Source organism: Microcoleus sp. PH2017_05_CCC_O_A, from assembly GCF_020738785.1.
GTDB lineage: Bacteria > Cyanobacteriota > Cyanobacteriia > Cyanobacteriales > Microcoleaceae > Microcoleus.
Map to the genome: position 1 here is coordinate 1 of NZ_JAEQCB010000030.1, position 45,364 is coordinate 45,364.

The 45,364-nt window shown below is 45.1% G+C and carries 32 protein-coding genes, 2 pseudogenes and 1 riboswitch; of the genes and pseudogenes, 14 read left to right on the forward strand and 20 right to left on the reverse strand.

Annotated features, from left to right (window positions below; all coding sequences use genetic code 11):
* A partial coding sequence (locus tag JGK20_RS09135; protein WP_293230146.1) for a DUF4114 domain-containing protein occupies positions 1 to 2,264 on the reverse strand: 2,264 nt, incomplete at its 3' end.
* Between the two features lie 349 nt (positions 2,265 to 2,613).
* Between JGK20_RS09135 and JGK20_RS09140 the strand changes: the two genes are divergently transcribed.
* From JGK20_RS09140 to JGK20_RS09165, 6 genes are all read left to right on the forward strand, one after another.
* Positions 2,614 to 3,240, forward strand: coding sequence for a hypothetical protein (locus tag JGK20_RS09140; RefSeq protein ID WP_293186742.1), 627 nt, complete (start codon positions 2,614 to 2,616; stop codon positions 3,238 to 3,240).
* A gap of 26 nt (positions 3,241 to 3,266) precedes the next feature.
* Positions 3,267 to 4,181 (forward strand): DUF1822 family protein, encoded by a 915-nt coding sequence (locus JGK20_RS09145; RefSeq protein ID WP_293230149.1) that lies wholly within the window; start codon positions 3,267 to 3,269, stop codon positions 4,179 to 4,181.
* A gap of 96 nt (positions 4,182 to 4,277) precedes the next feature.
* A complete protein-coding gene (locus JGK20_RS09150) occupies positions 4,278 to 7,202 on the forward strand; it encodes a pentapeptide repeat-containing protein (RefSeq protein ID WP_293230152.1) in 2,925 nt (974 codons plus the stop codon).
* A gap of 207 nt (positions 7,203 to 7,409) precedes the next feature.
* Positions 7,410 to 7,967, forward strand: coding sequence for a type II secretion system protein (locus JGK20_RS09155; RefSeq protein WP_293191514.1), 558 nt, complete (start codon positions 7,410 to 7,412; stop codon positions 7,965 to 7,967).
* Between the two features lie 282 nt (positions 7,968 to 8,249).
* A complete protein-coding gene (locus tag JGK20_RS09160) occupies positions 8,250 to 9,128 on the forward strand; it encodes an inositol monophosphatase family protein (protein WP_293191512.1) in 879 nt (292 codons plus the stop codon).
* 390 nt (positions 9,129 to 9,518) lie between these two features.
* A complete protein-coding gene (locus JGK20_RS09165) occupies positions 9,519 to 17,693 on the forward strand; it encodes a DUF4347 domain-containing protein (RefSeq protein WP_293230155.1) in 8,175 nt (2,724 codons plus the stop codon).
* Between the two features lie 283 nt (positions 17,694 to 17,976).
* Here the strand turns inward: JGK20_RS09165 and dprA are convergent, their stop codons facing one another.
* The 3 genes from dprA to JGK20_RS09180 all read right to left on the reverse strand — a co-directional run bounded on the left by dprA (position 17,977) and on the right by JGK20_RS09180 (position 20,736).
* Complete coding sequence (gene dprA, locus JGK20_RS09170; protein WP_293186850.1) at positions 17,977 to 19,128, reverse strand: DNA-processing protein DprA; 1,152 nt, start codon at positions 19,126 to 19,128, stop codon at positions 17,977 to 17,979.
* A gap of 148 nt (positions 19,129 to 19,276) precedes the next feature.
* Entirely contained in the window at positions 19,277 to 19,930 is a 654-nt protein-coding gene (locus JGK20_RS09175; RefSeq protein WP_293230158.1) for a YdcF family protein, read from the reverse strand.
* 158 nt (positions 19,931 to 20,088) lie between these two features.
* Positions 20,089 to 20,736: a DUF2301 domain-containing membrane protein gene (locus JGK20_RS09180; protein WP_293186852.1), complete on the reverse strand. Its 648-nt coding sequence runs from the start codon at positions 20,734 to 20,736 to the stop codon at positions 20,089 to 20,091.
* A gap of 84 nt (positions 20,737 to 20,820) precedes the next feature.
* Between JGK20_RS09180 and JGK20_RS09185 the strand changes: the two genes are divergently transcribed.
* The gene (locus JGK20_RS09185; protein ID WP_293186853.1) at positions 20,821 to 21,483 is read left to right on the forward strand and encodes a hypothetical protein; all 663 of its coding nucleotides are present in this window, start codon (positions 20,821 to 20,823) and stop codon (positions 21,481 to 21,483) included.
* Between the two features lie 181 nt (positions 21,484 to 21,664).
* Here JGK20_RS09185 and JGK20_RS09190 read toward each other — a convergent pair whose 3' ends face one another.
* Both JGK20_RS09190 and JGK20_RS09195 read right to left on the reverse strand, forming a co-directional pair.
* Positions 21,665 to 22,420: a DUF561 domain-containing protein gene (locus JGK20_RS09190; RefSeq protein ID WP_293186854.1), complete on the reverse strand. Its 756-nt coding sequence runs from the start codon at positions 22,418 to 22,420 to the stop codon at positions 21,665 to 21,667.
* Positions 22,421 to 22,763: 343 nt separating this feature from the next.
* A pseudogene (locus JGK20_RS09195) lies at positions 22,764 to 23,291 on the reverse strand (creatininase family protein); the annotation flags it as partial.
* A 61-nt stretch (positions 23,292 to 23,352) separates the two neighbouring features.
* Between JGK20_RS09195 and JGK20_RS09200 the strand changes: the two are divergent.
* A complete protein-coding gene (locus JGK20_RS09200; protein ID WP_293186855.1) occupies positions 23,353 to 23,646 on the forward strand; it encodes a PAS domain-containing protein in 294 nt (97 codons plus the stop codon).
* Here JGK20_RS09200 and JGK20_RS34475 read toward each other — a convergent pair.
* Positions 23,611 to 24,818, reverse strand: a pseudogene (locus JGK20_RS34475) (ISAzo13 family transposase). The gene JGK20_RS09200 and the pseudogene JGK20_RS34475 overlap by 36 nt on opposite strands.
* A 93-nt stretch (positions 24,819 to 24,911) precedes the next feature.
* On the opposite strand from JGK20_RS34475, the gene JGK20_RS09215 reads away from it, so the two are divergent.
* A complete protein-coding gene (locus JGK20_RS09215; RefSeq protein WP_293185897.1) occupies positions 24,912 to 25,121 on the forward strand; it encodes a hypothetical protein in 210 nt (69 codons plus the stop codon).
* A gap of 403 nt (positions 25,122 to 25,524) precedes the next feature.
* Here the strand turns inward: JGK20_RS09215 and JGK20_RS09220 are convergent, their stop codons facing one another.
* Positions 25,525 to 25,845 (reverse strand): WGxxGxxG family protein, encoded by a 321-nt coding sequence (locus tag JGK20_RS09220; protein WP_293185898.1) that lies wholly within the window; start codon positions 25,843 to 25,845, stop codon positions 25,525 to 25,527.
* 377 nt (positions 25,846 to 26,222) lie between these two features.
* Between JGK20_RS09220 and JGK20_RS09225 the strand changes: the two genes are divergently transcribed.
* Positions 26,223 to 26,867: a hypothetical protein gene (locus JGK20_RS09225; RefSeq protein WP_293151824.1), complete on the forward strand. Its 645-nt coding sequence runs from the start codon at positions 26,223 to 26,225 to the stop codon at positions 26,865 to 26,867.
* 20 nt (positions 26,868 to 26,887) lie between these two features.
* The gene (locus JGK20_RS09230; RefSeq protein WP_293230167.1) at positions 26,888 to 27,637 is read left to right on the forward strand and encodes a pentapeptide repeat-containing protein; all 750 of its coding nucleotides are present in this window, start codon (positions 26,888 to 26,890) and stop codon (positions 27,635 to 27,637) included.
* A 391-nt stretch (positions 27,638 to 28,028) separates the two neighbouring features.
* Here JGK20_RS09230 and JGK20_RS09235 read toward each other — a convergent pair whose 3' ends face one another.
* A complete protein-coding gene (locus JGK20_RS09235) occupies positions 28,029 to 28,553 on the reverse strand; it encodes a hypothetical protein (RefSeq protein WP_293185901.1) in 525 nt (174 codons plus the stop codon).
* Positions 28,554 to 28,637: 84 nt separating this feature from the next.
* Here JGK20_RS09235 and pyrE point away from each other — a divergent pair, with 84 nt between their 5' ends.
* Positions 28,638 to 29,213: an orotate phosphoribosyltransferase gene (gene pyrE, locus JGK20_RS09240; RefSeq protein ID WP_293185903.1), complete on the forward strand. Its 576-nt coding sequence runs from the start codon at positions 28,638 to 28,640 to the stop codon at positions 29,211 to 29,213.
* A 576-nt stretch (positions 29,214 to 29,789) separates the two neighbouring features.
* On the forward strand, positions 29,790 to 31,076 hold the full coding sequence (dcm, locus tag JGK20_RS09245) for a DNA (cytosine-5-)-methyltransferase (RefSeq protein ID WP_293204670.1): 1,287 nt from the start codon (positions 29,790 to 29,792) through the stop codon (positions 31,074 to 31,076).
* A gap of 45 nt (positions 31,077 to 31,121) precedes the next feature.
* Here the strand turns inward: dcm and thiC are convergent, their stop codons facing one another.
* From thiC to JGK20_RS09275, 6 genes are all read right to left on the reverse strand, one after another.
* The gene (gene thiC / locus JGK20_RS09250) at positions 31,122 to 32,495 is read right to left on the reverse strand and encodes a phosphomethylpyrimidine synthase ThiC (protein WP_293198426.1); all 1,374 of its coding nucleotides are present in this window, start codon (positions 32,493 to 32,495) and stop codon (positions 31,122 to 31,124) included.
* An 8-nt stretch (positions 32,496 to 32,503) separates the two neighbouring features.
* Positions 32,504 to 32,600, reverse strand: a riboswitch (TPP riboswitch).
* Positions 32,601 to 32,835: 235 nt separating this feature from the next.
* Positions 32,836 to 33,660 carry a Uma2 family endonuclease gene (locus tag JGK20_RS09255; RefSeq protein ID WP_293204672.1) on the reverse strand — a complete coding sequence of 275 codons (825 nt, stop codon included), beginning with the start codon at positions 33,658 to 33,660 and terminating at the stop codon, positions 32,836 to 32,838.
* A 96-nt stretch (positions 33,661 to 33,756) separates the two neighbouring features.
* Positions 33,757 to 34,317, reverse strand: coding sequence for a Uma2 family endonuclease (locus JGK20_RS09260; protein WP_293225914.1), 561 nt, complete (start codon positions 34,315 to 34,317; stop codon positions 33,757 to 33,759).
* A gap of 170 nt (positions 34,318 to 34,487) precedes the next feature.
* The gene (locus JGK20_RS09265; RefSeq protein WP_293185908.1) at positions 34,488 to 35,048 is read right to left on the reverse strand and encodes a Uma2 family endonuclease; all 561 of its coding nucleotides are present in this window, start codon (positions 35,046 to 35,048) and stop codon (positions 34,488 to 34,490) included.
* Between the two features lie 88 nt (positions 35,049 to 35,136).
* The gene (locus JGK20_RS09270) at positions 35,137 to 37,218 is read right to left on the reverse strand and encodes a tetratricopeptide repeat protein (RefSeq protein WP_293191508.1); all 2,082 of its coding nucleotides are present in this window, start codon (positions 37,216 to 37,218) and stop codon (positions 35,137 to 35,139) included.
* Between the two features lie 303 nt (positions 37,219 to 37,521).
* Positions 37,522 to 38,391, reverse strand: a complete 870-nt coding sequence (locus JGK20_RS09275) for a 6-carboxytetrahydropterin synthase (protein WP_293185910.1) — start codon at positions 38,389 to 38,391, stop codon at positions 37,522 to 37,524.
* A 422-nt stretch (positions 38,392 to 38,813) separates the two neighbouring features.
* Here JGK20_RS09275 and JGK20_RS09280 point away from each other — a divergent pair, with 422 nt between their 5' ends.
* On the forward strand, positions 38,814 to 40,316 hold the full coding sequence (locus JGK20_RS09280) for a cyclic nucleotide-binding domain-containing protein (protein WP_293191504.1): 1,503 nt from the start codon (positions 38,814 to 38,816) through the stop codon (positions 40,314 to 40,316).
* 174 nt (positions 40,317 to 40,490) lie between these two features.
* Here the strand turns inward: JGK20_RS09280 and JGK20_RS09285 are convergent, their stop codons facing one another.
* The 5 genes from JGK20_RS09285 to JGK20_RS09305 all read right to left on the reverse strand — a co-directional run.
* Positions 40,491 to 41,171, reverse strand: a complete 681-nt coding sequence (locus JGK20_RS09285; RefSeq protein ID WP_293191502.1) for a J domain-containing protein — start codon at positions 41,169 to 41,171, stop codon at positions 40,491 to 40,493.
* A gap of 752 nt (positions 41,172 to 41,923) precedes the next feature.
* Complete coding sequence (gene cysK / locus JGK20_RS09290; RefSeq protein WP_293185913.1) at positions 41,924 to 42,886, reverse strand: cysteine synthase A; 963 nt, start codon at positions 42,884 to 42,886, stop codon at positions 41,924 to 41,926.
* 159 nt (positions 42,887 to 43,045) lie between these two features.
* Positions 43,046 to 43,486: an Rrf2 family transcriptional regulator gene (locus JGK20_RS09295; RefSeq protein ID WP_293185915.1), complete on the reverse strand. Its 441-nt coding sequence runs from the start codon at positions 43,484 to 43,486 to the stop codon at positions 43,046 to 43,048.
* Positions 43,487 to 43,701: 215 nt separating this feature from the next.
* Positions 43,702 to 44,484, reverse strand: a complete 783-nt coding sequence (locus JGK20_RS09300; protein ID WP_293230171.1) for a hypothetical protein — start codon at positions 44,482 to 44,484, stop codon at positions 43,702 to 43,704.
* Positions 44,485 to 44,674: 190 nt separating this feature from the next.
* Positions 44,675 to 45,364 (reverse strand): hypothetical protein (locus tag JGK20_RS09305; RefSeq protein ID WP_293199053.1); only part of this gene is annotated, 690 nt, incomplete at its 5' end.

Consider the following 45,364-nt stretch of genomic DNA (forward strand, 5'->3'; position numbering starts at 1 on the left):
TCAGACACGACAGCCTTGTCTGAAACCGGCAAATCCTTGGTAGAAGTATCGATCGAATCTTCAGCCTTCACCTCAGACACGACAGCCTTGTCTGAAACCGGCAAATCCTTGGTAGAAGTATCGATCGAATCTTCAGTCTTCACCTCAGACACGACAGCCTTGTCTGAAACCGGCAGATCCTTGGTAGAAGTATCGATCGAATCTTCAGCCTTCACCTCAGACACGACAGCCTTGTCTGAAACCGGCAGATCCTTGGTAGAAGTATCGATCGAATCTTCAGTCTTCACCTCAGACACGACAGCCTTGTCTGAAACCGGCAAATCCTTGGTAGGAGTAGCGATCGAATTGGCGATCGCAGGTTCGTCATCTTCAGTCTTCACTGCTGGCGTTACAGTTGTATCTGAAGTAACAACCTCCGTTTTCGAGAGAGACTCAGTATTAGTTGGAGAAATTACTTTCTCTTTTGAAACACTTGCGTTATCTGAAATCGGAACATCTAAAACCGAACCAGAATCAGTATTTTTGGCAGGTTTTTCATCCTCTTTAGCAGGCTCTACCTTCGGTTCAACATAGGGTTTAGCATAAGCAATCAAAGCCTTACCAATATCAGCTTTACGCCAATCTTTCTCAGCATTAATCACAGAATCCAAATTCACCGCAGTACCCGTCGCACCCCGCACCTGAAATATCACATCATTGTAATCGCGATCGCTCCCTAAATCAACCCGCATATCCTCCATTGCAAAAGTCTTGCCACTACCAGTCACATCAGCAATTTGCCCGACATGAAATCCCTCAGCAGGATTCGCCGTCACCATTGAAAATAAAGGACGTTTATCCCCTCCAACAACAGGATTATTCAGAACCTCTTGCACAGTTCCATTTGGCACCAACATAACGCCAAACTCATCCCCCGAAGTCATTGCAAAACTCTTGACTCCCAAATAAGTTCCTTCGTTATAATTCCCTTCAGGTAAATTACCCGTAAATTTTGCACCTTCGCTCAAATCATTAATGACTACATGACCTTTTACAGAATTGCTTAATGCCCTTGAAGCCACTTCCTTGATAAATTCTGCTGAACCAGGTACAAACTTCTCCATCCCTTTTAGACTGACGATAGCTAATTGACCCTTATACAGTCCGCCGTCAAACAAGAAATCGATACCAACTTGGCCGCTAGAGTCAACAACAAATTTCCCAGATGTAAACGAATTATCGGCGACAATCTCAGATTTAGGAGTAGTTTTGCTGAGTTCTTTAGGTGTTTCAACTGCAACAGCTTGACTGTTATCCGCAACTTTTTTGTCCTTGTCTCCGCTAGTAGTTGTCGAGTTTTGTTTGTTGCTATCTTTGCCAGCTTCATCGATAGTAGCGACTGATTTATCCGCCGTCACTTTATCAGTAGTCGCTGCTTGAATTATGGCTGGTGATTTTGAAGTCTCAACAGTTTGAGTAGTAGTTGTGGAGTTTTTTTTGTTGCTATCTTTGCCAACTTCATCGATAATAGCGACTGGTTTCTCCGCCGTCAATTTATCAGTAGTAGTCGCTGCTTGAATTGTGGCTGGTGATTTTGAAGTCTCAACAGTTTGAGTAGTAGTTGTCGAGTTTTGTTTGTTGCTATCTTTGCCCGCTTCATCGACACTAGCGACTGGTTTCTCCGCCGTCACTTTATCAGTAGTTGCTGCTTGAATTATGGATTCTTTTGCTTGTGAAATCAGGTTACTGTCAGTGGCCAGTGTTTCCGATTTATTTTCTTTTTCTGCTAACGCATCGATTTTTTTATCAGGGGATATTTCCTTGGCACTCTGATTGTTAGTCAAAGAGTCAGTTGTTGTCAGACTGTCAGCTTTGATGGCAATTAACGGTGCATCTTTGCTGCTTCCAGTCAGGGTATCCTTGGCATCTATGGCTGACTGGGAACCGGATAGGGCGTCGCCGCGACTCGTATTGCCACTAACTGACCTGCTTAAGCTGCTATTGAGAGGATTTGGAACAATTAATGAATCATCGGATTTGTTGCTGATTGACTCGGAAGCAGCATCTTTTGATTTCAGTAAATTAGTCGTAACTAATGGTTTATCGGGTTCGATCGCTATTTTATTGTTGCTGTCAAGCATCAAGGAACCTTCGCCGATATTTTGCTTGTTGCTGTTGCTTAAAGGGTTGAGGATAGAATTGTTGGCAGCACTTCCCGGCAAAGTGTCGGCGATTAGAACATCTTTCAGCAGAACATTAGTTTGACCTTGATTGATAGTTGTCATTGAGATTATACTCCTAATCTTGGATTAAATGAAAATTGATATAATGAAATCAAACGATCGCCCAAACGTTGAATTGGCTTCTCTACTCTAATTACGGAAGCAGCCCCAAGTTTTTACGCAAATCTCAAAACTTCTTTTTCACACGAAAGTGCGATCGCCCCCTCAACCCTAATTACGAAACCACCTCAAACTTTTTACGCAAATCTCAAAACTTTTTTTCCCAAACCCTCAAATGTAAAGTTTTGTAACAATCTCCCCACAAATGCGTAAAAAATTGCGACTCTACCGAAAAACAACATAGAAATGCCCCAAGACTGCACAAAAATCCCAGAGGAGTGAGGAGATTGAGATGGAGGACGAAATTGATTTACAACTCAAACAGCTAGCCGTCGAAGCTCAACAGCACCCAGCCCTTAGCCTTGAGCGACAGAAAGCATTAACCAAACTGAGAAACGCAATTTGGCTATCGGGCAAGCTTGCTTATCCCCAAAAAAGGTCATGGTCTCCTAATATTTACGAAGACCTTTATAACGAAGCACTTCTAAAAACAATTGAGTATATTTGTCTAAAAATTGACAAATACGATCCAGAAAGACCACTGATGGCCCCGGTCAATCACATATTGAAGTTGAGATTCAAAGATGCTGTTAAGCGATATATGAAAGAAAAAAATAGAACACGCGAACTACCTTCCTTAAACGACCTAGATAATTACCAGTCACCACAATCACCATTGTCCGAAGAGGCTACAATGCTGCGTGAATTGATCGAAGAAGATCCAGATGGCCATTTTAGAAGAGTGTCACTTAGATGTCGCCCGGATATTTCTTGGCAAGTTATAGCTTTAGCTAAATTGGATGGTGAAACATTGGATAGTATGTCTCAAAGGTTTGGAGTTTCTATTTCAGGTATTGACAGTTTTTTTAATCGAAACCTGCGGAGATTTGGTGATGACTTTCGTAATAAATTACAGTAACAATTAAGCGACAACCACAGAAACTAATGATGAGTAAAATGATCGAACCAATAACTTTCACCGTACCGCTATCCTTTGAAGCCCATGACATCGCTCAACAGTGCGCTCAAAAATCCCTGCCGACAAAATTCAAACAAGTTTATCTCAATACCCTAGCAGTGTATGCAGTAGATTCTTACCTACGCTGCATGGGATTTGAAACTAACTTGGCTCATAGCGAAAGTCGCGATTCACTCATGCTCAAATTTGTAGATGTCGCCGATTTAGATATCGTCGGCGTTGGCAAAATTGAATGTCGTCCCGTATTGCCCGATTCCCAAACTTGTAACATTCCCTCCGATGCTTGGGAAAATCGCATCGGTTACGTTGCTGTACAATTAAATCAATCTTTGAAAGAAGCAACGCTACTAGGATTTACTAAAACTTCTGCAATGAGAGAAGTACCGCTCACTCAACTGCAATCCCTAGAATATTTTCTTGCCTACATGAATCGAATTCAACAACTGAATCCAGTTAATTTAATGAACTGGTTTGAGAATGTTTTTGATACGGGATGGCAAGTAATTGATGAGCTATTAAATCCCGAACAACTGGAGTGGCATTTTAGAAGTACGAACGCATTACCTATCGAGAGGGGTTATAAAATTGATTTGGGAATGCAGCTAGCACAACAGTCTGTAACACTTGCAGTCATGCTGGCACCAGAACCAGGTTCCGAAGTGGATATCCAAGTGCAAGTGTATCCGATGGGAAATCAAACTTGTTTGCCAGAAGGGTTAAAATTGATAGTGATGGATGAGTCAGAAGAGGTAGTTCTTGAGGCAACATCCAGAGATGATGACAACTTTATTCAGTTGGAATTTAGTTCTGAATTAAGAGAATTATTTGGCGTTACTGTGGCACTCGGAGGAGCTAGCGTGACGAAACATTTTCATTGGTAATCTGCCACGCATTTGTCATTCCCAGCTAGCACCTGGGAACGAAAGCAACAACTCAAGTATTGACTGCTAACCTATTGAAAATTTCACTTGGATTTTATGTCATCATTAACCTTTCAAAACTTGCGCGGTCAAAATCTCCAAGGTCGTTCTTTCAAAGGTCAAGATCTGACTAATACTGATTTCTCTTATGCAGATATCCGAGGTGCAGATTTTAGCGGGGCAACTCTCGATGGTGCTAACTTCAGTCACGCTCGCTGCGGCTTAACAGTGCGATCGCAAATCAAAATATTCATAATTGTAGCACTGATATCAGCAATGTCAGGAACGGCTGCTGTAACTGCTATCAGTCAGACATTCAGATCTCTATTTGCCAAAAATATTGGGTACTCCAGTTTGATTGTAACAGCAATCATCTTATTACTGAATACTGTTCTTTTGGCTCTCACGATTCGCCAAGGAATACAAAAAGCTTTGGGGTCTTTAGCTATGGCGGCTGCAATCTTTGTACCTTGCATTGCTGTTTTAAGTGCGATCTCGAACGATAAACACCCGATACTGGCTTGGCTGAGAGGTTTTAGACCTGGGAGCTTAACTGGGGCGTTGGCTGGTGAACCGAATACCAACGATATTCCGTTTTTAATTGTAAGTTTGATCGGGGCTGTGGCTGCGACTACGATCGCAGTTGTAACTTTGCCTTTAGCTGTGGCTTTGGCTGAGGTTGTATTGGGCAGAATAGTGGCAGTTTTAGCTGTATTTGAAGCTCTGGCAATAAGTGCGATCGCCACCGGAATTATTATCAATAATTCAACCCGGTATTTAAAAGCATCTGTGTTAATTAATACTAGATTAGCTGACAACACGAACAATAAATGTTATGATTTTTTAGACCAATGTGTCGCAAATTCTTCCAATCCACCTATAGTTATTGCGATTATCATTATAGCGGTAATTTTAGCTGTAGCTTTGGTCTCATTGGGAACTTATATTGGCAACAGAGTTTTAGCTGAAGATGATAAATATGCCGTAATTCACCAATTAGCTAATGCGATTGCAGCGGCAGGCAGTACCAGCTTTCGGGGTGCTAATTTAGCCAATATTAATTTTAGTTACGCTCTTCTCAAAAACACTGATTTTAGATCTGCTAATATTTATCGTGCAATGTGGCACAAAAGCTCAAGAATTGAGTGGGCAAGAGTCGGCGAGACAATATTAATTGATCCCGCAGTTAGAGATTTGCTAGTGACCGGCAACGGCTATAATAAATCATATCAAGGCATGGATTTGAGAGGAGCAAACTTGATAGGTGTAGACCTCGGCTACGCCAAACTTCAAACAGCAGACCTCAGTCAAGCGACTTTAGAAGCTGCTAATTTAGAGTATGCAATTTTTAGTCAAGTTCAGGCGATCGGCACTGATTTCAGTAATGCGAGAATGACTGGTGCTTGCGGTTTAGGAACCTGGAATATTGACAGCACTACGAAACTAGAATGGGTAGATTGTCGGTGGGTTTACTTGCTAGAAGAACCGAAACCTGGCACTGACGATCGCGAACGCCGTCCCCACAGTGAAAAATCTCAATTTGAGATCGGAGAATTTACCAGTTTTTTTCAAGAGGTAGTCAATACAGTTGACTTAATTTTCCGTAACGGTGTTGATTGGAAAGCCTTCTACCAATCTTTCCAAAAAGTTCAGGACGATCTCAAAGGTACAGAACTAAAAATTCAGAGTATTGAAAATAAAGGCAATGGCGTTGTTGTCATCAAGGTTAGCGTACCTCCTGATACAGACAAAGAGAAGATTGAGACTGATTTCAATGGTTTCTACCAAAAAATGCTAGAATTAGCAAGAGTAAAAAATCCAATAATTCAAGAGTTCCCAGAACAGCAAAGATACTTGCTATCAGTAGTAGAGAAGATAGTAAAACCACTTTCAGAACAGGTAGTTGTCTTAAACTTAGATCGTGGTGACTTGAACCAAGGCTTTGCCGTCAGCGCTGATATTTACTGTGACGGACACCGTTTGCCAATCCAAATAGAAGGCAATTTGCCACCACAAGCCAAAATTTTAAAACGCTATCAACAGTGGGAAGAAATGTATAACATTAAAAACCAGAACAGCCGGATCAAAGGCAAAGAAGGTCAAGTCACTAACTTTTCTATAAAGAAGCTAACAACGTTAGCTGAGGATGTGGAAGCGGAAGTAAATAATTGGCTGAATTCAGCACCGTTTAACCCGATCGAGCAAAAATTGCACGACAATTTAAACTTTGATGATGAGGTGCGGGTGATTGTGCAAACTGAAGATGCCTTTCTGCGAAAACTTCCCTGGCATCGGTGGAAGTTTTTTGAAGTTGATTGCCAACAAGCAGAAGTCGCTTTAAGTCGCACAGTATCTAATAGGGTAAAGAAATTAGTCCTACCAAGAAGTAAAGTGAGAATCTTAGCAATTTTGGGTGACGATACAGGAATTAATATCGATGAAGACAAACAGGTGTTAGAGAATTTGTCAGACACAGAAATCATGTTTTTGCTCAAACCAACTCGCGAGGAATGTGAGGAATGTCTCAGAGATAAAATAGGCTGGGACATTCTCTGTTTTTCCGGTCACAGTTACAGCGAAGTAGATGGCAGCACTGGGGCAATTTATATTAATAAAACAGATAAGTTAACTGTCGAAGAACTCAGGATTTCCTTGAAAATAGCCATTGAACGTGGTTTGGAGATAGCAATTTTTAATTCTTGCGATGGCTTGGGATTGGGGAAACAGTTAGCTGACTTAGATATCCCTCAAATTATCGTGATGCGGGAACCTGTGCTAGATGCGATCGCCCAGGAGTTTTTGAGGCATTTTCTGAAAGCTTTTGCTGGTGGCGATTCTTTGTATGTTTCTGTGCGATCGGCGCGAGAAAAGTTGAAACAAAAATGGGATAAGCAATTTCCCGGTGCTAGTTGGTTGCCTGCTATTTGCCAGAATCAATCTGAGTATCCCAAGAAATGGGGAGATTTTCAAGGGAATTGTTAGCGGTATATTGAGTAAATTTAGTTTTTGTTTGAGGTGTTAATTATGTCGGCATTTGTCTGCAATTTTGTGCAACATATCCACACATCGCTTTTAAAACTCCGTTTTACAGGCGAGGGCAAGTCACTTCTACAAAGGCAAAGAATATACTTAAATACCGGATTGTATATCAGTTACCAGAAGTGCGATTCCCTGCGGTACAAGCTATGCATGGGTGCAGGATGTACCAACGCTTCCCAGGGCTTCACTTTAATTGAGTTGCTGGTTGTCATTTTTATTATTGGGATTTTATCTGCGATCGCCCTCCCTACCTTCTTCAGGTTAATCGGTAAAGCTAAAGAAAGTGAAGCCACACAATATATTAGCTATTTGAACAAACACCAAACGGCGCAATATTACGAAGCAACGGGATTTACCAACTCTTTCGGATCGCTTTCATTTTCCCAAGATCCAACAGCAACTTCTGCTGCTGCTATTTTGAAAGGTTTTGGCTTTTCTGTGCGAGAAAGCAAGAATTATTTGTATGGTATCAAAGTTGCGACTCACAATGGCTATCCAATTGCAGCTCAAGTAGCTGTGTCTAAAAATTTAGGTGTGCGATCTTATTTTGGAATTATCTACGCCCACGATAATAATATCTTAGTTCCGTGCGGCCCGGTTGCTGTTGATTTGAGTTTGGCTTCTCCGGTGCTTAAACAAGTACAGATGGTGACACAATTTCTAGCCACTCCTGAGATTTATTGTCCTTATCCTAGTTTCATAAAATAGTGCTACATTTAGTAAATGTAGTTTTTGTTAGCTAGTACCCAAATATAACTGGAGTTGAGACTAAGTCGTAGGTTGCGTCAGTCGGGGTTTTTTCGATTATCATCAAGTAGATGCAATAGATCTCTTGCAAAAATACAAAGCACCCCACCCCAACCCTCCCCTTGGTAAGGGGAGGGGGTAAGATTATTCTTGTTTCCCCCTCCGGGAGGGGGGACTTGCGGGGGGTAAATTTGACGAGAGCAAGAGTTCTAATCTGAGGCACCCTACTTTAATCAATCAAACATGAAAAATCTCGAACAATTAAGCGAAATTGCCCAGGCCGCCGCTTGGGGTGCCGCAGATATTTTACAATCCTATTATCGCCCTGATGCTAATACTCCCAACCTGGACATTCAAGAACAAAAAGACGGCCCAGTTACCGCCGCTGATGTCGCTGTCAATTCTTACATTCTCGATGAATTGCAGTCGGTTTTAGGGAATGCAGAATTTGGCTACCTGAGCGAAGAAACTTACAAATCTTATTTAGAAAGTTGTGGCAAAGTTCCTTTACCTCAATCTTGGGTTTGGATTATTGACCCTTTGGATGGAACGCGCGATTTTATTGACAAGACTGGTGAATTTGCGGTTCATATTGCTTTAGCTTTCGAGGGAAAACCGATGTTAGCGGTTGTGGCTTGGCCGTCCAAGCAAAAGATTTATTATGCCATCCGCGATGCTGGTGCTTTTGGGGAAAGTCGCGGGGGTTGTGCGGTGAAATTGCAGGTTTCTGCGCGAAATATAGTGGCAGATTTATCTATAGTAACCAGTCGCAGTCACAGGGACGATCGGCTAAATCGACTATTACACAAATTTCCCTGCCAAAATCAACTGGCTGTGGGTAGCATCGGCTGCAAGATTGCGACGATTGTTGAACAAAAAGCTGATGTTTATATTGCTCTTTCGGGGAAGTCGGCGCCGAAGGATTGGGATTTGGCGGCGCCGGAATTGATTTTGACGGAGGCGGGCGGGCGATTTACTCGTTTTGATGGTTCTGCTTTGCAATATAACCGGGGAGATGTCAGTCAGTGGGGGGGGTTGTTGGCGAGTAACGGTTGCTGTCACGATGCTTTGTGCGGGGATGCTGAGGCGATTTTGGCGGAGATTGATTCGGGTTTGCGGTAATCAGGTTGGTTTGTAGTGAGGAATGCGAGTCCTCGGAATGGGTGCGGACTGAAGTCCTCACTACGAACCTGTTTTTTCATTGCACATAACTTTACTTACCTAACTTAGGTATTAATTACCACGTTTAAATCCTCAGTACAATGGCACTTACATTTGAAAAATATTTGTGGTAAGCGCAACTCGCATTCATCGCAGTAATTGTACTTAAGTATTTTCTCGCTCTTTATCGGTACTTTAAATTAACCTGTTATTGTTACTACAACAGATGAGAAATAACCGAATTTTTACTCAGAACTGCTGTGTCTGTGTAAATCAAAATTGATAGACAGTTTCGGACGCAAGTTACGAAATAGGGGAATTGTTGTCTTTTTTACCCCAAATAGGTGTATTATGTCAAATTTAAATGTTCCAGTTTCTGTAAGAGCGATCGCCTTTATCGACACAAGAGTACAAGATTATCAAAGTTTGGTGGCTGGGGTAACACCGGGTACGGAAGTTGTGGTGTTAGATGGGAACGAGGATGCGATCGCACAAATTACTCAAATCTTAGCCCTTCGTACCAATATTGACAGCATTCACATCGTTTCTCACGGTGCTCCGGGTAGCCTGCAAGTGGGCGATGGTAGCTTGAATGCAGATAATTTGGAAGCTTATTCGGAACAATTGCAGCAGTGGCGGAGTGCTTTTACAGACAGTGCGGATATTCTGATTTACGGTTGCAATGTGGCATCTGGGCCTCGCGTTTGTCCGAAAGTCCGCCGGGGATTTAAATCCCCGTCTCATAGCGAAAGTCGGTTGAAACCGACTGGGAATAATTCATTTATTCAGTCATCTTTAGATGACTTGCGCTATGAGACGGGGAATTCATTCCCCGGCGGTACCGGGGAACAAGCGAGAGATTTAGATGTAGATTTAGAAATAGATGGTTTCGCATTCATCCAGCGCATCGCCCAACTCACAAATACCAATGTTGCAGCTTCCAAAAACCTCACGGGAAGCGCGGCAAAAGGCGGCGACTGGGAACTCGAAGCAACAACCGGAGAAATTAACACACCGCTGGTATTTCGGGAAGATGCGATCGCAAATTACAGTCATATCCTATCCAGTTTTGGTAATGCGACTAATTTTCCAATGACATCAGATCCGTTTGTTCCTTCAGTAGATTATAACGGTGACGGTATCTTCGACTTAGTAGTAGGTGGCGGAGTTTTCTTAGCCAATGGAAATGGCAGTTTTAAACAGCCCATCAGCTTTAGCGGAGGCCCGTCAAGACTTGGCAACTTTAATGCCGACACAATATTAGACTTAGCAACAGCAAATCCAGTCTTTTCTGGCACTGTCTCAATTAGGCAGGGAAACGGCACTGGTGGCTTTGGTGCGCCCATAAACTCAAATGTAGGGAACACTCCCCTATCTATTGCTATTGGTAACTTTAATGCCGACACCTTCCCCGATTTGGCTGTGGTAAATGGTAACCCTCAAGGTGGTGGAAGCGTCTCAATTTTGTTAGGGAATGGCACTGGTGGCTTTGCCCCTGCCACCAGCTTCGGTGTCGGAGGAATTCCCGCTTCAGTTGCTGTGGGAAACTTTAACGCCGATAACTTTCTTGACTTAGCAGTCGGGAACAGTCTTTCTAATAATGTCTCAATTCTCTTAGGAAATGGCACTGGCGGTTTTAGTAGCGCCACTAACTTTAGTACGGGGCAATTTCCCAATTCCATTATTGTGGCCGACTTTAACGTAGATGGCAACCTCGATATAGCAACAGCCAACAACGGTTCTAACAACGTCTCAATTCTCTTAGGGAATGGCACTGGAGGTTTTAGTACCACCACTAATTTCACAGCCGGAACAAAGTCCAATTCCGTCACAGCGGCAGATTTAAACGGCGACGGCAAACTCGATTTAGCCGTATCGAACTCTGGCGCTACCAACCTATCAATTTTACTGGGAAATGGCACTGGAGGATTTAGTTCGCCGATCGACTTTGCATTGATAGGGCAAAACCCTGGGAGGGTAACAGTAAACGATTTTAACAACGATTCCCTACCCGACTTGGCAGTAATGGTAACAAACGGAGGTTCTAACAATGTTTCAATCCTGCTAAATACACCAAACACAGTTAATTTCGGTGCGGCAACTTACAGCGGTACAGAAGGAACAACAGACACAGTAGTTAATATTCCCGTCACCATCAGTGGCGGCACTCCCTTGGGCGATGTAACTGTACCAATTGCGATCGACCCCAGCAGCACAGCAACCCAAAATTCAGACTACACTATCGCCCCGACATCGATTACATTCCCCGCAGGTGCAACAGGTGCGGCACTCACCAAGAATATTGCACTTACGATCAAACCCGACAACATCGCAGAAAACGCCGAAACCGCAATTCTCAACTTTGGCACAATCACCGGTGGCGTTGGGGGTACAACCAAACAAACAACACTAACTATTGCTGCTAACGGTACTGTTTCCTATGCGGTTGCTGCGGGGATTGCGAGCATTCCTGAAGGCGATAACGGCACAAAACCTCTAACTTTTACTGTGACTCGCAGCGGTAGCACTGGCGGGGCAAGTAGCGTCAATTATGCGATCGCCGGAACTGCTACCAACGTCAGCGATTACAACAATATCGGTGGCACTTCTGCGGCAACGGGTATCGCAGGCACGATTAATTTTACAGCCGGTGAAACATCGAAAACTATTACTCTCGATGTGTTAGGCGACACCATCGTTGAACCCGACGAAACAATTATCGTCACCCTATCAAGTCCCGCAGGCCCGGGCGTAACACCAACAATTACCACTGCTACCGCCACCACAACGATCGCCAATGATGACAAAGTTGGCGTTACTGTTAATCCAATTACCGGATTAACTACGACTGAACTCGGCGGTAAAGCTACTTTCACAGTCAAACTCAATTCTCAACCGAGTGCTAACGTTACTTTCGCCCTAAGCAGTTCCAATGTTGCTGAAGGAACTGTTTCGACTAATAGCTTAACGTTCACTCCCGCTAACTACAATCAACCGCAAACAGTAACGGTGACTGGTGTTGACGATTTGGTAGATGTAGCTGATGGAGATGTAGTTTATAAAATTGTCACGGCTGCTGCTGTGAGCACCGATCCTAATTACAATAACCTCAAACCCGATGATGTCACCGTCACCAATAGTGACAATGAAACTCCGGGAATTACGGTGAATCCTACGGCGGGATTAACTACTAATGAAACTGGCTTAGCAGCTAACTTTAATGTGGCGTTGAATACTAAACCAACTGCTAATGTGACTATCGGCTTGAGTAGTTCCAATATTGCGGAAGGAACTGTTTCGACTCCTAGTTTGACTTTCACTGCGGCTAACTGGAATACACCGCAACCGGTGACAGTAACTGGGGTTGATGACAATATTGCTGATGGCGATGTTGAATACAAAGTTGTGACGGCGGCTGCTGTTAGTACAGATGCGAATTATAACAACAAAGATGTTGCCGATGTCAGTCTGATCAACAAAGATAACAATACAGTAGGTGTAACTATTTCACCCACGAATACAACTGCTACTGAAGGCGGTGCTACAGGGACGTACAGCGTTAAGTTAAAATCCCAGCCGATCGCCCCTGTCACTCTCACTCTCACCACAGGTAGTCAGATTGAGCCGATCGCGCCTATCACTTTCACATCCGTTAATTGGAATGTATCTCAACCAGTTACGGTGAAAGCTGTTGATGATGCGATCGTGGAAGGGGCGCACAGCGGGAATATCACTCACAGTGTGACTAGCGGTGATGTTAAGTATAACGGGATTGTGGTTGGTGGGGTGGTTGTGGCGATTACGGATAAGGATGTAGCGCCGACGCCAACACCAACACCAACACCAGAGCCAACTCCGACACCGACGACATCAGTCACTCCGACACCGACGCCAACAACATCAGTCACTCCGACTCCGACACCGACGACATCAGTCACTCCGACGCCGACGACATCAGTCACTCCGACGCCAACGCCGCCGACATCAGTCACTCCGACTCCGACACCGACATTAGTCACGCCAACACCGACATTAGTCACGCCAACGCCAACACCGACATCAGTCACGCCAACACCAACACCACCGACACCAACACCAACACGGATAGTTGGAAGTCCTGGCATTATTATTAGTCCGGGCGAGGGATTAGTAACTACAGAATCAGGTGGCACAGACCAATTCACCATCAGACTCAACAGCGAACCTAAAGCCGATGTGAGAATTGGTGTGCGTAGCAGCAATGAGGCAGAGGGAGTAATTTCGACGGAATCGATTACCTTCAATTCTGCTAATTGGAATCAGTGGCAAACTATTACGATAACGGGTGTGGACGATAAGCGTCCAGAATTCGATCGCGATAAGAATTATCAGATTGTGACTGCACCTGCTGTGAGTACGGATAGTGACTACAACGGCCTCGACGCACCGGATGCCAAGGTTGTTAACAGGGATAATGACATACCGAGATCTAACGATCTACCTCTATCTGACGTATCTGCTGGCATCACTGTCTCTCCTACCAGTGGATTAATCACCACTAACGCAGGTGGTAAAGCCAAATTTACCATTGCACTGAATAGCCCGCCGACTGCTCCTGTGATAATAGGTTTGAACACTTCTGTTCAAAGTTCACAAAATAATCTCTCCACTTCAGGAGTTACCTTTACACCTAACAACTGGAATATACCCCAAGAAGTAACGGTAACAGGCTTTTCCGTTTCTCCCAACCTCAATGCTCACCAAACTTACACGATTCTCACTGCCCCTGCGATCGGCACTGACAGCAAATACTCAGGTATTGATGCTGCTGATGTTAGCATCACCAATCTGTTCATCAATCCCTTGTCTCCAAAATTCCCAGAAATTATAGTAGAACCGATACAGGGGCTAACCACCACAGAAGCAGGTGGCACTGCTAATTTTAGTGTTGTGCTTAAGTTCCAACCCAGTGCAGATGTTCGCATCCCTGTCAGGAGTGACAACACCGCAGAAGGAAATCCTTCTGTCTCACAGCTAATTTTCACTCCTGATAATTGGAATACGGCTCAGAATGTCACAGTCACGGGTGTTAACGACAATGTAGCTGATGGCGATCGCGCTTACAAGATTATTCTTGACCCAGCTATCAGCAACAATGCTTCTGGGCCTGTCAGCTTTTTTTCACCTCCCAGTTACTCAGGCATCGATCCTCAAGATGTCAGCGTCACTAACCTCGAACGAAAGTACACTTTCAGCAAAATCAATACGGAAATCTCCAATTATTTCGATGGCCGAGTCATTAGCGGTTGGGGAGACTACGACAACGACGGGAAACTGGATTTTATCGCGTCGGGTACTCTTGAGTTGCTCACACCCTACCAAACGGCTCAGGCTGTTGACACCGCTGGTACTCGGCTGTACCGCAACACTGGCAGTACCTTTACCGCTCAAACTAGCACCCCAAGGTTGCAGCCAGCTTCTACCGCAGCTTGGGGAGACTCCGATAATGATGGCAAGCTCAATTTTGCCTTGCAAGTCAATCCAATTAGCAGAACTCAACAACCAAGCTTTCTCGACATCTACGGCGCAAGTGCATTCAACGAGCAGCAGAGAAGTTCCCCAGGTAGCTCTCAATCATGGGCAGACTACAACAACGACGGCAAACTCGATCTCCTGAATGCCACCCAAACAAGTATCGCAAACCCACAGACAGGTGGCATCGCTCAGACAAACGCCAGCGTGCTGTATCGCAATACTGGGAATAATATTAATGGTGCTTTAAAGCCAGATATTAATGCCCAAATCCCCGGTGTTCTCAACGGTTCCTCTGCGTGGGCAGACTATGACAAGGATAGCAAGCTGGATCTGCTGCTGACGGGGAACAGCGTTTCCGGCAAAATAACCAAGGTGTTTCGCAATACGGGCAGCGGGTTTAGCGAAGCTTTGGCTTTGCCTGGTGTTTCTAATGGTTCGGCAGCTTGGGGAGACTATGACAATGATGGCGATTTGGATATCTTGCTTGCTGGCGATAGCGTTTCAGGCAAAATAGCCAAAGTTTACCGGAACACAGGCAACAGCTTTAGCGAAGACATAACTGTCGCCTTACCCGGTGGTAGTTCGGCAGCTTGGGGAGACTACGACAATGACGGTAAATTGGATATCTTGCTCGATGGCAAAGTGTACCGCAACACTGGCAACGGCTTTAGCGAAGACACAAATGCCGGACTCAGTGACAGCGGTGCCGCAGCTTGGGGAGACTATAACAATGACGGCAAACTTGACATTTTGATTGGCAACCAAGTCTACCGCAGCAATACAGCTAATGCGAACACTCCTCCCACTGCACCCACAGGGCTGACGGCTGTACCGAATGGCAACAAAGTCACTTTCAACTGGAATAAAGCGACTGATGCTCAAACTCCTACCGATGGTTTAAGCTACAACCTGCGAGTTGGGACTACTCCCGGTGGCAAGGATATTCTCGCCCCCACATCTCTCGACGATGGAACTCGACAAATTGTTGGATTAGGCAATACCAGCCAAAACACCAGTTGGCAACTCAATAACTTGTCTCCGAGGATATATTACTGGAGTGTACAATCCATTGATAATGCTTGGGCCGGTTCACCTTTCGCCACAGAAGGCAGTTTTACCGTCGGCAATACAGCCACCAACCAACCGCCAAGGGTTAACAATCCCATCATCAATCAGGGGCGCGGGATTTTCCGCAGCGACTACCGTTTGACTCTTGCTCCCAATACTTTTATTGACGACGATCTAGGTGACAGCCTCACTTATTCCTACTCAATAATTCCAGAGCCAAAACCCGGCTTCGGCCCCTTCGTACCGAACTCTCTCGATTGGCTTAGCATCAACCCGAATACTGGCAATTTCATTCCGCCGGATTGGCTTAAATTTGATCCAAATACACTCACCTTTAGCGTGAATTTGAATGCTGGGAATGTCCCCTCATTATTCTATTTGCCAATTCAGGTGAGAGCAACGGACAATGCTGGTGCGACGGCCACCGACTTCTTCCACATATACCGTTCTGGCTTGTCTGGTATCGCAATTGACGGTTATATCGCGGGAGCTACTATCTTTTTAGATGCCAACAAAAATGGCATCAAGGATACCAATGAACCATCCACAATCACCAACAGCAAAGGTGAATTTAATCTCGACGTTCCCTTCGACATCTTCGACAAAAACAAAAACGGAGAAATCGACCCATCAGAAGGCAATCTAGTTGCAATTGGAGGCATAGACACCGCCACCGGATTACCCCTAGAAACCCCAGTTACCGCACCTCCCGATTCCAGTGTCGTCACCCTATTAACCAGCTTAGTCGCCGACTTAATCGACAAAGGAATTGAATCAGAATCAGCCCAATCTTTAGTCAAAGTAGCCCTGGGACTACCCGATGAATTGGATCTGACGAGGTTAGACCCTATTGCTGCCACAAATCAGGGTTTACCGGGCGGAGTCCAAGTCTTAGCAGCAATGGTGAAAGTCCAAAACTTCATCACTCAAACTGCCGCTTTGATTGACGGTGCATCCAGTGCAGCTACTAAGGATCTTGTCAAAGCTGTTGTGGGTTCAATGGGCGATAAAATTCAAGGCGGTGCTATCTTAAACCTCAGCAATCCAGCCGCCTTAGAACCAATCATTCAGCAATCCGCTGCTAAAATCCAGCAGATTGACCCCAGTTTCAACATTCAAAAAGTCGCCCAAATTACCTCGCAAGCTGCGACAGTAATGGCAACAGCAAATCAGCGCATTGATACCGCCGTCACCAACCCAACAGCAACATCAATTCCCCAAGCCGTTGCCCGCGTCCAACAAGTATCCTTGGGCGCAACTACTCAAGACTTCAAAGCAGTTGGTGCCGGAAGCAAGCCAATTTCCCAGTTAGTTACTGACAATACTGGTGCTGCTTTAGATAGCAAAATTCAAGCAGTAACATTGCCTGCTGGGATTGCAACTCCTATAGTCACCGGTGACGCAGATTTGGGCAGCAATTCTGGTCAAATCAACGGCACAAATGGCGATGACATCCTCACTGGCACTACCGGAAATGATGCAATCAACGGCCGACGAGGCAACGATTCCCTAGACGGAGGCCTTGGAGATGACACTCTTTACGGCGGCAAAGGTAGCGATACTTTGCTCGGCGCTAGCGGTAATGATGTCTTGTTTGGCGGCCGCGGTGCTGATATCTTAAACGGCGATGATGGTAATGATATCTTGTTTGGTGGCAAGGGAGATGATTTACTCAATGGCGGCTTAGGAAATGATACTTTGACTGGAGGAAAGGGAGTCGATAAATTCCTAATCTCCACCAATTCTGGGACTGATACTATTACCGATTTTGAATTTGGTAAAGACTTCTTAGTATTGGGTAACGGGCTGAATTCTTCACAATTGGCGATTAGTCAAGATAGCGGTGTAACATTAATTCGGTTTGCCCAAACTGGAGAGATTTTAGCTTCTATCAGCGGAGTTTCTGCTGGGAGTATTACCGCAGGGAGTTTCGGATTGATTTAACAAAAATCGGCGGTTAAAACCGCCTATATACAAACAAAACCCCCGGAGGCGGGTTGAAAAAGACCGGGCGAATGGAATTCGCGTCTATACAGACAAAACCTGCCTCCGCAGGTTGAAGAATAGGCGGTTAAAATTGCGTTTTTTCTTCAGTCCGCGGAGGCGGACATTGTTTGTATAGTCGCGGTTTCAACCGCCGGATTTTGTCTGTGCAGACGCGGTTTCAACCGCCGGATTTTGTCTGTGCAGATGCGGTTTCAACCGCCGATTTTTCTAACATATCAAATCAACAGCGCTGATATCGCATACCCGGCAATTGCGAAACTAATCCCAACAATTCCAACTGCAAAAGAATACCAGAAACCGTCCCCGCTTCCAATCCCGCAGCCTCCACAATTGTATCAAGAGAATTCGGCCCCGAACCCAGAGCTTTTAACACTACAGCCAACTCCCCATCCAATAGCGGCTCTGGCTTTTCAGGGGTTGGATTTGCCGGAAACAAGGACAACTGCTGCGCGCTATCCAATTTTGGCATAGCTCCGAGCATTTCTAGCAATCGGTCTTCGCTTAAAAGTCGATCGCTATTGGGGAGAATCGGATGAGCACCTTTACTCAGCAACTCCAAACATCCAAACGATCGCTCATCATCCAACCTTCCCGTCAAAACATACACATCCCGACAAAACTCATTCGCTTGATAAGCAGTAATTAACGCCCCCGACTTCTGCGGAGCTTCTATCACAATAGTAGCGCGGCTCAAGCCAGCAATTATCCGATTTCGGCGCGGAAAATTAGTTTTATTCGGTTGAGTGCCCGCCGGATATTCACTAATTGCCAATCCCTGCTGTAACAGGCGATCGCACAACCGCTCATTTGGCTTAGGATAAACGATATCAACCCCAGTACCAAAAACAGCCAAAGTCCGACCTCCCGTCTCCAAACAGCTTGTATGAGCCTCCGTATCAATACCTGCGGCAAATCCCGAAACAACAGTAAAACCATTTTTAGCCAAAGCCACACTAATTTTACGAGTCCAGCGGCGGCCGTATTCCGAAGGACTGCGAGTGCCAACAATTGCCACCGTCGGCGTAATTCCTTGATTCTCTTTGATATCGACTAAACCGCGATAATACAGCACCGGCGGCGGGCTGGGAATTTCCAATAATAAGCTGGGATAATCCCGATCTGCGGGTGTCCAGAAACAGGGATTGTTAATAAGATGTTTCTCAATAAATTCTTCAGGATTGAGTTTAGATCGTTCTTGTACAGTGGTATCAATTACCTGCTTGCCAAACCCTTCTACTCGCATTAAATCTACTGGTTTCGCCATCCAAGCTTCTGCCAAAGTATTAAAATGTTGGTGCAATCTTTGCAACAAAATCGGCCCTATACCATTAATCTGTGACCATGCTAACCAGTAAGCGCGTTCTTCTAGCAACGACTTGCCCTCAATTTATCTGAAAATAATTTTATCATTTTTGGTATAAACAGCACTATCCATTGCTGTCAACTTAAAAAAGGTACGTTGTTGGGCTTTAGCCCTCTTTAGATTTATAGACAAAGAGGGCTGAAGCCCAACAACGTACCTAAGCTTTCCAATTGACAAAACGGGCATAAATATAAGCAATGATTTCCCCAGTCACAGTCCGAAAACCTGCGCTAGATTTCCACCATTCTTGTGAGTTATAATCTTCCGATTCCGCAGCTATAATCCCGACTTTAATTTCAGGATTCAACACTTCTTTGAAAACCATCCAACTGCGGCGGGCATGAGTGCCAATAGAATAAAGATTGATTGAGTCCACTTTTAGGGCAGAAGTAGCTAGCCAATCTCGAAGTGCGATCGCAGAAGCAGCAGTGCGGTGTTTCACAACACTCGGTGCGGGTACAGCTACCACTTTGTTCTTATCAAATCCTAGCGCAATACAAGTCGCGGCGGTCAGTTCAGCATAATTTTTATATTGGGCGAGATAGTGGCCCTTACTTACCGGAAGCCCGGTTGTCACCAATTTCCGGTATCCGCCTTTGTTGAATTCTGCGATCGCACTTTCGACTGCATAATCCGGCAACCAGCCTTCCACAACCAGTATATCTGCTTTAATCGGCGCATTTACCGCCAAAAATGGATGAATATTTGTGATAATTAAGACCATTGTAATGATTAAACCTGCGATCGCAATTACCCAACCTTCCCAGGTAATTGCCCACATTTCTCGGCGGCGGATCAGACGAATTCTCATTTTATAGCAGAAGGAAGAAGGAAGAAGGAAGAAGGAAGAAGCAACAATACCAATGGTTTCAGGAAGAGGGAAATAGTGAGACAGTGAGAAAGTTATAAAATTGCCTTATGCCCTATTCCCTATGCCCTATTCCCTATGCCCTATTCCCCATTCCCAAATTATTTGTGTTTGAGATACTCAAAAACGCTCTTATCGCCGATATCCTGGGGGATAGGTTGAAAAAACTTGCGGACAGCAAAAATGATGAACAATATCGCCCAAAGTCCCAGCAGCAACTGTTCATTTTCCGGTGTCAAGAAGCCAAAAATATGTCCTAAAAGTAATAGCGGAACTCCCGGAGTCAAAAACTTAGTTTCTAGGCGGTTAAAGCAGAAAGCTTCTTTAAAAAAGATGCCATTCAAGGCAGCAAAAGTAAAGCCAATTCCCCACAAAGTCGCTGGATGTTCGTACACCGCCAAAGCCAAAGGTTCGCTACTTTGTAAAGCGACAAACAGTGCTGCCGCGCCGCCGATCGCCCAAAACATCTGTAACGTGCGATGCAGCGCAATCATGTAAATGTGAATAGTTGCCAAACTAACGCCTAAAGCTATCCAGAAACACGCAAAAACAGGCGTTACAGCTTGAATTGCCATTGGGTTGTCGCCCTGTTGCAACACCAGAGTAGCACCCACCGCCAAACACAGCGCCGCCACCCCCAATCCGGCGCGGTAGATCAACACTCCAGTGCGATCGCTTTCGGTAATCGTAAACTCGCCGAATTGCCCTTGATAGACTGCCGATTCATCAGGCGATTTCAGTAATTGCATCACAGCTTCCTCCTATTTGTCAGACACGAATGTACTTCTACCAAGATATACTTTATTGATAAACCGATACAGCGAGACCGAGCGATGCCCAAATTTAACAAACCTAAAGTTAACCAGCCTAAAGTTAACAAGTCTCAAGTTGACGATCGCCCAAATCAAAGCAAATCCCTTCCTTCAGAATCCGAACTTCCTTTAGTTCAGCTTGATGAAACCATTGTAGCAGGTAGAAGACCGAAACCGCTAAACGACTTGCAGCGCTTGCTTGCTGAATTACCAGAATTAGGAGGCACCTTCAAGCCAGAAATCTTCGCCGATCTCGATGAAAACAACCCATTTAATGGCGGTCAATTTGAAAGTAAGATTAGAAGAATCCTGGGAAACAAAAAAATCAATGCCGATCTTAAAAATACAATCAAATATTTAGACTACCTCAAGCAAAATTTTCAAGTTCCGTGCCATGTTACTGGCATAGAAGAGTTTGAATGGGAAGAAGAGTATCTTATGGGTTTTGGCACTAAAAAAGAATATGCAAGGCTCAAAAAAACTCAACCTTCTTATACTGATAAATTCACAATTCATCGGTTGGAAGATTTTTCTATTCAGGAAGACGGCATATTTGTGGAAGTTCAGCGCGTCGGCGATCGCAAAAAGTTTATGTTGCGTTTAGCAGAGTTAGAATCAGTTGATGATATCCCCCCAAACAATCATTTATTACATGATTATGCCGTGTGGTGGATTAATTATTAAGGAAGAGGGAGATTGGGAGATTGGAAGAGGGGGAAAAATCTTCCTTCTCCCCTCTTCCCTCTTCCCTCTGAAAACTGTCAACTGTCAACTGTCAACTGTCAACTCTTCCTTCTTCCCTCTTCCCTCTGAAAACTGTCAACTGTCAACTGTCAACTGTCAACTGTCAACTCTTCCTTCTTAATTAGATTGAAGTAGCAAAGTGCGATCGCTCGACTTTTGCCAAAGCTTCAACTAAACTGCGAACAGCAGCAATCATCGCCACTTCGCTGTTAAGTTGGCTGACAGCAGAACCGACGCCAACACCCGCAGCGCCAGCGCCAATAGCCAGCGGTGCAGTGACGCTGGAGATGCCCGAAGCGCAGAGTACGGGGACTTGTACGGCGCGGGAAATTTCAAAGGCTGCGGCCAAAGTAGGCGCTGCTTTTTCAATCAATCCCAAAGTTCCGGCGTGAATTGGTTGGGCGCTAGTACCGCCTTCGGTTTGGATGATGTTAGCGCCAGCTTTGACTAATTCGGTTGCTAACTGTACTTGTTTGTCCAGTGTCAAAATGTGGGGAACTGTTACAGAAAGAGTGATGTTCCCAAATAGCGATCGCGTTTGGCGAGTCAACTCCAAAACTTCCTCAGCTTCAAAGCGGCGCCCTACGGCGTAGAAAGCATCAAAGTTGCCAATTTCAATCAAATCAGCGCCAGCTTCTACCGCAGCTACAAACTTTTCTGGTTCCACAGCCGACACACAAATTGGCAAATTTGTCAACTGTTTTGCCATCAATACCAAATCGCGATCGCAAGCAATATCGACAAAGGAAGCGCCACCGAGATCCGCTGCTTTGACAACAGCCGCAACGTTAGCCGCATCAAAATTATTTAAACCGCTGATAATTTTCAGGGCGCGGCCTTGCTCAAATGCGCGCTGCAATTTAGGAGTTACACTCATAGTTAGCCTTCCAACTCAGAAAATTTGTTAGACTCATTTTGACACGAATTAGAACTATTTTTGATTTTTAATTCTTAATTTTTATAGGACTGATACCAATTTTTTATGAGGGTGCATAGAATCTGATCCCCCCTAACCCCCCTGGTGGGAGGGGGGGACAAGAGTTACTCAAAGTCCCCCTTCTTAAGGGGGATTTAGGGGGATCGGGATATGTGCAACGACCCATTAAATTGGTATGACGCACTCCTTGTTTAGAAACCGGGTTTTTTTACGAAAAGACGGATTTTAGACCGCAGATTAGGTAAAAAACCCGGTTTCTGGGTGCCGATGCGTAAGTTTTGTTTTAATTATTTCCCGGCTGTCGAAACTTGTGCACATCTTTGATAACTTGTACCCAGCCGTCAGAGAGAGATTCCAAAATACGATCGCCCTTTTCCTTCGTCGCCACCGTCGCATCGCCCAACACACCGCTATCAGTCAACTCTCGCGTCAGCCAAACAAAAGGCAAGCTACCTTCCATACTCAGCAAACTGTCAGCAGGCAAATCCCTCGGATACTCGCAAACTGCTCGCTCCATTTTCACCTGTTCGGGCAAAATTGACAACATCAAACTCGTTTCGGCATCTCCCGCGTGAATTCCCAATTCTAACTCTTTCGCCGTGAGTAATTGGGCCGCCACATTCGGCACCCGCCAAACAAACAGCGGAAACACTGAAAAATCCTGATATTTCTGATGAATATCCCGCACTGCAATTTCCATTACCTGCGGCTGTCCGCCGTGGGCATTCATCAATACTAATTTCCGAAATCCTGCCCGGTAAATACTGTCAGCAATTTCGCCAATTGCGGCTAAAAGTGTCTGAGCGCCGATCATAGAAGAACGTTTGAGCGTCGCCATCAAAGGCTCGGGCATAGCAAGCTGGGATCTAGACGTGCGAACAAATCGAGTAATTTGGTCGGCGAACCATTTCAGGATTTTCGGCTGCGAACCGACACCGGGCGGCGAAACTACGATCGCAGTGTGGAAAAAGTTCGTGCATCCAGACGACTTAAAACAAGTCTTGCAGGCAGTCAAAACGGCTCGGGAAACGCGATCGCTCTACTCGATCGACTACCGAATCGTGCGCGCAGACACGGCCAAAATCCGCTGGTTGAGCGTGTTAGGGACTCGCGGACAAATAAAATACCAGTCAAAATGGGATAATCGTGATATCCCATTTTGGTAAAGTTTCAGAACGTTGCCATGAGGGCAAATACTGTTTTAACTCATGAGGTAAGACTTTTACGCCTTTCTCATAAGTTGTCTCAATTAAGTTTACAATGGGATTAATTCCTTTCCATGTCATGCTAGATGCCCAGTGTACGGCAGTTTCAACTGAATCTAAAATAGCACCATTCCAATAGTGTTCAAGTGCCGCCCAGCAGCGTTCAATTGAGTTATACTTACTATGATATGGTGGATAGTAAATTAGTCGGATTCTTAAGCCAATTGCCTGAGATAACTCGATGATGCGTTTGATGAATTGTGTGCGATTGCTTCTGATTGCCGGACCACCATCAAGGTCAATCACTAATTCTTCGAGTTCGGTGTAATCAGATTGATTATTGTGCCACCAATCTGTTAGACAATCAACAATAAAATCTGTAGTTTCAGCGGACTGTCCCATATAAATCGATAGTTGATCACTTTGAGTGTTAAGAATGCCAAAGGGGACTAATACAGCTTGCCACTCGGTATCATGATCGTCAGCCGATTTCGGTTCGATGGTTCTGGCTTTACCTCCCCGTGACAGGTTGCCAATTTTTACTTTCGCTTTGGTATCAATTGATATTCGCAGAGACTTGACATCTAGATTGGAGGCTTGATTCTCCTTCAATACATTCTCAAAAATCGCATCAGTTTCGGGAATTTTTTTCAAGGGCTTGGTTTTTTGTGTTTTTTTAGGCGATACCCCATTCGATTTAAAATCGCGCCAATTGTCTGACGAGAAGGTAATTGCTCACTGTCGTAGTTCTTCTGACTCACTAATGCCGCTCGTACCGCCATGGCCGTGATCCGGGCATACAAAAATGTCGATTGAAACTTGGGGTCTGCCTGGGACTCTGGATCTACTAAAGAACGAATATCGGCTTCTAAGTTGGGCAGCAAAATTTCACTTTTATGTCGCCCTCGTGCCCGGTAATTATCCACACAAATCAACCCGGTTTGTCGTTCATGTAAGCCTAGTTGAACACTGTCTCGGTTCCACCCCATAAATGTTTCTACTTTGCGGGCCCAACCATTAAAGTAGTCTTCAGCCACTTTTGCCATAAAGTCTCGACGGCGATAGCCTGTCAGTTTTTTTGCCGCATCTTTGAATGTTAATTTCACTGGCTCACTCAAGATCATTTCTAGCATCCCAATTACAGAAGTAACAACCGCTTATGTCAGATTTTTTGTTTCCTACTCTTCTAGGATAACTGGGGTTATATTTAATCGCAAGCCCCTTATATGTTGCTGCGGCAGGTGCGGGCTCTGCCGCCGGAGCAAGGCGGATTGGTTCCCGCGATCGCCCTTACCGCCTATGCTGGAGAAATTGACTACCAGCAAGCCCTGACTGCGGGGTTCCAGCGGCACATTTGTAAGCCTTTAGATCCAGACAAGTTGGTGCAGGCGATGTTGGATGTGTTCGTGGAGCGATCGGGCAAAAACATTTTTTAATTTAAACTATTTTTTGCTGCTAAAAATCTTTATTTAACGAACCGCAAAGGCGCGAAGAACGCGAAGGAAAAAGAAGAAGAAGAAGAAGAAGAAGAAACAAATAAAATAGTTTTGTAGTAAGGACTTTAGTCCTCTCTCGGTCTGAGGAGCGAAAATTAAATAATTTACACATATTTGTGGGATGGGCGTCCCGCCCGTCAAGAAAGGACAAGAATCATAAAATTGTAAGTTATTTAATTCTCATTCCTGAGGACTAAAGTCCTCACCACGAACCAATTGATTGCCGATCGTATCCAATAAAAAAACCTCACAGATGGAGGTTTTTTGATGATTGTTGGCGCTATTCGGACAGGTTAAAACATCCTGTCCCTGCATCATGCCCACAGCCCGTTATACCCTAGTATTAGCGGTAATCTGTACGAACTGCTGGATCGCGATCGCCAGTTGTAGTGGTATAGCGGACATTTTCTTCGCGTTTGCGGGGCATTAAACCGAGCAAACCGGACAAGCCGAGCAAGCCCAACCATCCCCAATCAAAATCGCGATCGTTCTCAGCACTGTAGACACCAGAGCGAGGAGTAGTAGTGGTAGTGGTAGTATCTCTGCTGTTAGTACCCGGAGTTGTATTTGTCTGAGCCGAAGCAGGCAAGTTAGCTGGCACAATGGCTAGACCAGCAGCGATAATACCTGCACCGATTGCTTTGGATAAGTCAGAACGTTTCATAATTCAAATGCTCTCTGTTGGCAAAAATCTTTAACTATCATCACTATATCGATCGCCTTTCAAAGTTAAATCCACCTGTAGCAGTAAAGATTGATTAACTCCAGCTATTACTACAGATTGATATCAAATTTTTAGTGGTCATACGAAATTAAACATAGCTCGCAAAGCCCAAAACGTCACTTCGAGGGGTGTATCTCATATCGTTTCCGGCCGCATCGGTATTGTTCAAACAGTCAACCGTCAACCGTCAACCGTCAACCGTCAACCGTCAACCGTCAACCGTCAAAAATCATACAGACAATGTACTGTTGACAAAAAAAGGTAAACTCAGATATTGCACAGACAACAAAAGCTCGATCGACGGAGATTAAAACAAATTGGGAATAGAGCTACGCAGCTACGTATTTCTAGACAACTTGCAGCCACAGCACGCAGCATACATAGGCACTGTCGCCGCCGGATTCTTGCCACTGCCGGGGGATGCGTCGCTGTGGATAGAAATCTCCCCTGGCATCGAAATTAACCGAATTACCGATGTCGCCCTCAAATCAGCCTCCGTGCGCCCTGGAGTGCAGATAGTCGAGCGCCTGTACGGCTTGCTGGAAGTACACTCGGGCCAGCAGGGCGAAACCAGGGCCGCAGGCAAAGCAATTCTAGAATTCATCGGAGTCCGTAGAGAAGAATGTATCAAACCGCGAGTCATTTCCAGTCAAATTATTCGCAACATCGACCCCCACCAAACCCAATTAATCAACCGCAGCAGGCGCGGACAGTTGCTGCTGGCGGGACAAACGCTTTACGTCTTAGAAGTAGAACCGGCCGCCTATGCAGCGCTGGCAGCCAATGAAGCAGAAAAAGGTGCATCTATTAACATCTTAGAAGTTCAGGCTGTCGGTAGTTTCGGACGGCTTTACCTCGGCGGAGCAGAACGAGATATTATAGCAGGTTCCCAGGCAGCAATTGCGGCGGTGGAAAGCGTATCTGGTCGCGAAAATCCAGCAATTTTTGGTCGCAAGGAATAGGGGTTATAGGAGATGCAATTATGGCAAATACACAGCATTTAGCGCTGCTAAAAAAAGGTGCAGTTACTTGGATTGAATGGAGAAATCTCAACCCAAACCTCGAACCGGATCTGAGCGAAGCTAACCTCGCTGAAGCAAATTTTAGAGGTGCGTATCTTGGGCGGTGTAACCTTTTTAAAACAGACTTGTTTAAGGCTAAATTAATTACAGCAAACCTTGCTGAATCTAATCTCAGTTTAGCAAATCTTGCTGGAGCACAACTCCTCGATACTAAATTAGTTAAAGCTAATTTAACGGGAGCAAATCTCCGAGCGGCCGACCTCCGGGGGGCAGATTTGAGCGGGGCTAATTTAATTGGGGCGGACATCAGTGGTGCGATTCTCCAACAAACCGATTTAGGAGATGCGAATTTAATCGGGGCGGCAATGTTTCGAGTTAATGCGATCGGCGCGAACCTCAATCATGCTAATCTCAGTCAAGCCAATCTCAATCAAGCCGAATTGATTGAAGCACATTTTTACGCAGCCAATTTCTCTAAAGCTAACCTCGGGGAAGCTCACTTCACGGGAGCATATCTTTTTAGGGCAAATCTTAGTTTTGCGGACTTGAGTGCTGCCGATTTCCGCTGGGCAAACCTCGGTAAAGCTGATTTGAGAGGGGCGAATTTGACAGGGGCAAATCTCAGAGGAGCCAATTTGGCTGGAGCTAATCTCGACGGTGCTCATTTGCAAGGGACAATCATGCCTGACGGCAGCATTGTTTCATCATAAGTTTGTAGTTTCTCAAGTAGGGACACGGCACTGCCCATTAGTGTCAACTTAAGGTTAAATGTATTACCAGTCTACTGTCTAACGATTAGGCCCAGATCCCCCCTAGCCCCCCTTAAGAAGGGGGGGACAAGAATCCGATCAAAGTCCCCCTTCTTAAGGGGGATTTAGGGGGATCTGGACTATGGTAAAAACGACATTTATCAAGGCTTTCAGGCTTAAGTTGACACGCTTTGGGCACGCTTGAGTGTCCTGATTGCGGGTAATATGAATTGCGATGCAACCGGAATTCAGATAATTAAAGTTTGTAGTGAGGACTTCAGTCCTTCCTCTGAGTTGAAGTCAATCAGGACTAAAGTCCTTACTACAAACAATTGTTATACCGAACTGGGAGTTAATTTCCACGAGCCGGTGATACATTGTACAGTCCTCTAACCGGGCCTGGTACTGCCTCCGACTCTTGCTGCTGCCGCGGTACAAACGGTTCTTGGACTCGGCTCCCAGGAGCGAAACAGCCGCTCGGTTGAGGTGCTACCTGGCAGGCTGCGGGCAAGGCCATAACTGAGGCATCAAAGGGATTGGTGGCATCGGGAACGCGAAGAATAGGGTCGCTGGAAACCTGCCGCTGCATTACTCGTCGGTAGAGGCCGCTGACGCGACTGGCATCGCGCTCGATTTCTTTTTCGGGAAAGGCAACTACGCCGCTGGGGGAACCAATTCCTAGATAGTCGCCCATGTAACCTTGCAAGCTGACGTTGTGATAAAAGTCTCCTGAAGCTTCAAAGAATTGTCGGTTGAAGTTGTCACCAACGGGGCTAAATCGGGCTGTATCTGCTTGAGCAGGTTTGACGGATGCCAGTGCGGCAGAGGCGACAGCGAGAATCAACGCACTGCTGAGGCTTTTTAACTTTTGACTCATAAATTTCAGCTTCTAGATTAATTACGGTTCCAATATAGACTGATTATCGGCGGATTATTTGCGTTTTCTACAAGGTGTTAAGTTATGGATGCTGCTGATTTAAAGGTGTTGCGCGATCGACTTTTGGATTTATTGTGCGAGTTTGCGTACCGCGAGGGCGACTTTGTGCTGTCTTCGGGGCAGAAAAGTTCTTATTATATCAACTGCAAACCGGTGACTTTGCACGCTGAAGGTGCTTTGGCGACGGGGCGCGTACTCTTCTCGATGCTGCCACCTCAAGTGCAGGCTGTGGGCGGTTTGACGTTGGGTGCTGACCCGATTGTAACTGCTGTGAGTGTGGTTTCGGCTCTGGAAGGTCGATCGATTCCGGCGCTAATTGTCCGCAAAGAGACGAAGGGACACGGGACAATGGCGTATATTGAGGGGCCTGTGTTGCCCGAAGGGACGAATGTGGCGGTGTTGGAAGATGTCGTAACGACGGGTAAGTCGGCGATGCAGGCGGTGGAGAGGCTGCGGGGTGCTGGCTATAAAGTCGATCGCGTGTTGTCGCTGATCGATCGAGAGCAAGGTGGAGCTCAATTATATCGCGAGCAGGGATTGGATTTTCAGGCTGTTTTTACGATCGCCGATCTCAAAGAATGGATTAGTAGCAAGCAATAGGTAAAAGTGCGATCGCCAATCTCCTAGCCTAAAAAATCGCGTCAACTGCCGCCGAACATTTAATAGCGAGAACGGCGGGCGATCGCATCAAATTCACAGCACTCATTACCACAGACAACCAAAAATGTCAACTCACAATTACAGAAGAACAGTTGAAGAAATCCGTGAGTTAGCTTCGATGTTTTGGCCTTCCGACTTATCTCAAAAGGAAGCATAACTCAGTGTTATACCAAAATTGATAGAAACTCAAGATCAATTTATTGCTATTCTTAGCGTCACTGTTTCAGAGTTAAGCGGATTATTTCAAATAGTAAACTCTTCAACACTTTCAGGAAATATGTTCCTGAAGGATTTAATTGTACTGGCGGACTTTGGGGGAGAAATGATAAAAAGATATCCGCTCAATAAATAGGGGTAACAGCAAAAAAGAAGGTTCACAATCTAGGCACAGCATGGTAAAATAGTATCCGCTCAATAAATCGGGGGAAATCACTTAATGATGAGACTCAAACATCGCAAAATCGTTTCCAACACGGTACTCTACCCCGATTTATTGAGCGGATACCTAAAATCGCCATGCAAAAAATCCGTTTCATTGACTTATTCTCAGGAATAGGCGGCATGAGATTAGCCTTTGAAGCCGCCGCACATTCCTTGAATCTGGAAACAGAATGCGTATTAAGTAGCGAAATCAATCCCGATGCTCAATTAGTCTACCAGACCAATTTTGGCGACACACCTTCAGGCGACATCCGACTAATTGACCAACTTCCAGAACATGATATTTTACTGGCAGGATTTCCTTGCCAATCCTTCTCCTACGCAGGCAAAAAAGCAGGTTTCGGTGATACACGAGGCACCCTGTTCTTTGAAATAATGAGGCTAATCGATACCGCTCAACCTCAAGCATTTATTTTTGAGAACGTCCGGGGACTTGTGAGCCACGACGGTGGCAGAACCCTCGAAACAATTAAACACGAAATTACCAGTAGAGGTTACAGCTTCGATTACTTTATACTCAACAGCTCCAACTTTAGTTTACCCCAAAACCGCGTCCGAGTTTACCTAGTAGGAATTTTAAATGCTTCGCCCCAATTTGGGTTAATTTCCGACTTAGGCCCAAAAGATTCCCATTCCTGCAACCATCAACAGTTATCCTTATTTTCCCCGTTGAGTAAACCCGTCGCAGTTGCAGATATTTTGGAAGACAATCCAGACCAAAAATATGATTGCTCGCCAGAATTTGTCAAGGCATTGAAACCAATCGTTAACAATGATTTAAATCGCTTGCACGGAATCCGATTAATCGACTATCGTGGCGGCAATTCGATTCATTCTTGGGAATTGGGTTTGCGAGGCCAGTGCAGTTTAGATGAAATTGAGTTGATGAATCGTTTTATATTGAAAAGGCGCAATAAAGAATTTGGACATCACCAAGATGGGAAGCTTTTAACTAAAGAACAAATAGCTACTTTTTTTGCTCATCCCAATCTCGATCGCATTCTGGATTTACTGGTTGCCAAGAAGTACCTACAGCGCAACAATGATTTGTATAAACCTGTATCGGGTAACTTTTCCTTTGAAGTCTATAAATTTCTAGATCTGCAGAAGATTTCTGTAACACTTGTTGCCAGCGATGCAAATAAATTAGGTGTTTATCACAACCATAGAGTCCGGCGAATTACTCCCCGCGAAGCCGCACGGTTACAAGGTTTTTCCGATAGTTTTGTACTGCATTTCAATGATGATAAAGCTTACTATCAACTGGGCAATAGCGTCAGTATTAATGTGGTAAAAGCTGTGGCGAAAGAAGTTATGCAGAATATTTTGTCCTCTACCAAACAAAAAGTTAGTGCCTTTTGAATTGGGAAGGGTGGGCGAATTTATCCGCCCGCCCTAGCAATATAGTTAGCTTAGCGCTACAGGTTCCTTAGCAAGAAATTTCTCCAACTCAGTCAAAGCATCGGCATCAACCTTAGTCTGCATCGGACAGAACTTAGGCCCGCACATCGAACAGAATTCAGCAGTTTTATAGATATCTGCTGGCAAAGTTTCGTCGTGATATTCCTTTGCTCTTTCAGGATCGAGCGATAGCTCAAATTGACGGTTCCAATCAAAATTGTAACGCGCCTTCGAGAGTTCGTCGTCTCTGTCTCGCGCACCTTTACGGCCGCGCGCGATATCCGCAGCGTGAGCCGCAATTTTGTAAGCAATCAGCCCGTTTCTGACATCCTCAGCATTCGGCAATCCCAAGTGTTCCTTAGGAGTCACGTAGCACAGCATAGCAGTACCGTACCAACCAGCCATCGCCGCCCCAATCGCTGAGGTAATGTGGTCATATCCTGGTGCAATATCAGTCACCAACGGCCCCAAAACATAGAAAGGAGCTTCCGAGCATTCCTCCATTTGTTTCTTGACATTAAACTCAATTTGATCCATCGGCACGTGGCCAGGGCCTTCCACCATTACCTGCACATCATGTTCCCAAGCTTTGCGAGTTAATTGTCCCAAAGTTTTGAGTTCAGCTAATTGAGCTTCATCCGACGCATCGTGAGTGCAACCGGGGCGCAAAGAATCTCCCAAACTAAACGAAACATCATATTTCTTGAAGATTTCAATGATGTCGTTAAAGTGAGTGTAGAGAGGATTTTGTTTGTGGTGGTGTAGCATCCACCGCGCCAAAATTCCGCCACCACGAGAGACAATCCCAGTCAGCCGATTTTTGACTAACGGCAAATGCTCAATCAGAATTCCGGCGTGAATTGTTTGATAATCAACACCTTGTTGAGCGTGTTTGTCAATGATGTGCAGGAAGTCATTCGCCGTCAGACTTTCCATATTACCGTGCACGCTTTCTAGAGCTTGGTAAATTGGTACAGTGCCGATAGGAACTGGTGAAGCTTTGATAATCGTAGTACGAATTTCATCCAAATTGCCACCGCCGGTGGACAAGTCCATCACGGTGTCAGCACCGTATTTAACTGCTAGTTTAAGCTTGTCAACTTCTTCTTCCATATTGGAAGAGTTCGGAGATGCACCGATGTTAGCATTGACTTTGCATTTAGACGCAATGCCGATCGCCATTGGTTCCAAATTCGTATGATTGATGTTAGCGGGAATAATCATCCGTCCCCGCGCTACTTCGGCGCGGATCAGTTCTCCTGGGAGATTTTCTCGCTTAGCAACAAAGTCCATTTCCTCAGTAATGACACCTTGACGGGCGTAGTGCATTTGAGATACGTTGCTGTGACCCTGACGCTTAGCGATCCATTCGGTACGCATATCTTAATGTCCTTCATAAACAGCTTCCCTCCGCTGGTATTACCCAGACTCAGGTTCTAAGGGTGTTTTCTCAGCCCGGATCTGCGGGCACCCCTAGCTTTAGGCTTATGATACTAGCACTTACGTTGGGCAAAGATTAAATCTTTATAAAAAATTCCACAAATATATAATTTTTCAAGAATTTTAAGAATTTTTATTAAAAATTAAATATCTTTAATTTTGCAATTTATCAATGGTCGTAAAGCGCAGCTATCCCATAGGTAATCGTCCTTTCCCAATTTATGATATTTCTGTCATAAAAAAAGAGCGATTACCCAGAATTCAACAACTAACAAAAAAATCACAATTCATCGGGATTAATGCCCATTTGGCGCAACTTTTCTGCCAAACGATCTGCCCGAAGTCGTTCTTCGTCAGCGCGAAGGCTTTCTTGTTGAGCGCGAAGGCTTTCTTGTTGAGCGCGAAGGCTTTCTTGTTGAGCACGTTCCTCCCCTATTAATAACAAATTGCCTTCACTATCCCACCAACGCAACCAAGGCAAATTCATCTCATCATATTCCCCTTGCCAGATTCCCAATTCAACTCCAAGCTGTGGAATCGGATAGCGCCCGCGATCGTTCGGACTCAGGCGCTGATAGCGGTTGTCTTCTAAATGATACATTTCTACAGCCGCTTTTTTCACTTCATAAATCCCGTAAAAAGGAATGCGGATCGCCTGTTCGTAAACCCAGAATTTGCCAGGTTTTTGTTCTTGTTGTTCTTCTCTATCTGGATCTGGCGGTGGAGTTCTGTCTCGTTCTTCTGAACCGTTCCCCGACACAAATTCAATTGCAATTAGCGGTGCAACGTATTCTTTCCACAATACATAGGAACGCCTCACCTGACCATTTAAAAGTGGCGGTACATTGGGGACGTAAAACCAATCTGGTGCTTCGGCGCCGCGTTCGGGAGGGTCAGTTAAACGCCAATAAATCCCGCAATCTTGACCGATGCGGTACCGTCCGTCAGGGTGAATTTTTTGCAATACAGGCCGCAGGGAATCGGTGAGAATAATGCTTTGAGGCAGTTCTTGAAAGTTTTTCACAAAAGTACCGTCAGACTCTGGCAGTTCGGTGTGGTCTGGGAGATGGGTGACTCCCAATTCAAATGGTTTAGCAACAGTCATAAAACTTTCGCTGATTTGAGGAGTTAAATTAATTATATAGTAAGTCTAAGGTTTTGGTAATTGGGAGTGGGAATCGAAAATAAGATAAAAGTCAGCCTAACCCAAGATTAAATCAATACTCACTACAAAATCGGGAAAAGCCAGCGGCGAAATTTGTTGTCCGCGTTCAAACTTTTGTATTGAAGTGTAGCCATTTATCGTCGGCTGGCGGTAAACTTCCAAACAGTTTTCCTCAAGATCCCACAGCCATACTTCCTGAATTCCAGAACGCGCATAATTAGGAACTTTGACATCGCGATCGAAATCTACAGTGCTATCTGAAACCTCTACTAAAAGCAACACCTCTGATGGTATTGGATGCGCTGTAGCGTAGTAGTCAGAACGAGGTTGCAGCAAGACAACATCCGGTTGAGGTTCAGTCCTTTCTGTCAACTGAATTGGATCTTGAACACCCAAAATAGCACGTCTTCTCTCCAGATCGGAGAACACAGCGATCAGACGCTTTACACAACTTGCATGACGAGTCCCAATTGCTGCCATTTCGATAATTTCTCCTTCGATCAATTCGACTCTGTTATTTTTATTAAAAACACCTACTTTAATCATCAGGTGATATTCTGGCACTGTAAATAGCCGTCTTTTCATTTCAACAGACATAACTATTCTCCTTTTTTCGCAGTTAGTTTAAGCGGGAGCATCTCTATTTTGCAAAAAGCATTTTTTTTATTATAGTGCGAGCGTCCCCGCTCGCGATTTGTAGCATACGCGAGCGGGGACAGCACTATAAATGCAAAACTGAGATGCTCCCGTTTAAGCTTACTATTTTTTTAACCCAAGATTAAATCAACACTCACTGTCAACTCAGGAAAAGCCAGTGGTGAAACTTGTTGATCGCGTTCAAATTTTTGCACTGAAGTGTAGCCATTTGCGGTGGGATTGCGGTAAACTTCTAAACAGTTTGCTTCCAAATCCCATAACCATACTTCCTGAATGCCCGATCGCGAATAATTTGGTATTTTCACATCGCGGTCATAATTAACGGTACTATCTGCTACCTCTACCAGCAGCAAAACATCCTCGCTATTTGGCAGGGATTCTTCATAAAAATCAGCGCGACGCTGTACTAAGGCAATATCAGGTTGAGGTTCTGAGTTATCATTGAGGCAAATAGGATTTTGCACCCGGATGATAGCACGTGTTCGCACCCGATCGCCAAAAAACTCTGCCAGGCGATCGACACGGGCGGCGTGGCGCCTACCAATTGCTGCCATTTGGATAATTTCTCCTTCGATAAGTTCCACTCGTTCGCGATCGCTAAAAACACCAGCTTCACTCATCAGGTGATATTCTTGCACTGTAAATAGCCGTCTTTGCATTTTCACAGACATAACTATTCTCCTTTTTTAGCATTTGGCATAAGTTTACCATTTTTGCCAAAAATATTCCAATACAGCTCAGTTGCGCTGTACCTTACAACTAACTCTCCGAAGATTCATCGACTTGTGGCTGGTTTTGAGTATCTTTTTCACCGGCTGCAAATCCTTCTGTATCTTGTTTTAATTCTGAGGCAATTGTGCCTCGATCGCGCCAAGCTTCGGCATTTTCTGGCTTGATAGCAATGGCTCGATCGTATGCTGCCATTGCTTCTTCGTAGCGCTTTAATTGCGACAAAGCTGTACCGCAGTGGTGCCAAGCATCGTAGGATTCTGGCTGAATTGCGATCGCCTTTTCGTAAGCTGCGATCGCTTCTTCATGGTGCTGCAATTTTGCCAAAGATTCGCCTTTGCCAAACCAAGCTTCGTAACACTTGGAATTAAGCGTGATTGCTTGGGAGTAAGATGCAATTGCTGCTTCGTGTTGTGATAGTTTGTCGAAAGCTGCGCCTCGGTTGTGCCAAACTTCAAAATCCTGCGGTTTAATGGCAATTGCTTTGTCGTAGGATGCGATCGCCTCTTGATGGAGCTGCATTTTTCCCAGCACGGCGCCTCTATTGTACCAAACTTCGTATTTGTCGGCCCGGATATCGAGAGCCCGATCGTAAGAAGCAACAGAATCAGCGTAGCGGAGCAATCTCCACAGCATATTACCTCGATTGTACCAAGTCTCGTATCTCTTGGGATTGAGTTCAAGAGCGCGATCGTAAGAATCGACTGCGGCGGCGTACTGCTGTACTTTACCCAGCATCGCACCTCGGTTGTGCCATATTTCGCTGTCGGTTGTTTTGATAGCCAGGGCGCGATCGTAACTGGCGATCGCCTCTTCGTAATGCTGCAATTTACCCAACAAAGCTGCTATGCTGTGCCAACAACCGTATTTTCTCGGCTCGCTCGCACTTGCTCGCTCGTAACAGGCGATCGCCTCTTCGCACCTCTGCAATTTTCCCAGCAAATTCGCTTTATTGTACCACGCTTCGTAGTGATCCGGTTTAATTAATATTGCTTGGTCGTAACTGGCGATCGCCTCTTCATGACGCTGCAATCTAATTAACACATTGGCGCGCCAATACCACGCCTCATCCGCATTCTTGTTCGTTAAAATAGCTTTTTCTACGCAGGCTAATGCCTCATTGTAATTGCCCTGAAAATAAAGCTCTTCGACTTGCTTTATACAATCGTCAGCAATCAAATTTTGTCCGTCACTAGCAGGTGCTGTTGCAGAAGTTTGTGCATTATTTAACTGCCGCTGAGGTGCGAGTTTGACAGCTTCTTTGGCAACAATTGCCGGAACCTGGGAAATTTCCTGAACAATTTGAGATTTTTTCTCGTCAACTTCTGTTACCAACACTTGCAGGCGCATGATAAATTGAGATTTGAGAGTCTCAATTTGCTCGACGGAAGATTTGGAAAGTTCAGTTTCTCTAGTTAAAAAATCAAGTGATTGTTTAGCTGCACTCATTTGTGCCTCTAATTCATCCCTCATTTTTTGAGTCAGTTGGCGAGAGTTGAGCAACTCTGATTCCAACACACCAATGCCGTGCAATCTTTGATTGGCGTCAGCAACCAACTGTTTGACTACCAGCCTGCGGATCGCCCAAAAAAAGGCGATTGTCACCGGTGGCAAAATAGTACCCAGAATTAATAAAATATTCAGCAGAGTTATCGTATTATTAAAACCATATCCAGTTTCTGCACTGCCAGTCCGTGGAGAGAAAAAATCGAAAGCGTCGCGAACTTGGGGACTGCTTTTAACCCCAGTTTCGATTAATTTAGCCAGCCATGTTTCTTGTAAAGATTGAGTCAGTTCATCGGTGGCTCTAGCAGCAGGATTTGCCTTGGTTTTAACAGCAGGAGATAATTCAGCACCGGCCGCTGCTACCAGCAAACCAGTCTGCGATTTTACCGCAATTCGTGGGGAAAATTGTTCGTCGGCGATCGTCTCGGGCGCGCTCATTGACTCCGCCGGACGAGAGACGGTATTATTTATGGCATCAACAAAGTTGCTGGCCTGCGGTGTCTCACCAGAGATGGGAGGTGCAGCCGGAGCGGCGTTAGTTTGAGCAGTTACATTCTGGGATGCGAGGGCGGCCAGAGTCAATAGAGCTACATTTGAGACTCGCATAAACGTCAACTCACCTAGGAGAAATTAGTGTTGTTTGTCAGCAGATCGGGCGATCGACCTCATACTCTCAGCAGTGACAATAGCTTTGATGAGGAATTCTGGGTTACTATCTCCAAAATACGGGCTGCGTCTGACTTGTCAGGAAAAGTCCCAATAATACTCGCCACATAACTTGTGTCAAAGAACACTTTCTCGCACCTAATCCGCCTCCAATCATCCTCGGAATCATCGGGGCGGCTTCACCAATCTGCACAATTTGCCTCATATCCGCCTAAACCGCCCCAACTGATCCGATTTGTACCTCTAAACCGCAGCTAAAACTGCTGACTGTTGCTGTTGTACCGTCGCTGCATCTAAATCGGCACCGTAAATTTCGCAGCTATTATTCGGACTTTCAATCAGCTTAATCTTGTGCAACTCAGCGCCCAATTCCCGTATGGGCGATCGCAACAATTGCCCGATCCGAACCGCAATATTCTCCGCCGTTGGCACAACCTTCTCAAAATAAGCAATATCCTTATTTAAAAAAGTGTGATCGAAAGGTTCAACAACATAATCATCAACAGCTTTTTGCAAAGCTCCCAAATCAGCAATCATCCCAGTCCGCGCATCAATTTCCCCTTTAACAGTCACCTCTAAATGATAGTTGTGACCGTGACCGTTAGGACGAGCACATTTGCCATAAATTTCCGAGTTTTCTTCAAAACTTAAATCGGGACGAGCCAACCGATGGGCGGCACTAAAATGAGTGGACAGAGTTAGATAAGCTTCCATGCCATTTCCTAAATATTCAGCCCAAAGTTCCGGGTGTTCAAACAATTGAATTTTGCTCACAGGCAAATGAGGAGCTAGCCGCAGCCAAATTTGCCGTGCTATGTTTTCGGTAGTTGGCAGAGTCTGCCCAAATTCCGGCCATGCTTCGTTAAGGTAAGAAAAATCGAGATCCTTGGTAACTTCCCGCTTGATGACGTGTTTGACATCAGACAGGTTGAGCACCATGCCGTACTCGTCGAGTTCTCCTATCATGGAAACGTAAAGAACGTAATTGTGTCCGTGTCCCGGTGCGCGGGCAGTTGGGCCAAACCGTTCAAAGTTCTCGGCTTCGCTCAACTCCGGCAGCCAGTACCGGTGACTCGCCGAAAACTGTGCCCGACGATTGATGATGCACTGCATAAAAGTCAAGTAAGGTAAGCTTGTTAAGTTCTGTAAAGGACTTACTTCTTAAGGATAAACTAATTTTTGCTGGAATTTTTCGATAATTTTAGGGTGCTGCGAATGAATTTCTACCAATTTTTGAGATATTGGCAACACGTTGCCTCACCAGCCGCTGGGCTTATGGTACGCCACAACACAGATATCACGGGCAGAAAATACCGCTACAAAACCGTTTCTCGCCATCAGTTGCTTTTCCATCAGCTAAGAATCTTTGAGAAAGTGCGATTCCCAACAGGGTAGCTGCGCTTGACGACCTTTTTGCAACACAGCGCACTCCGCAGTTCGGGTTTTTCGCATAAACTCTGCCACAGTCAGGAGTTTGCGGTTCAGTTGCCAGCAAAACTAATCATCCATCACCAATTACTCATTACCAAATCTTAATGAATTGGATTACTGAACAAGCCGATCGCTTTTTTGAAAATTTGTATGGTGCGATCGCAACTCCCCTATTTTATATCGGGGACACTCATCTGTCCATTAGTGCGATCGTCAAACTGATAATATTAGCTATATTAGCCTTCGTTATAGCTCGTCTCATCAGTGAAGGAATCAAACGCAGCCTGCTAGTTAGGATGGGATTGGATCGGGGCAGTCGGGAAGCAATTTCCACCATCATCAGCTACATCTTAGCAACCCTTGGCTGTATATTCGTCATGCAAGGTGCAGGGCTCAATCTCACCTCTCTGACAGTCTTAGCTGGCGTCGTCGGCATTGGTTTCGGCTTCGGCTTGCAAAATCTCGCCAGCAACTTTATCAGCGGTCTGACCCTACTATTTGAGCAGCAAATTCGAGTCGGAGACTTTATTGAGATTGACCATTTATTAGGAACAGTTGAAAATATTTCCATCCGTTCCACAATTATCAAAACAATCGACGGACTATTTGTAATCATACCAAACATCAAGTTTGTCGAAACCAACATTATTAACTGGAGTTATAGAGACCCCAGATGCCGCGTCCACATCCCCGTCGGCGTTGCCTATGGAACTGACCCAGTATTAGTTACAGAAGCACTGTTAGTCGCTGCGAGACTGGAATCGAATATCTTATCACATCCTTCTCCGAAAGTTTGGTTTCGCGGGTTTGGAGATAACGCTTTAGATTTTGAACTTTTAATTTGGATTGACCAGCCACAGAAAAGCGATGAAATTAAAAGTGCGGTCAACTTTTTAATAGATTATGAATTGCGCCACCGCAATATCGAAATCCCATTTCCCCAGCGGGATTTGTGGCTGCGGAACCCGCAAGAGTTAACCAAACATTTTCACAATAATCACAAAGACGATAATTCAAACGGTCAAGTTTACCCCCAGAATGCCAAACATTCAGCCGAACTCAAATCTAATTCCACCGTTTCCGAGCCTAAAAAGCAAGGGGTTAAATCCCCTAATAATTGGACGCTACGAGATTTGTTGCGGCGAGTAACTTATTTTGAACAGTGTACAGATGTAGAACTGCGGCAGTTAATTGAATACGGCTACCGACAACTTTTTCCAACAGGACAGATTGTCTGCAATGAAAATGACCCTGGCGATTCTTTTTATATTATTCTTTCTGGTTCTGTAGAAGTTCTTTCTCAAAAAGCCGATCAGTATATTGCGACGCTTCACGAGGGCGAGTTTTTTGGGGAAATCTCTTTGCTGTTGGGAACTCCGAGAACGGCGACTGTTAAAACTAGCGAAGATGCAATTTTGTTTGTGGTGGAACGCCACGACTTGCAAAAACTTTTAACAGAACAACCGAATTTGGCGGATCAGATTGCTCAAAAATTGTCCGAACGCCAGCAAGCTTTGAGAGATTTGGGATTGTTAGAGGGCGACTCTCTGGAACAAACTCCTTTTATTAAAATCCGGAAGCGAATTCAAGTTCTTTTTGGAATTTGACATTCAGAACTCATTGGGAATTGGGAATTGGGAATTGGGAATTGGGAATTGGGAATTGGGAATTGGGAATTGGGAATTGGGAATGAATTAGAAGTTATTTGTTATTTGTTATTGATAGCCCGCAACAAATAACCAATAACAAATAACCCATAACCAATAACCATAACTTCTTCACTAACTTCTAATTTTCAATTCCTCCTGTGCTTCCCGCCGCAGTCTAGCAGCAATTCTAAACAGTTCTTGACCTGTGTGCAAATGGCGATCGTCATAATTGAGGGTAAATAAATGCAATTCTTCTATGCCATCTCCCACTTGATTGATGCAGTAGTAAAGATGGGCCGCAACTCCGGCTACATTAGATGGATTGGGCATCACCCTCAGAAAGTCATTAGCTTTTGAAAGAAAATCGCGACAGGTTTCGATATAAGCTTGAAACTTTTCGATCAGTTCATCATCGAACGGATCTGCTGACAATTCGTTTATTTCCTTTTTCAGCGGCTTCAAGATGTTGTTGAGTATTCGATTGACTGGTTTGTATACTTTAATCAGCCACTGTTCCATGTGTTCGTCGGCGTCCCGCGCTGCTTGTTGTCGCTGGCGGGTAACGTTTGGCGCGTAGGGTGATTGCTCTTCGCTGGGCTGGGAGATTTGGCGATCGTAAGATTGTCTTTGCTGGGCATCTCCTAATATTTCATAGGCTGCATTGAGGCGGACAATCTCTTCGTGACCGGCTGTCGCACTCTGGCTGTCTGGATGAAATATTTTGACTAAACGGCGGTATGCTTGTTTAATCTCGGCTTGGGTTGCGGTTGGGCTAATTTTTAGGGTTTTGTAGTGATTGGTAACAGAAGACACGCTATTATTTCCTTGAAATCTGGATAATCTGCGAAAAAGTGCTTGACAAAAATATCATTATTTGCTAATATACCAAGTATTTATACGATATAAATGCCAGCAATTTCAGGTAAAAAACATCTGCTTTTAGAGTATCATAAATATATTAAAAAAGAATCTTAAAAAAAACATTCATACTTTTGAAATGGCAAGCGGATTAACATTGGCGACTTACTACAGCAGAAGTCAGCAGGCTTGAGTTCAATATGTCGCAAGCCCAAAATTCATCTTAGTAAAGGAATCTCAAGAAGCGGAATGGGATTCAATTTAAGCTGATACTAATGGCAGCATAAATAGAGCTATAAAAGTAATTCCTGACTTCATGAAGGGAATAGAGGGATTGCAGTTTATTCCTGTATTTTTAGGAATGTGCACTAAAATTACCAACGTAGATGTCTAACATTGACTACTTTTGGGTAGCCTTGTCTGGGTTTTTACGAGCGGTTTGTACAATGCGAGAATATCGTAACCGTCAGGGCGATTGCTCGATCGCGATCGACAATAGACTTGAATTGCAAAAATCGGAAAACACCCTGAAATTATCTGCGTTGCATCGTCGGTTGCATCTGTCTGACATCTGCGCTTGAAGGATCGATCGAAGACTTATGCAATCTTGTCTAATAATCTATCGCAATTTTTTCATCTCAAAAGCCAAGCAGGGCGTACATTCTACGCCCTGCCCTCAGTTTCTGCAACTCGCGCCGGAGGCTAGTTTAGTTGACAGCCACCGCCAGATTCAGTTCTGGATCCTGGAACAAGGGAGTGCTGAGATAGCGCTCGCCGAAGCTAGGCTGAATCATCACAATCAATTTACCTGCATTTTCAGGACGCTTGCCGACTTTCAAAGCTGCACACAGTGCCGCACCGCTGGAAATACCGGACAAAAGTCCTTCTTCTCTGGCTAAGCGACGCCCGTAGGCGATCGCCTCGTCATCGGTAACAATGATCACTTCGTCGATCGCATTTACATTCAGCACTGGCGGCACAAAACCTGCACCGATACCTTGAATTTTATGAGGCCCGGGCTTTCCGCCCGACAGTACCTGACTGTTTGCTGGTTCAACGGCGATCGCCTTAAACTCGGGTTTCCGGGACTTAATCACCTCTGCAACACCAGTAATCGTGCCGCCAGTGCCGACTCCAGAAATCAGGAAATCCACCTCGCCGTCGGTATCTGCCCAAATTTCCTCAGCCGTTGTCGAACGGTGAATGTCCGGGTTGGCTGGATTCCGAAACTGCTGCAACATATACGCATTCGGAGTTTTGTCTACAATCTCTTGAGCGCGCCGAATGCAGCCACTCATGCCTTCAATGCCGGGAGTCAATTCTAGTTGAGCTCCGTAAGCTCGTAACATCGATCGACGTTCCGTGCTCATCGTATCCGGCATGGTCAAAATCAACTGGTAGCCCTTTGCGGCCGCCACCATTGCTAGAGCAATTCCGGTATTGCCAGATGTCGGTTCTACTAAAACCGTTTTCCCGGGAGTAATCAGCCCTTCTGCCTCGGCTTGATTCACCATATTGACACCAATCCGGTCTTTTACTGATGCTGCCGGATTCATGCCTTCGAGTTTGACTACAATCCGAGCCAAGCAGCCTTCGGCTTGGGGAATGCGGTTGAGTTGCACCAGGGGTGTGTGCCCCACCAATTCTGTAATGTCGCCAGCAATACGCATAATCTTTGTCTGCTTGTTGTTGAAAGTAAATGTTAATTCCTAGTTGGCAATATTAAGCTATTGCGTATTGAGATTTAACTTTTAGGGCTGGCTCTCTCGCCTACCGCACTGATTGTTTGAAAAAACAGGATTTTGAAAATTAGACGCGCGTCGGCTTAACTAGATGTAATACATAATATTGAGCTGCCGTCTGCCATTGCGTTTTTCGCACAGATCTTGTAGCGTATATTTTTGCAACACCGAGTTGGCGATCGATCGCGCTTCTTGCCAAACTTCCCAAATCACAGCACTTTCTACAGTTTGAGCAGGCGAGTCTTTTTCAGAGCGATCGAAGTCTGAGCCTTCGAGACAGTTGATAATTTCGAGCAGTGTAATTTTCCACGGTTCCCGCGCCAAGATATAACCACCCTTAGCTCCTCGCTGGCTGCGAATCAGCCCGCAGCGTCTCATGGTAGCGAGCAACTGTTCTAAATATCGATCGGGAATATTTTGCTGAGCAGCTATCTGGCGAATTTGCAGGGGTTCGCCCTCATCGTAGCAATCGGCCAGCTCCAGCAAAGCTAAGATTGCGTATTCGCTTTTACAGGAGAGTTCTACCATAGTTGCACTTGAAAGTACCAGAATTCTCAACTCCGAAGTCAGATTTTAGAATCATTCTCAATTTTGAGTTCCAAATTCTCACTCCTCACCTTTGATTATACTCCGGTTCTCCACTAGAGTTTACTGACTTCCATCAATTCCTTGCAAAAAAGGCTCGCAGGGCGATCGTATGTATCGCTCATTAATCCACAGTCCGATCCTCGTGGTGGCTTCCGTCAAGCACTCTCATCTAAAGTAGAAAAATCAAGTAATGATGGAACATCAAAGCAGGGAAGTTCAACTTGCAAATACTTATCTCCACACAGATTCTCTGGCTTACCATCTCTATACATAATTCTAGAGGCGATTGTTTGCAAAGCTTTCAGCGTCAACGCTCGATCGATTACCCCAGATAGCATCGTTGCTTCATAACAATGTTCCATATATTCTTCGGGAATCTGCTCGTATGGTGGGGGCGGGGCGACGCGCTTCAAAGCGTCTTTAATCTCGGTTCTGCGATCGAGATTTACCAGGGAAGCAATAAGAGGCAATATCGGCACTAAGACGGCGGGTGGAGGAATTTTTCTGTGATACTTACGGGAATTTGGTGAAAAATAGGCAATCCGAAGAGTTATTCCCCACTCTCTCATCGCTCTTTCGGCTTCAGGACAGAAAAAGTGAAACCTGACCCATTTCTCTAAATCAAGTACCACATTCCGTCCCATCTGCTGTGCCAGCAGCGGTAAAGCCTTGGTCACTATCTGCCGTACAAGCTCGCCTCGCTCCCCATGTGTGCCTGTCCAATCCCTCATACGATAGCGAGTCTCATGCTCAATAAAAGCCTGGGTATAAATTGACTCCCAGATAGATGGTTGCTCTAATAGAGCATTTGGCAATCCTAACAGCGGTAGGAAAGGAGCAGCCCACGGTAAAGTGGGTAAAGACAAAGCTTCCAAATACTCCGAGCTTTCAGTGTCTTTCCAAGAAAAATCAAGTTCCAAACAGTTTAGTTTTGTCATAAATGATCGTGTCTATCAAGGCTTAGAACGTAACTCTAACCCCAGAAGCCTTGCAATTATTTCTAATGTAACCAGAGCAGCTCCTGCTACCCCTGCTCCTACCCATAAAACACTGTATTAAGCTGACAATTTAGATGTAGAACAGCTTATCACTCATTAATCCAAAGTCTGATCCTCGTGGTGGCTTCCGTCAAGCACTCTCATCTAAAGCAGAAAAGTCAAGTAATGATGGAACATCAAAGCAAGGTAGTTCAACTTGCAAATACTTATCTCCACACAGATTCTCTGGTTTACCATATCTACTCATAGTCCGAGCTTGAATCTCCGCCCACATCGCCACTTCTGAACGTTCCGTGTCGTTGAGTTTAGAGGCAATTGTTTGCAAAGCTTTCAGCGTCAGCGATCGATCGATTACCTGAGATAGCATTAACTCTTCATAACAATGCTCCATATATTCGTAGGGGATCTGCTCGTATGGGGGGGGCGGAGCGACACGCTTCAAAGCGTCCTTAATCTCGGTTCTGCGAGCCAAAGCTACCAGTTCAGAAATCTCTGGTAATATTGGCTCTAAGACGGCGGGTGGAGGAACTTTTCGAGGATAACGACGGGACTTTGGCGAAATATAGGCATACCTAAGAGTAATTTGCCACTCTGTCATCGCTCTTTCGGCTTCAGGACAGCATTCGTGAAACCTGACCCATTTCTCTAAATCAATTGCCACATTCCGTCCCATCTGCTGTGCTAGCAGCGACAACGCCTTCGTGACTATCTGCCGTCTCAGTTCGCCCCGCTCCCCGTCTGGACTTCCTGTCCAATCTCTCAGACGATAGTCAGTCTCATACTCAATAAAAGCCTGGGTATAAATTGACTCCCAGATAGA

Bases quoted from the DNA above. Each gene is read 5' to 3' on its own strand.
- JGK20_RS09140 (WP_293186742.1), top strand. From the start codon at position 2,614: ATGGAGGACGAAATTGATTTACAACTCAAACAGCTAGCCGTCGAAGCT.
- JGK20_RS09145 (WP_293230149.1), top strand. From the start codon at position 3,267: ATGATGAGTAAAATGATCGAACCAATAACTTTCACCGTACCGCTATCC.
- JGK20_RS09150 (WP_293230152.1), top strand. From the start codon at position 4,278: ATGTCATCATTAACCTTTCAAAACTTGCGCGGTCAAAATCTCCAAGGT.
- JGK20_RS09155 (WP_293191514.1), top strand. From the start codon at position 7,410: ATGGGTGCAGGATGTACCAACGCTTCCCAGGGCTTCACTTTAATTGAG.
- JGK20_RS09160 (WP_293191512.1), top strand. From the start codon at position 8,250: ATGAAAAATCTCGAACAATTAAGCGAAATTGCCCAGGCCGCCGCTTGG.
- JGK20_RS09165 (WP_293230155.1), top strand. From the start codon at position 9,519: ATGTCAAATTTAAATGTTCCAGTTTCTGTAAGAGCGATCGCCTTTATC.
- JGK20_RS09175 (WP_293230158.1), bottom strand. From the start codon at position 19,930: ATGAGAATTCGTCTGATCCGCCGCCGAGAAATGTGGGCAATTACCTGG.
- JGK20_RS09180 (WP_293186852.1), bottom strand. From the start codon at position 20,736: ATGCAATTACTGAAATCGCCTGATGAATCGGCAGTCTATCAAGGGCAA.
- JGK20_RS09185 (WP_293186853.1), top strand. From the start codon at position 20,821: ATGCCCAAATTTAACAAACCTAAAGTTAACCAGCCTAAAGTTAACAAG.
- JGK20_RS09190 (WP_293186854.1), bottom strand. From the start codon at position 22,420: ATGAGTGTAACTCCTAAATTGCAGCGCGCATTTGAGCAAGGCCGCGCC.
- JGK20_RS09215 (WP_293185897.1), top strand. From the start codon at position 24,912: ATGTTGCTGCGGCAGGTGCGGGCTCTGCCGCCGGAGCAAGGCGGATTG.
- JGK20_RS09220 (WP_293185898.1), bottom strand. From the start codon at position 25,845: ATGAAACGTTCTGACTTATCCAAAGCAATCGGTGCAGGTATTATCGCT.
- JGK20_RS09230 (WP_293230167.1), top strand. From the start codon at position 26,888: ATGGCAAATACACAGCATTTAGCGCTGCTAAAAAAAGGTGCAGTTACT.
- JGK20_RS09235 (WP_293185901.1), bottom strand. From the start codon at position 28,553: ATGAGTCAAAAGTTAAAAAGCCTCAGCAGTGCGTTGATTCTCGCTGTC.
- pyrE (WP_293185903.1), top strand. From the start codon at position 28,638: ATGGATGCTGCTGATTTAAAGGTGTTGCGCGATCGACTTTTGGATTTA.
- dcm (WP_293204670.1), top strand. From the start codon at position 29,790: ATGCAAAAAATCCGTTTCATTGACTTATTCTCAGGAATAGGCGGCATG.
- thiC (WP_293198426.1), bottom strand. From the start codon at position 32,495: ATGCGTACCGAATGGATCGCTAAGCGTCAGGGTCACAGCAACGTATCT.
- JGK20_RS09255 (WP_293204672.1), bottom strand. From the start codon at position 33,660: ATGACTGTTGCTAAACCATTTGAATTGGGAGTCACCCATCTCCCAGAC.
- JGK20_RS09260 (WP_293225914.1), bottom strand. From the start codon at position 34,317: ATGTCTGTTGAAATGAAAAGACGGCTATTTACAGTGCCAGAATATCAC.
- JGK20_RS09265 (WP_293185908.1), bottom strand. From the start codon at position 35,048: ATGTCTGTGAAAATGCAAAGACGGCTATTTACAGTGCAAGAATATCAC.
- JGK20_RS09270 (WP_293191508.1), bottom strand. From the start codon at position 37,218: ATGCGAGTCTCAAATGTAGCTCTATTGACTCTGGCCGCCCTCGCATCC.
- JGK20_RS09275 (WP_293185910.1), bottom strand. From the start codon at position 38,391: ATGCAGTGCATCATCAATCGTCGGGCACAGTTTTCGGCGAGTCACCGG.
- JGK20_RS09280 (WP_293191504.1), top strand. From the start codon at position 38,814: ATGAATTGGATTACTGAACAAGCCGATCGCTTTTTTGAAAATTTGTAT.
- cysK (WP_293185913.1), bottom strand. From the start codon at position 42,886: ATGCGTATTGCTGGCGACATTACAGAATTGGTGGGGCACACACCCCTG.
- JGK20_RS09295 (WP_293185915.1), bottom strand. From the start codon at position 43,486: ATGGTAGAACTCTCCTGTAAAAGCGAATACGCAATCTTAGCTTTGCTG.
- JGK20_RS09300 (WP_293230171.1), bottom strand. From the start codon at position 44,484: ATGACAAAACTAAACTGTTTGGAACTTGATTTTTCTTGGAAAGACACT.